Raw genomic sequence first — 57,671 nt, 5'->3', positions numbered from 1 at the left:
TGACCGTAGTTATACCGTGGATGAATTGAACCGGACTATCGACAGGCTGTGTCGCGAAAATAATATCGATATTGCTTTCAATCAGTTGGAAGTTTACCTGCATAACACGCAGGGCAAAGAAGTACAGGAAATCTCCCGTGCGTTGACCCCGCCGCTCAATGAGGGGGAGGCCCGATAATTAACGTCGTGGTGTAGCAGGAGAGATGTCGGTCATGGGTGTGTCGCCGGAGGGAAACCCGCTCCGGCGTCAGGCCGACGTGGTGTGTTGGGCGTGTGCATCGGCCTTTAGCTGGTAGTCCCGACGTACGATTTCCAGCGCCGCCAGTACGACTTCCGGTGCTATCTGGTTCTCTTCCAGCAGCATGATGAGATCGACCGCCAGTTTGACGTCCGGCGTTTCATTTTCCAGCGGCATGATTTTCTATCTCGCTCCGATCCTGTGCTGTTTTTTCTAAAACATAGCAGAAAAAATAGTGAACGAGGGACATCAAGGTCAATATCCCTGTTCCTGACGTTCAATTTGCCGCTCCAGTTTCGTCAGTGCCTGACGGCAACGTGCCAGGCGGCCTTCCAGCGCCGCCAGCTCGCGTTGCAGACGTTGTTGTTCGCTGAGCTGGCTTTGCGTTGTCAGCAGGCTTTCCCTGTCCTGAATCATGGCCAACAGCCGACGCTCATAGCCCTGATATTCCGCCAGTTTCTGGTATCGATCCTGAGGTGCCGGCGTTGCAGGCTCCTGTGCCCGCAACGGTTGAGTCGCCAGTTCCCGCTGTAGCGCCGTCATTTGCGTCAGCAATCTCTCCGCCATGAACGCCACCCGATCCAGACGTTGTTCCTGCACATATTGCTGCAGGTACTGGTAGTTATGACGAATCTCGTCGAGATAATCGCCCAGCCGGGTGCCATAACAGCTAAACAACTGGCGATCAAAACGTGATCGGGGTGCTTGTCGTGCTGCGACCGGTTCGATCTCTCGTGCCAGCGTATCAATCTGGCGCGCCAACGCCGCCAGCAGTGCCTGTGTGTCCATGGCGTGTCCTCCGTCGGTCGACCGCGGTATCCGTAAGTCGCGGCTGGTGGAATCTCGGGCCGGGTCAGTGCGTACTGAGCGCCGGTTTGCCGCTGTGGAATTTGAAATCGTTGTCCGGGCTGGTAATCAGTTGCGCTTCCGTGTGCGCAAAGAATGCAATGCGTGCGGTGATGTCTTTACCGGCAATCTGTTCCGCCAGCGCCAGATAATCCTGATAGTGGCGTGCTTCAGAGCGTAACAGTGATATATAGAACTTGCGCAGATCCTCTTCCAGGTGGGGAGCCAGCCTGGCGAAACGCTCGCAGGAACGTGCTTCGATAAAGGCGCCGATGATGAGTTTGTCCACCAGCGCATCCGGCTCATGCGTTTTCATGTGCTGCGTCATACCCCGGGCGTAACGGCTGGCCGGGATGTTCTCATAAGCAATGCCTTTGTGCTCCATAATCTCCAGCACTTGATAGAAATGGTGCAGCTCTTCACGGATCAGCAGCACCATCTTGTCGATCATGTCCTGACTGTAATGGCAGCCGGAACGTGCGGTGATCTGCCGGGAAATCAGTCCGTTTGCCGTCAGCGTTTGCCTATCCCCGATGCCCCGATAAGCAAAATTTTCATACGGTGCAATCCAGTCCTGCAACTGATGTCGGATGTCCTGATCCACCGCATAACGCCGGAGCAGAAACAAGGCGCTCTGGGCGGCTTTCAGTTCGCACAGTAGATGATCGCGCAGCAACGTAGGCAGGTTTTCCGGTTTACGTGCTTCGGCGATCCACTCGTCCGGCGTTGTGGCGTGAAGAAAAGCGTGAATCGGGTCGAGGATGGAATTTTCAAACATGTACGGCGATGTGTTGAGTTAACGTGACGTTATGATACAACGATTCCTGTGGATTGCGATTGGCACAACCGCAGCCCGGCTGGAGAACCTCCGGGAATAAATCAGTGTGGGAATAATCGGAGGTGAGATGTATCGAGTCGTGCTGATAATCATAGGGTGGCTGGCGGTGGTACTGGCGGCGCTAGGCGTAGTCTTGCCGTTACTGCCGACTACGCCGTTTTTATTGCTGGCCGCTTGGTGCTTTGCCCGATCATCGCCGCGTTTTCACTACTGGTTGTTGTATCGTTCCTGGTTCGGCGGGTATTTGCGCCATTGGCAACAACACCGGGCTTTGCCGCCGGGCGTCAAAACCAAAGCGGTGCTGGTGATTATCGCAACTTTTGCGGTGTCGCTATGGCTGGTGGAGATCAATTGGGTCAGGGGATTGCTGCTGGTGATTTTGGCGGCGTTGCTGACGTTTATGCTGCGTTTACCGGTTATTGATCCCAAGCAATAGCCTGCGATAAAAATGCGCAGATCGACGTAGGCCGGTTGCATTTGCCAATCAGTTTGACTAGATTTGAGCGTTTTCGTGCGCGAGCCGCTGCCGTATTTTATCGTTAATGCCCCTGGGCGACAGGGTGAAAAAGCGTGGCGGTGTTCAGTGAATATAAGGTTTTATCAGGCACAACATTATGACCGCAACTCAGCAGCCAGAATTGATTAAAAACAGTATCAAGAGTATTCCGGATTATCCGAAGCCGGGCATACTGTTTCGTGATGTGACCAGCCTGCTGGAGGATCCGCAGGCCTATTCGGCGAGCATCGCTATGCTGGTTAAACGCTATCAGGGCACCGGCATTACCAAAGTCGTCGGTACCGAAGCGCGTGGTTTCCTGTTCGGCGCACCGGTGGCGCTGGCGTTGGGCGTCGGGTTTGTTCCGGTGCGTAAGCCGGGTAAACTGCCGCGCGCGACGTTGAGCGAAAGCTACGAACTGGAGTACGGCAGCGATACGCTGGAGATTCACGCCGACTCCATTTCCGCCGCCGACCATGTACTGGTGGTAGACGATCTGTTGGCGACGGGCGGCACGATTGAAGCCACCGTTAAGCTGATTCGCCGCCTTGGCGGTCAGGTCTCTGACGCCGCTTTCATCATCAATCTCTTCGACCTGGGTGGACAGCAGCGCCTTGAAAACATGGGCATCACCTGCTACAGCCTGGTCGATTTCCCCGGCCATTGATGATGGCAGTCTCGCCGATGGCGGCGAGACTGTGTTAGCATCACCTCCTCAATAACTCAACTGCTGCGGTATTGATGAGCTATCAGGTTCTTGCCCGTAAATGGCGTCCCCAAATCTTTGCTGATGTGGTCGGTCAGGAACATGTCCTGACGGCGTTAGCCAATGGTCTTTCGTTAGGCCGCATCCATCATGCCTATCTGTTTTCCGGTACTCGGGGCGTAGGTAAGACGACGATCGCCCGTTTGCTGGCAAAAGGGCTGAATTGCGAAACGGGAGTGACGGCGACGCCTTGCGGCCAGTGCGACACTTGCCGGGAAATCGAGCAAGGGCGCTTTGTCGATCTGATCGAGATTGACGCCGCATCCCGTACTAAAGTGGAAGATACCCGCGATCTGCTGGATAACGTGCAATACGCGCCGGCCCGCGGCCGCTTTAAGGTCTACCTGATCGACGAAGTACACATGCTCTCCCGCCACAGTTTCAACGCGTTGTTGAAAACGCTGGAAGAGCCGCCGCCGCACGTAAAATTCCTGCTGGCGACTACGGATCCGCAAAAACTGCCGGTGACTATTCTGTCCCGTTGCTTGCAATTTCATCTCAAGGCGCTTGATGCCGAGCAGATTCGCCAGCATTTGCAGCAGGTGCTGGAGCAGGAACAGTTGGTTGCGGAACCGCGTGCGCTGCAATTGCTGGCTCGCGCCGCCGACGGAAGCCTGCGTGATGCGCTGAGCCTGACCGATCAGGCGATTGCCATGGGGCAAGGGCAGGTCACTGCCGCCGCCGTTAGTCAGATGCTGGGCACACTGGACGATGAACAGCCGCTGGCGTTGATCGAAGCACTGGTGAAAGGCGACGGTGCCGGCGTAATGGCGCTGATGGGGCAGGCAGCGGCGCGCGGTGTTGATTGGGAAGCGTTGTTGGTGGAAACCCTGACGCTGTTGCACCGAATTGCCATGTTGCAGTTATTGCCTTCCGCTTTGGGAGACGAATACCAGCAGGTTGCTCCACGGTTGCGCGAGCTGGCGCGGGTGATCCCGCCTGCTGAGGTACAACTCTATTATCAAACGTTGTTGGTAGGGCGTAAGGAACTGCCTTACGCGCCGGATCGCCGTATGGGTGTGGAAATGGCATTGTTACGGGCGCTGGCGTTTCATCCCAGCCAGACGATTGCCGAGCCGGTTCCGGTCAGTGCGCCATTGACTGCGTCTGCGACGGGTACGCCGTTAGCCGCTGAATCGGCGCGTGCGCCGTCATCTGCCCGGACCGCCAGTGCGATGCCTGCCGTATTACCCGGCGACGAACCCGTGGTCAACCGTGCGCCGGCAACAGGCAGTGAGCCACCTGCGCCGCCAGTCCCGGAAAACAATTTGCCGGATGCAACCGCACAGTTGTTGCAGGCGCGTAGCCAGTTGTTGAACCGGCAGGGGAATACCCCCACAAAAAAGGCTGAACCGGCGGCGTCAGGAAAAACGCGGCCGGTAAACTCGGCGCTGGAGCGGTTGGCTTCGGTGAGCGAGCGTGGTCAGCAGCAAATGGCGGCGAAAGCCGTGGCGCAGGAAGAGCAGAAAAAGCAGGAAGCGTATCGCTGGCGAGCGCAGAAGAAAGCCGAGCCGGTGGAAACGGCGCCGGTAACCACGCCTAAGGCGCTGCGTTCGGCGCTGGAATATGAAAAAACGCCGGAGCTGGCGGCGCGACTGGCGGTTGAAGCCATGGATCGCGATGCCTGGGCGGCGGAAATCAATCGCCTGACGTTGCCGAAACTGGTACAGCAATTGGCGCTTAATGCATTTAAAGAGATGCCGGAGGAGGGCGTGATTCATTTGCATCTGCGTTCTTCCCAGCGTCATCTGAATTCGACGGCAGCGCAAAAAACGTTGTCGGAGGCGTTGTCGGCGCATTATGGCCGTACGGTTAGCCTGACGATTATTGAAGACGACGCTTCAGCAGTGCGTACGCCGTTGGAGTGGCGTCAGGCCATTTATGAAGAGAAGCTGGCGCAGGCGCGTCAGTCCATCATGGCGGATAGTAATATTCAAACGCTGCGGCGTTTCTTTGACGCGGAACTGGACGAAGAGAGTATCCGCCCCGTTTAACCCCGCTGCCGATTGGCAGCCCGAAAGTGGTAGAGAGAACGATATGTTTGGTAAAGGCGGTTTAGGCAATCTGATGAAGCAGGCGCAGCAGATGCAGGAAAAAATGCAGAAAGCGCAGGAAGAGATGGCCACTCTGGAAGTGACCGGGGAATCTGGCGCCGGGCTGGTGAAGGTGACCATCAATGGCGCTCACAACTGTCGTCGTGTTGAAATTGACCCGAGCCTGATGGAAGACGACAAAGAGATGCTGGAAGACCTGATTGCAGCAGCCTTCAATGATGCCGCTCGTCGTATCGCTGAAGTCCAGCAGGAAAAAATGGCGTCGGTTTCCAGCGGTATTCCGCTGCCGCCCGGTTTTAAGATGCCGTTCTGATGCAAACCAGCCCGCTTCTTGAATCGCTGATGGAGGCACTGCGCTGTTTGCCCGGCGTGGGGCCGAAATCGGCGCAACGTATGGCATTTCATCTGCTGCAGCGCGATCGCAGCGGCGGTATGCGTCTGGCGCAGGCGCTGACGCGTGCCATGTCCGAGATCGGTCATTGTGCCGACTGCCGGACGTTTACCGAGCAGGAGGTTTGCAGTATTTGCGCAAACCCACGCCGTCAACAGAACGGTCAGATTTGCGTGGTGGAAAGCCCGGCGGATATCCACGCCATCGAGCAGACCGGGCAGTTTGCCGGCCGCTATTTTGTGTTGATGGGGCATCTGTCGCCGCTGGATGGCATCGGTCCCGGCGATATCGGGTTGGATCGGCTGGAAGAACGTCTGGCGACGGAAACCATCAGTGAAGTGATTCTGGCCACCAACCCGACGGTGGAAGGCGATGCAACGGCGAACTACATCGCCGAGCTGTGTGCCGAACACGGAGTCATGGCCAGCCGTATCGCTCACGGCGTGCCGGTGGGCGGTGAGCTGGAAATGGTGGACGGCACTACGCTGTCTCACTCGCTGGCCGGGCGTCATCCTATTCGGTTCTGATTTTTACCATCGTCAATCTCTACGGCCGTCAATCGGCGGCCTGTATTCTTATTACTGATATTTCGAACGCTTTCAGTATCGCCAATTGCAAATTCCCCCTTGAAACCTTGACGGTTAGTCCCCATCTGTTGCTCATCCTCCGTTGAATCAGACTGAATAAATACGTATTGAGGGAAGTAATAATGAGTATGAAAGGCCAAGAGACCCGTGGCTTCCAGTCAGAAGTGAAGCAACTGCTGCACCTGATGATTCATTCGCTGTATTCCAATAAAGAAGTGTTCCTGCGTGAATTGATCTCCAACGCGTCCGATGCTGCGGATAAACTGCGTTTCCGCGCGCTGTCGGCGCCGGAACTGTATGAAGGCGATGGTGAATTGCGGGTTCGCGTATCGATCGATAAGGAAAAGCGCACGCTCACGATTATCGATAACGGTATCGGTATGAGCCGCGATGACGTTGTCGACAATTTGGGTACGATCGCCAAATCCGGCACCAAGGCGTTTCTGGAATCTCTCGGTTCTGATCAGGCGAAAGACAGCCAGTTGATCGGCCAGTTCGGGGTGGGTTTCTACTCCGCGTTTATCGTTGCTGATAAGGTGACGGTGAAAACTCGTGTGGCGGGGGCTGACGCTGAGCAGGGCGTGTTCTGGGAGTCTGCCGGCGAAGGCGAATACACCATCGCCGATATTGCTAAACCAGAGCGCGGTACGGAAATCACCCTGCACCTGCGTGAAGGCGAAGATGAGTTTCTCGACAACTGGCGGGTACGCTCAGTCATCAGCAAGTATTCCGATCACATCGCACTGCCGGTGGAAATTGAATCCCGCACGGAAAGTGAGGAAGAGGGCGGTGAAGAGACGGTCGCCTGGGAGAAAATCAACAAGGCCCAGGCGTTGTGGACGCGTAGCAAATCAGAAATTAGCGATGACGAGTACAACGAGTTCTATAAGCACATCGCCCATGACTTTACCGAGCCGTTGAGCTGGAGCCATAACCGGGTGGAAGGGAAACAGGAATACACCAGCCTGTTATATATTCCCGCCACCGCTCCCTGGGATATGTGGAACCGTGACCATAAACACGGTCTGAAACTGTATGTACAGCGCGTGTTCATTATGGACGACGCTGAGCAGTTCATGCCGACTTATCTGCGTTTTGTGCGTGGCTTGATCGATTCAAACGACCTGCCGCTCAACGTATCCCGCGAAATTTTGCAGGATAACCGCGTGACGCAGAGCCTGCGCACCGCGTTGACCAAGCGCGTACTGCAAATGCTGGAAAAACTGGCTAAAGACGACAGCGAAAAATACCAGACATTCTGGAGTCAGTTCGGTCTGGTGTTGAAAGAAGGCCCGGCGGAAGACAGCAGCAATCGCGAAACCATCGCCAAACTGTTGCGCTTTGCCTCCACACACGCTGACAGCGATGCACAAACCGTGTCGCTGGATGACTACATCAGCCGTATGGTGGAAGGTCAGGATAAGATCTACTACATCACCGCCGACAGCTACGCCGCCGCCAGGAACAGCCCGCATCTGGAACTGTTCCGCAAGAAAGGCATTGAAGTCTTGCTGCTCTCCGATCGTATCGACGAGTGGATGATGAGCTACCTGACCGAGTTTGACGGTAAGTCCTTCCAGTCGGTCAGCAAGGCGGATGAATCGCTGGATAAACTGGCGGATGACGCCAACGAGTCGCAGAAAGAAGCGGAGAAGGCGCTGGAGCCGTTTGTCGAGCGTGTTAAGACGCTGTTGGGCGAGCGCGTGAAAGAGGTGCGCTTGACCCACCGCCTGACCGATACTCCGGCAATCGTGACCACGGATGCCAACGACATGAGCACCCAGATGGCGAAGCTGTTCGCCGCTGCCGGCCAACAGGCGCCGGAAGTGAAGTACATCTTTGAGCTGAATCCGGAACATGCGCTGGTGAAGCGTGCCGCCGATACGCAGGATGAAACGCAATTCGGCGAATGGGTGGAGTTGCTGCTGGAGCAGGCGTTGTTTGCCGAACGCGGTACGCTGGAGGATCCTAACCAGTTTATCCGTCGTATGAACCAACTGCTGACCGCCTGACGTATTTTGCGGTAATGACAAATTTTGCGGTAATGACAAACGCCCCGGTTTTTCGGGGCGTTTTTCTTTCTTGTTACTCTGCATGTTGAGACGATTTCCCGTCTGATGTTTCGTCGTCTACACTCTCAGAACTGGCTGAAAAGTCATGCGCCATCACGAATTTCAGTTTTGCCGCGCCCGCTGAAGCGAGCCCGTTCCTTGAGGAAGCGCCTCCGGAATGGTATGGTTTAGCGTTTTTCAAATTTTTTTTAAAAAAACTACATAGCAAGGGGAATTACGCGATGCGTATTATTCTGCTGGGCGCTCCGGGCGCAGGCAAAGGTACTCAGGCTCAGTTCATCATGGAGAAGTATGGCATTCCGCAGATTTCCACCGGCGATATGCTGCGTGCGGCGGTAAAAGCCGGTAGCGAACTGGGCAAGCAGGCAAAAGAAATCATGGATGCGGGTAAACTGGTGACAGACGAACTGGTGATTGCCCTGGTTAAAGAGCGCATCGCACAGGATGACTGCCGCAACGGTTTCTTGCTGGATGGTTTCCCGCGTACCATTCCTCAGGCTGACGCGATGAAAGACGCCGGTATTACTGTCGATCACGTCATTGAGTTTGACGTTCCCGATGAGCTGATCGTTGAACGTATCATCGGCCGTCGCGTACATGCGGCTTCCGGTCGTGTATACCACGTGACGTTCAATCCGCCCAAAGTGGAAGGGAAAGACGACGTGACCGGTGATGATCTGACTATCCGTAAAGATGATCAGGAAGACACCGTACGCAAACGTCTGGTGGAATACCATCAGCAGACTGCGCCGCTGGTCAATTACTATCAGCAGGAAGCGGCGGCTAACCACACCCGTTACCACAAGATTGACGGTACTCGTCCGGTCAATGAGGTCAGCAGCGAGCTGGCGCGTATCCTCGGCTAATCCCGTTTTTCGCAGGCGTCACCTCGCAGGTGGCGCTTCTTACCGTATCCTCCCGCTGTTTTCCCGCCGTTATATCGTTCCCGACAATTGCTGATATCGTCTTTAACCACGCTGCCTGGCGGTTTTTCATCGCGATGTTTCCGCTACAATGCTATTCCGTTCCTGTCTAAACGATGATGCCGAAGCGGCAGTAAAGGAAAACGTTGATGAAAAAAGAAAAACGCGGTGTGTTGATGGTGAACCTGGGCACGCCGGATGCACCGACGCCGCAAGCCGTGAAACGTTATCTGGCCGAATTCCTGCATGACCGGCGTGTAGTTGATTTGACCCGGTTACTCTGGTGCCCATTGCTGCATGGCATTATTTTGCCGACCCGTTCGCCGCGGGTAGCGAAACTTTATCAATCGGTGTGGATGGCGGAAGGTTCACCATTGCTGGTTTACAGCCGCCGACAGCAACAGGCACTGGCAGCGAGCCTGCCGGCTATCCCGGTGGAACTGGGTATGAGCTACGGTTCGCCGAGTTTGCAGTCCGCACTGGACGCGCTGTTGGCACAGGGCGTTACCGCGGTGACGGTATTGCCGATGTACCCGCAGTATTCCTGTTCCACCACCGCGGCGGTGTGGGATGGCCTGGCGAAATTGCTGAGTCATCGGCGTCAGGTGCCGGGTATTCGTTTTATCCGTGATTATGCCGAGCATCCAGCGTATATCGCCGCGTTGAAGCACAGCGTCGAACAGTCATTTGCGCAGCATGGCGTGCCGGATAAGCTGGTGATTTCATTCCACGGTATTCCGCAGCGCTACGCCGATGAAGGTGATGATTATCCCGAACGCTGCGCCGCGACGGCAAAGGCGTTGACTGCCGCGCTTGGCTTGCCGCCGGAACAGGTGATGATGACCTTCCAGTCCCGTTTTGGTCGTGAGGCCTGGCTGACGCCTTATACCGATGAAACGATGCAGGCGTTGCCGAAACAAGGCGTTAAGCGAATTCAGGTGATTTGCCCGGGTTTCGCGGCTGATTGCCTGGAAACGCTCGAAGAGATCAAAGAGCAGAACCGGGAGCTTTTTCTGCATGCCGGCGGTGAGTCGTTTCAGTATATCCCCGCGCTGAACGACGATCCGATGCATATCGCATTGCTGACGCAACTGGTGAATGCGCAGGGATAAATCAACGTCCGCGTGTGGTATCAGGCGCCGACGGGCGCCTGACGGAGGGCGTGATTAGATAGAACAGGCTCTTTCGGTAACGATCTCGTCGACGTTTAACATTGCTATCATGGTTTCTGCAATTTCCCGCTCGCCCATGACGACGTGGTCGGCACCATGCTCGGTGATATAGCTCACTTCATCGTCATAATGCGCCCGTGCGATGATTTTCAGATCCGGTCGCCGGGCTCTTGCCGCGGCGACGATTTCCCCGGCTTCGTAGCCGTTGGGTATGGTCAGCAGCAGCCAACTGGCGCAATCGAGGCGGGCAATATCCATGATATCGGGCCGGGTCGCGTTGCCCAGTACGGTTTTAATGCCTTGTTCCCGTAGCGTATCGACGCGAGCGCGCGAAGTTTCAATCACTACCATCGGGACACCGGCCTGATGCAGTTGGGCACCGATCAGACTGCCTACGCGCCCGTAGCCGACCAATAGCGCATGGTTGCACAGGTCGATAGGGATCTGCTTTTCTTCTTCGATCGCTTCTTCAACGATTTGTTCTTCAATGGTTTCATGCCTGGCGAGATAGCGTTCCAGCAACGTAAACAGCAGCGGGTTGAGCATGATCGACAAAATTGCGCCGGCCAGCACCAGATTGCGGCCATTTTCCGACAGCATACCGAGTGAAATGCCCAGGCCCGCCAAAATAAAGGCGAACTCGCCAATCTGCGCCAGACTGGCGGAAATGGTCAGCGCGGTACGTCGGGAATGGCCAAACAGATGTACCAGCAAAAAGGCGGCCATCGATTTACCCACCACGATAATCAGCAAGGTCGCCAGTACGGCCAGCGGTTCTCGCATCAAAATCATTGGGTCGAACAGCATCCCGACGGAAACGAAAAACAACACGGCGAATGCATCGCGCAGCGGTAGCGTATCGTGTGCGGCGCGCTGGCTGAGCTCTGATTCGTTCAAAACCATACCGGCGAAAAATGCGCCTAGTGCAAACGAAACATCAAACAGTTTAACCGCCCCAAAGGCGATGCCGAGCGCCATCGCCAATACCGCCAGCGTAAATAACTCTCTTGAGCCGGTACTGGCGCTTTTCGCCAATACCCACGGCACCACGCGACGGCCGACTACCACCATCAGGGTGATGAACGCCACCACTTTACCCAGCGTAATCGCCAGATCTTGTAACAATTTACCGGTATCGGCGGTGTCGGTTTTCAACATGTCGGCAAAAGCCGGAAGCAGTACCAGCGTCAGCACCATCGCCAGGTCTTCAACAATCAGCCAGCCAATGGCGATTTGTCCGCGCTGGCTGTCAATCAACTGACGTTCTTCCAGCGCGCGTAGCAACACGACCGTACTGGCGGTGGACAGACACAAACCAAATACTAATCCCTCAGACAGGCTCCAGCCCAGCAGTGATGACAATCCCGTTCCCAGCAGCGTTGCCATGACGATTTGCGCCACCGCGCCGGGAATGGCGATGGATTTTACCGCCATCAAATCCCGCAGTGAGAAATGCAACCCAACGCCAAACATCAGCAAAATGACGCCCAGCTCGGCAATTTCAGGCGCCAGTCGGGTATCGGCGACAAAACCGGGCGTAAAAGGCCCGACCATCACGCCGGCTACCAGGTATCCGACTAATGGCGAAATACGCAGCCGGTTTGCCAGCATACCCAGCAAAAAAGCCAATACCAGACCGACGGCCATCGTGGAGATTAAGGGGGTGGTATTATCATGCATTCCGACTCCTTTGCCATGGGTAACGAGAATGAGCGGATATTCCTGAGCCGTCAGTAGGTTATGGCCCCTGAATGCTTATGTGCTCTGCCGACCCAAACCGTTCCCTGGCCGTATATCGGTGGCGTGATTCAACGAATGATCGCAGAAAACCGTCAGGAAGATGGGCAGAGTGAGATACAAATGATGTTTTTCATCTATTTAAATAGTGTAACACATATTTTCAGTTGAATTATTGCTTTTATCGTTGATCTATAGGGTTAATTCAATCTCTGTTTTTAGAGATATCTTCCAATTCGCCCGCCACGGTATGACTACAACGGCTTATTAGATGATGGGGAATCAGCACGATAGCGGCGCTGCGATGTCATGGCGAGAAATGTCTCAGGTTCGGTATGACGTCAACTATCCTGTTCCGATTTGTGTTAATTTGTGCGCCTGTTCGCTGGTTTAATGTAACAATTCTATAAGAGATTTTTATTACGGGGAGTGGTTATGCATTTTTCTGTCAAAAATCTGGCATGCCTGATAACAGTAACACTGGCGTTATCGTCGCCCGCTGCGCTGGCATGGGAAAAAGACAAGACTTACAACATCACGATTCTGCACACGAATGATCATCACGGCCATTTCTGGCACAACGATTACGGCGAGTATGGTCTGGCAGCACAAAAGACGCTGGTAGATCAAATTCGTCAGGATGTTGTCGGTAAGGGCGGCAGTGTACTGCTGTTGTCGGGCGGGGATATCAATACCGGGGTGCCGGAATCAGACTTGCAGGATGCAGAACCGGACTTCCGCGGTATGAATCTGGTGGGGTATGACGCGATGGCCGTCGGCAATCATGAATTCGATAACCCGCTTACGGTATTGCGTCAGCAGGAAAAGTGGGCGCACTTCCCGCTGCTTTCCGCCAACATTTACCAGAAAAGCACCAAAAAACGGTTGTTCAAGCCTTACGCGCTGTTTGACCGTCAGGGAATCAAGATTGCCGTGATCGGTTTAACCACCGACGACACGGCTAAAATCGGCAATCCGGAGTATTTCCACGATATCGAGTTCCGCAAGCCGGCCGACGAGGCGAAAAAGGTGGTGGAGCAACTACGTAAAAAAGAGAAGCCGGATGTGATTATCGCTGCTACCCATATGGGGCATTACGATAACGGCGATCACGGCTCCAACGCGCCAGGCGATGTAGAAATGGCGCGCAGCCTGCCTGCGGGATATCTCGATATGATCGTTGGCGGTCATTCGCAGGACCCGGTATGCATGGCCGGCGAGAATAAAAAACAGGTGAATTATGTTCCCGGCACCCCTTGCGCGCCGGATCGCCAGAACGGCACCTGGATTGTGCAGGCGCATGAGTGGGGTAAATATGTCGGCCGCGCCGATTTTACTTTCCGCAATGGCGAGCTGAAGCTGGCGCATTACCAACTGATTCCAGTCAACCTGAAGAAGAAGGTTGAGAAAGCCGACGGCACCAGCGAGCGCGTGTACTACACCCAGGAAATCAGCCAGAATCCGGACATGATGAAGCTGCTGACGCCATTCCAGGAAAAAGGCAAGGCACAGCTGGATGTCAAAGTGGGCAGCGTCAACGGGCGGCTGGAGGGCGACCGTAATAAGGTTCGTTTCGTGCAAACCAACCTGTCGAGAGTATTGCTGTCTGCTCAACTGGAGCGTGCTAAAGCGGATTTTGCGGTCATGAGCGGTGGCGGCGTGCGGGATTCGATCGAGTCCGGTGATATTACCTATAAGACGTTACTTAAGGTGCAACCGTTCGGCAATACGCTGGTATATGCCGATCTGAAAGGCAGTGAAGTAGAGAAATATCTGGCGGTCGTCGCCAACAAGAAGGTCGATTCCGGCGGTTATGCTCAGTTCCTGAATGTGAGTCTGGAAGCAGACGGCACTGGCGTGAAGAACGTGAAGATCAACGGCGAGCCGTTGCAGGCGGATAAAGTCTATCGGATGTCTACGCTGAGTTTTAACGCCACCGGCGGCGACGGCTATCCGAAACTGAGTGACCTGCCGAGTTACGTCAATACCGGTTTTGTGGATGCGGAAGTGCTGCGTCAGTATGTCGAGAAGCACTCTCCATTGCAGGCGGCAGACTATGAACCGAAAGGTGAGATTGTTTATAAGTAATTATTATCTATACCCAAAATAATTCGAGTTGCAGGAAGGCGGCGACGTAGTGAATCCCCGGGAGCTTACTCGAGTAAGTGACCGGGGTGAATGAGGAAGCCAACGCACCAACAACGTGAAGTATGACGGGTATATACTCTAAATAATTAATATGTATAGCGGTTTCTATTCAATATTGGCGAATAGAAACCGCGATTCAGCGCGATCAATACGCTCCCCTGCCATTGCCTTTCCCATAGGTTCATCGTTCTTACTCGTCCGGAAAATAGCGTTGTTGTTGCTGTTGTATTAGCACATAAAATGTGGAATGCATCATGACGCTTATTTGTATTGTTATTGTCGTTATTATGGCGGGTGGCGAGGGGCGGGAAGAGTATGTTTATTCATGTCTGGATAAAAGATACGACTGTTTTTTATTGTGATTATTAGCAGTGATGTTTTTAATGTTATTTAAAATCATTTCATTGAGTTTGATTTATTCTTCGGGATGTCATCAGGGCTAAATAACTCTACTTTTTATGATTTTATTCAAAAGATGATGTTTATGAAGGCGTTTAAATCAGGTGATAGGTTTTCCTGATTAATCAGAAGAAAAAGGCTGGCCTATATTGATATCGAATAGTCTGTTGAACACTATCTTTTGCAAATCAGTGATATCGGTATCATTTTTATTATGTTTCGGGAGGGTGTTATCCTAATGATATGATATTGTTAAATTCAGTGTGTCGAATAGTACGTTTTCTCTTCACAGTACTGGGTTTTATTTACCTATGTAAGTGGGAAACCTACAAGGAGTAAACCGGATTTATTAATGAATAAGCTTTTTTGTGATGATAAAACATATAAACAAGACTTATGTTTTATGCTATTAAAAGATGATGAGATCCTGTTTTTATTCAAAAAGTGTCATAAGCGGTGGGTGTAGTACAGAAAAGCTTAATAGCATAACTTAATAAAAGGTGTTCAACGAATGAAAATATCCCTCGCCAGGAAGCTTTGGTTTCCACTGATTATTAGTTTGTTATGTCTGGCCGGCACACTGTTTTATGGTTCAGTGAAAATTAAACAAGATCAATTATCACTAAGAGAAATGGAGTTAATGCATGTGACTCAGTTAGCATTGGGGATTGTCAAAACCAATGCCGAGTTAGCCAGTACCGGTGCGATTTCTTTAGCAGAGGCGCAACAACGCGCCATGAAAGGAATAAAGGATTTACGTTATGGTGACTCAGGGTACTTCACCATCATTAATTCCCAGCCTCGAGTTTTAATGCATCCTATTAATGAAAAGCTTATTGGTCAGGGTGAGGATTTTAAAGACGCGAACGGCGTCTTCCTTTTCCGAGAAATGGTGACAGTAACAAGAAACAACCAATCTGGTTATACTGCTTACGCTTTTCCTCGCCCCGGCTCCAGCGTCGCGCAGCCTAAAGTGGCATATAATTCACCTTACGCTCCCTGGGACTGGATAATTACTACGGGTCTCTATGTTGATGATATTAATGAGGCGTTTATCTATTCGTTATATCAGAATGGTATTGCTTTTGTATTAATTAGCATGGCGTTATTATTTTTTGCTTATTATATCAATCGCGGTATTTTGCGCGTCCTGGGTGGTGAACCTACTTACGCAGCAGAAGTGGTTGCACGCATAGCGGCAGGTAATTTATCTCATCCTGTTACTACCTTATCTGGTGACAATATCAGCCTGCTCCACGAGATGAGTCGGATGCGGGAACAGCTAATTACGGTTATCGAAGATATTCGTGCCGGCGCTGAAGTGATCAATGCCAGTACTGGCGAAATTATTGCCGGTAATATGGAATTGTCATCACACACGGAACGACAGGCCACATCTCTTGAGAAAACGTCCGCAAGTATGGAGGAAATTACCTCCACGGTTAAACAGAATGCTGAAAATACAGAGCAGGCTCGCCAACTGGCGCATTCCGCACTGGAGATAGCCGCCCGGGGAGGCGCGGTGATGCGGGAAGTGAACGATACGATGAACGGTATTTCTGAAAGCTCCGGCAAGATCGCTAACATCACTGAGGTGGTGAATAACATTGCATTTCAGACCAATATCCTTGCCCTGAATGCGGCGGTCGAAGCGGCACGTGCCGGTGAACAAGGCCGTGGCTTTGCGGTCGTCGCGGGAGAGGTTCGGAGTCTGGCGTTGCGCAGCTCACAAGCGGCGGGAGAAATAAAGAGCCTGATAGAAGAGTCGGTGGCTCGCGTTAATAGTGGATCAGAGAAGATAAAAATGGCCGACAGCAGCATCAAAGATTTGCTCGATGCGGTACAACACGTTGCCGATATTGTGTCCGAGATTGCTACGGCAACCAGTGAGCAGGGTAAAGGCATCAGTTATATCAATGAGTCAATTGTTCAAATTGATTCGATCACCCAGCAGAATACGGCTCTGGCGAAACGGGCCGTCGCTGCAGTAAATGAACTGGAATTACAGGCCCAACGATTGAAAGCATCGGTGGCGTATTTTAATACCGATGGCGCAGGCTATCGCCATGATGTATTGGCGATTGGTCGCACTATATCGTGATACACCCGTCATACTTCACGTTGCTGGTGCGTTGGCTTTCTTACTCGGCCCATCCATGGGCCTCGCTCTACAGTCCCCTGGCCGCTGCTGGCAGCGGCCAGGGTAGAAATACGTCATTGGCCGCTGTTTTGTTGTTCAACCTCACTGAGCCGCATTTTACGCCGTTGTGCAATTTTCCAATTATCTCTCGCTAAAAAATGGCATATCTCCAAAACCTTGTTTCGCAAGCTAAATCGTGATCGCTACAGCCGTTTTAGGATAAAGGTAGTGATACATTGTCGATAAATGAAACATTGTTTTACTTATGGGGTGATTATGCATAAAGGAATAGCGTTCTCGTTGTTGGCGTCCTGCGCACTGGCTGGCATGAGCGCACAATCGGCTGAAAAAGTGGCGTTTCCCGATCGCGTTTGCGACGTAACCCGTTATGGTGCAGAGGGGCATCGCCTGCAAATTGCACTGAATACCTCTTCCTTTCAAAAGGCGATTGATGAATGTGCGGCTGCCGGTGGCGGCACCGTGCTGGTGCCGGCGGGAAACTATCTGGTAGAACCGTTATTTCTGAAAAGCAACGTCCGACTGCATCTGGAAAAACATGCCACGCTGGTAGCTTCGACCGGAGAAAGCGCTTACCGTGCAACTGACAGTACTCGCTATGCGCAAGCGGAAAACGGCTGGCTGCCGTTTATCAGCATCGCTGATGCGCAGAACGTTGCGATTACCGGCGAAGGCACCATTGATGGACAAGGTGCGGTATGGTGGGAACGCTGGCGCGAGGCGATCCGCGCTACCGGCAAGAAAGGCGGAACAGACCGCCCGCGGTTAATCTATATTACTCGTTCCAGCCAGGTATTGATTGACGGCGTGACCTTGACCAACTCTCCCAGCTTCCATGTGGTGATGCGCTATGCCCGTGATGTGACGGTAAACGGTACGAGTATTATTGCCCCATGGCATGCGCCAAACACCGATGCTATCGATCCTATCGACAGCCAGAACATCCGGATTACCAACAACGTGATTGATTGCAATGATGACCATATTGCCATCAAAGCGGAAAAACCGGACAGCCGTTTCCCGGATGGCGTGGTAGACAATGTTTATATTGCCAACAATGTATTAAAGCAGGGGCGTGGTATTTCTATCGGCAGTGAGACCTCCGGCGGCGTCAATAATGTACTGGTGGAAAACAACCGCTTTGAAGGTTCCATGTATGGTATTCGCATTAAATCGTTGCGCGGCAAGGGCGGCGAGGTGAAGAACGTGACCTATCGCCATACCCGGATGGTGAATGTGGAAGTACCGCTGGTGTTCTCCGGCTACTACCAGGCTGCGCCGATTGTACAAACCGAAGTCGACAAATTACTGCAGGCGGGCGGCTTTACGCTGGGCGAGCAGATTTATCCGCCGGATACCGAGCCGGCTCAGCCGTTCGACAAGGTGAAAACACCGCATTTCAGTAACATCACTATCGTCGATTTGGAGTCAACGGGGCGCAGCAAAGCGGCCGGGTACATTATTGGCGTACCGGAAGCGCCGTTGAGCGGTTTCCATTTTGAGCAGGTACGGATCGAGTCGGAAAAAGGGCTGCGGGTACGCAACGCCGAGCTGGTCACCCAGGGACTGACCCTCAATGCCAAACAAGGGGAGGCGCTGTTGTTGGATAAAGGAGCGAACGTCACCCGCTAATTTCGCCGCGAGCGCATTCCCCGCGGAACGACGTTTATGAAGCGGTGGCAGAGGGCAACACTGGCCGTGGAACCCTCTGTCGCCGTCTTCGTTTTTAGCGTCAATCATGTTTGGCGATATCGGCAAACTGCGCTTTTAACACCCGAGCCAAGTCGGTTGCTGCCAGTTCGATGTCTAATCCCCGTTTGCCGCCGGAGACAAAGATCGTACGGAATTGTTGTGCTCCGTCGTCGATCACGGTGGGCAGCAGTTTTTTCTGCCCCAGCGGACTAATACCGCCCACCAGATAGCCGGTTACCCGTTGGGCGATTTGCGGATCCGCCATATCCGCTTTTTTGGCGGCCAGCGCCTTGGCGACTTTTTTTAGGTCCAACTGACCGGCGACGGGAGTCACCGCTACCGCCAACTGTCTGGCATCGCCGTTGAGCGATACCAACAGGGTTTTGTAGACCTGTTGTTTATCCAGACCCAACTTGCGGGCGGCTTCTTCGCCGAAATTGGTTTCATCGGCATCGTGGTGGTAGCTGTGAAGCGTGAAGGTGATTTTTTGCTTCTCAAGCAGTTTTACTGCGGGCGTCATGATGTACTGTCCTTGCTTTAAAAAGTCGCCGCGTGGGCTTGTAACAAGTCAGGCAGGTTATTTTCACCGTATAAGTGCAGTGCGCCGACCGATACGACGTAATTTCCCTGCGGCAGTGCGGCTAATTGTTGTTGCCAGCGCTGATTCCGATGATTCATCAGCATTTCCGTTATCTCGTTGCTGAATGTGGGAGGGACATTGTCCGCCCAAGTCGGTTTGTGGTTTATCCACCAACTGACCATGGTTTGTAATAAGCGGGCGTTGGTGTGCCAGTGGTATAGCGTGTCCTCCAGCAACGGTAGGCCTCCCTGTGGTAATTGCAGCAATAGATCGACCTGTGTTTGCTGACCCTCCAGTTCGATAATATCCACCCCTTTGTTCCGGGCCGCGTTAATCAACTGGTAATCAATGCCATAATCCGGTCGCAGGCCCAGCATCACCGCCTGACGCGCCTGCAACATCAGCGCGGCCTGCCAGGCCGGCACCCGGTCGATGCTGTCGTAGCTAAAAGATAATTCACGGCATATCTGCTGCAAGCGCCGCAACGTGTCGGCATCCAGACGCTCTGCCAACGGCGGTTCAGCGCCTATCAGGTCGAACGGCGAATCGTTGCCGGAAATATCCGCTTCTACGATCAGTGCTGTTGCTTTTTCAAGCCGTGCCAGTAATTCAGGCGGCAGGGGAAACATGTCCACCGTGCCCATATGAATACTACCCACCAAATGGAACTGGCGTTGGTTGACAAGCTCGACATCCAGCGCCGGGTAACGGTAACTCGCAGGCGAGAGAAAGCCGAGGAACGTCGCAATTTGGCGTATCAGCCGTTTCATATCGACATCTCCGGTAATGATGTATCCACGCGTAGATTTCTATACCGCCAGGTTGTCTATGCTAAACGGTTCGGTCGGCAAGTTGTATCGCTAATTCGCATACGTAGCGGGATGATGTCTGGGAAGGTAAAGCGGTGCGATAGGCCAGCCAAAACTATCGCACCGTTGCTTGTTGCTGCGCTCAACCCTGCCTGATGGGGGCGTCGGACGGCGTGAAACGTAACAGTCGATTGGCGTTACTCACCACGGTGATGGATGACAGCGCCATGGCCGCTCCCGCCACGACCGGGCTCAGCAGGGTGCCCGTCCATGGATAGAGTATTCCGGCCGCAAGAGGAATACCGAGCGTGTTATAGATAAAAGCGCCCAGAAGATTCTGCTTCATATTGCCTAACGTGGCGCGGGACAGCGCCAACGCGTCGGCGACGCCGTGCAGGCTATGGCGCATCAACGTCATGGCGGCGGTTTCCACCGCGATATCGCTGCCGCTACCCATGGCGATCCCGACATCGGCTTGCGCCAGTGCCGGAGCATCGTTGATACCGTCGCCGATCATAGCGACCCGTTTTCCCTGTGATTGCAGATGGCGAATCGCCTCTGCTTTGCCGTCCGGCAGTACACCGGCGATGACTTGATCGATGCCGGCTTCACGGGCGATGGCCTGTGCTGTCCCGGCATTATCGCCAGTCAGCATCACCAATTGGTAGCCCTGACGATGTAACCGTTGCAGTGCGCTAACGCTGTCCTGACGCAAGGTGTCCTGTATGGAAAACAGTGCCGCGACCTGGCCGTTTGCCGCCAGCAACACCGGGGTGAAGCCTCGTGCTGATTGCTTTTCCAGCCAATAATGCGGTGAGTTTTCACCATGAGCCAGTGGGATCTGATATTGGTCCAGCAAGGCCGGGTTGCCAAGCAGTAGCGAAGTCCCTTCCACCTGGCCGCTAATGCCGAGGCCGGGCAAGGTACGAAACTGCGCCACGGTGCTCAGTGTGATTCCGTCGGCTCGCTGCACAATGGCCTGCGCCAGCGGGTGGTTGGCCCCTTGCTCCAGAGATGCCGCCCAATTCAGCGCTTGTGATTCGCTGACATCGCCAAAGGTGTGGATCGCTACCACGCGCGGTTTGCCTTCCGTCAGCGTGCCGGTTTTATCGAACACCAGCACGTCAAGCTGGCTGGCCTGCTGCAAGGCATCGGCATCACGTACCAATACGCCCAGTTCGGCGGCCCGACCGACGCCGGAGATAATCGACATCGGCGTCGCCAGCCCCAGTGCGCAAGGGCAGGCGATAATCAATACCGTGGTAACAATAACCAGTGTGTAGACGATATGAGGCGCGGGCCCAAACAGGTACCAGATGGCGCCGCTCAATAACGCGATGGCGACGACAACCGGTACGAAGACGGCGGAAATGCGGTCAGCCAATTGGCCTATCGCGGGTTTGCTGCTCTGAGCCTGACGTACCAGATGAATAATACGCGCCAGCGTCGTCTGGTTGCCGATCGCGTCAGCCCGGAATGTTGCGCTGCCGTCTTGCACCTGCGTTCCGGCGTGCACCTTATCACCTGTCGCCTTTTGTTGTGGAATCGGCTCGCCGGTGAGCATGGCCTCATCAATCCACAATTCACCTTGTTCAAGCGTACCGTCCACCGGAATACGGTCGCCGGTGGTCAGGCGCAACGTCATACCGGTGTGTACCTCGGCCAGTGGGATAACACGGTCGCCCTGCAGCGTGACCTGCCGTGCCGTCGGCGGCGTCAAATCCAGCAAGCGCTCCAGCGCCTGCGAAGATCGCTGACGGGCGCGTTGTTCCAACGCATGGCCGAGATTGATCAAACCGATAATCATGGCGCTGGCTTCGTAATAAAGATGACGCGCTTCCATTGGAAACCCACTCGGCCATAGGTTGACCGTAATGGAGTAAATCCAGGCTGCGCCAGTACCGAGCGCCACCAACGTATCCATGGTTGCGCTGCCGTTCATCAGGCTGCGCCAGGCATTGCGATAAAAATGCCCGCCGGCGGCCATCATCACCGCCAGCGTCAGCACGCCAACCAGTAGCCAGCCGGTACGATTGTGATCGGTAAGCATCATGTTATCGCCGATCATACCCCACACCATCAGCGGGATACCGAGCGCCAGCCCTAATGCCGCCTGCCAGCGAAAACGCCGGATAGCCTGACGCGATGTCTGTTCTTGCCGGGCGCGTCGTTCCGCTTCATCGATAATGATTTCCGCCCCGTAGCCTGCATTCCGTACCGCCTCGATCAGCGCCTGATGCGGCATGCTACCGCTGACCAGCGCGCTGCGTTCGGCCAGATTGACGTGTGCCTGCGTCACGCCGGGAACGCGTTGCAGCGCCTGTTGTACCCGGCTGACGCAACTGGCGCAGCTCATTCCGTCGAGCAACAACTGAACACTGTCATTGCCCTCGATGCTATCGACGATGTGGTTATTATTGACCACGGTGTCATTATCGACCACGGTGTCATTATCGGCGGTATTGTGATTTGGCGCCGCGTCGGCAAACGCGGCGTTAATGGGCAAGGTATTTGCCGGAACCTGGTTGAAAGCCGCTGACAGCCTGTCCGGCGAGGAGGCGTGGGGTGTCAGCGGCTCAGATTTTGGGGAGGACAGCTCCTGCGTTTGTGTGGCGTGAAAACCGGCCTGCTCGACGGCAGCCACTAACGCATGTGGATCGGCATCGCCATAGATCGACGCCTGTTGCAGAGTGACATCGACTCCCGCTACGCCCGGTACTGTTTCCAGTGCTTTACGGGTTGATGCAACGCAATGCTGGCAATTGAGGCCGGAGAGTTGCAGCGTGATATTGGGTTCGGTTGCGGGGCTGGCTTCGTAACCGGCGGCTTCAATTGTCGCTACCCATGTTTGGCTGTCAGCTTCACCGGTAATTTTCGCGTATTTCAGCGAGACTTCGGCCTGTTCTACATCCGCCCGGGATTCCAGGGCTTTTTTTACCCTGCCGACGCAGTGTTGGCAGGATAATCCCTGCAATGAAAGCAGTATGGTTTGCGACATAATAATATTCCTCAGTGATCACAGCCGAATATCAAAGACATTGACCGCAAGCGTGATTTTGATTAGTTCTAAGCACTACCTGAAGCGTAAACCTTCCAGCAAGGGAAGGGTCAAGGGGGAATCATGAATATCAGCGATGTGGCGAAAAAAACCGGGCTGACCAGCAAGACGATCCGTTTCTATGAAGAAAAAGGGCTGATGACGGCGCCACTACGATGTGAAAATGGTTACCGCAGTTACGATCTCCACCATATCGAAGAACTGACGCTGCTGCGCCAGGCGCGTCAGGTGGGGTTCACGCTGGAAGAATGCCGAGAACTCGTGACGCTGTTCAATGACCCGATGCGGCACAGCGCCGACGTGAAGGCGCGTACGCTACAGAAGGTGGATGATATTGAACGGCAGATAGAAGAGCTCAAAGCAATGCGTCAGCGCTTGCTGGCGCTGGCGGAGTCTTGCCCCGGCGACAACAGCGCCGAATGCCCGATCATTACTCAGTTGGCCGGCTGTTGCCACACGGGCATCCGGCAAGCGTAGCAACAAGCAGCCATTATTCTGGCTGTAACGCGGATAACGGCGGTGATGCCGCCATATCACCATCGCCGCCATATCAACGGGGATCAACGGGGCAGATTTTGAACGCCATCAAGCATCAACGCGTGGTCTTACCCGCAGCGTGATGCCTTCCACTGCTATGACTTCCACCACGGTTCCGGCAGGGAGATCCTGTTCCGCCTGCACGCGCCAACTGCTGTCGCCGATGTTGACACGGCCGAGACCGTTTATCAGCGGCTCGGTTAATGTCGTATGCAGGCCAATCAATTGTTGCCCGCGTTGATTGAGCATCGGTGTCGGCTGCTTGTCGAGGCGACGGCGCAGCCACTGCCACCACAATAATGCAGCGACTACCGTCAGCACGGCAAAGGCGATGCATTGCCAGGCCCAGTCCAGCGGCAACAACCAGGCGAGTATGCCGGTGAACAGCGCGGCGATACCGCTCCACAACAGATAGCCGCCGGCACCCAACATTTCTGCTGCTAACAGCAGGCCGCCGAGCGATAGCCAAAACCAGTGGGCGTTTTCCCATACCAGCGCCATCATGACTATTTTCTCCGGTCTGCCTGGCTCTCTTTGATAAGCTCACTGATGCCGCTAATGGTGCCCATCAGGTTGCTGGCGTCCAGCGGCATCATGATGACTTTGCTGTTGCTGGCCGCTCCGATGGTTTGCAGCGCATCGGTATATTTCTGGGCGACGAAGTAGTTGATCGCCTGAATATTGCCGGCGGCAATCGCTTCCGACACCATTTGGGTGGCGCGGGCTTCCGCTTCGGCTGCGCGTTCGCGCGCTTCGGCTTCGAGGAAGGCCGATTGCCGCTCCCCTTCTGCTTTGAGAATTTGCGCCTGTTTTTCCCCTTCAGCTTTCAGGATCGCGGCCTGCCTGACCCCTTCCGCTTCCAGAATATCAGCGCGTTTGGTTCGTTCCGCCTTCATCTGAGCATTCATTGACGCGATCAGTTCGGCGGGCGGGCGCACGTCGCGGATTTCGATACGGGTGACTTTGATGCCCCAGGGGTTGGTGGCTTCATCCACGATATGCAGCAACCGGGTGTTGATACTGTCGCGTTGAGACAGCATTTCATCCAGTTCCATCGAGCCGAGTACCGTACGAATGTTGGTCATGGTCAGGTTGATGATGGCCAGTTCCAGATTGCTGACTTCATAAGCCGCACGGGAGGCGTCTACCACCTGAATAAAGCAGACGGCGTCGATAGTAACGTTAGCGTTGTCCTTGGAGATGATTTCCTGCGAGGGAATATCAAGTACCTGCTCCATCATGTTGATTTTACGGCCGATACGGTCCATAAACGGCACCATCAGATTCAGGCCGGGCATCAGGGTGCGGGTGTAGCGGCCGAAACGTTCGACTGTCCACTGGTAGCCCTGCGGCACGATTTTGATGCCGGACCAGACAATCACCAGCGCAACGACGATCAGAACCGGGATAAATGTCAGCATGTGCTCTGCTCTCCATGATTTTTTCTTGCGGAAAGTGTAACGCAGGAGAGCGTCACTGGCGTAGTAAAGTTGCGGGCGGACAAGGGATTATGCGAGCCGGCACGGAAAGCCTGCTGCAATGATACGGGCGTCGGTTACATATCGAGTTCGATGTCATCCAGCGGCATACAGCAGCAAGGCAGGATTTCGCCCCGTTGCAGACAGGCCAGCGGCGTTTCCCGGTAGGCGACCTTGCCTTTAGTGAGCCGTAAACGGCAAGCGCCGCAATAACCGGAGCGACACTGATACTCAACCGGCACCCGCTGGGATTCCAGCGCTTCCAGCAGGGAGGTGTGTTCGTCAGAGCAAAGCAACTGCGCCCCTGAGAGGCGCAGTGTGATGGTGGGCGTCGTCATCGTGGTTTATAGCTGGAAGTCGCTCAGGTCGTCGGTGTTGATTTCCGAATCAATCTGGCCGACCAGATAGGAGCTGACTTCAACCTCCTGCGGCGCCACTTGCACATTGTCCGATACCAGCCAGGCGTTGATCCACGGAATCGGGTTGGTGCGGGTTTCAAACGGCAACGGCAATCCCACCGCCTGCATACGGATGTTGGTGATGTACTCAACGTACTGGCACAGGATGTCTTTATTCAGGCCGATCATCGAGCCGTCACGGAACAGGTATTCCGCCCACTCTTTTTCCTGCTGGGCCGCCAGCAGGAACAGATCGTAGCACTGCTGTTGGCACTCTTCCGCCACCTGAGCCATTTCCGGATCATCCTGACCGGCGCGCATCAGGTTGAGCATGTGCTGAGTACCGGTGAGGTGCAACGCTTCATCGCGGGCGATCAGCTTGATGATCTTGGCGTTACCTTCCATCAGTTCACGTTCGGCGAAGGCGAAGGAGCAGGCGAAGCTGACGTAAAAACGAATGGCTTCCAGCGCGTTCACACTCATCAGGCACAGGTAGAGTTTTTTCTTCAACTCATAGAGATTGACGGTCACCGTCTTACCGTTGACCTGATGGGTACCTTCTCCCAGCAGATGATAGTAGCTGGTCAGCTCAATCAGCTCGTCATAAAAACCGGAGATGTCTTTAGCCCGTTTGAGAATTTCCTCGTTCGTGACGATATCGTCAAACACGACCGACGGATCATTGACGATATTACGGATAATGTGGGTATAAGAACGGGAATGGATGGTTTCCGAGAACGCCCAGGTTTCTACCCAGGTTTCCAGTTCCGGGATGGAAATGAGCGGCAGCAAGGCGACGTTAGGACTGCGGCCCTGAATGGAATCCAGCAAGGTCTGGTATTTCAGGTTGCTGATAAAAATGTGTTTCTCGTGTTCTGGTAGCGCCTGATAGTCGATACGGTCGCGGGAAACGTCCACCTCTTCCGGGCGCCAGAAGAAGGAAAGCTGTTTTTCGATCAGCTTTTCGAAAATTTCATATTTCTGCTGATCGTAGCGCGCCACATTAACCGGCTGGCCGAAAAACATCGGCTCCAGCAACTGATCGTTTTTGTTCTGTGAAAAAGTGGTATAGGCCATGGTCTCTCCAAACAAACCAACAGCGCGACCCGAAGGCGGCGCTGTTAAACCTCTGCAACCCGAGCGGGCGGCGCCGCGTCTATACCAGACTGAAACAGACGCGACGAGATGAGGAATATTGTCACTCCGGGGTATCTGAACTCATCAGGTCACCCCGGTGCCGTGCTTAGATTTTGCAAGCGCCGCTTTCGCAGCCGTCATCCTGCGCAGCGGTGTCCAGCAGGTCGTCTTGCGCGTCTTCGGCACCGTCGCGGGTATTCTGATAGTAGAGGGTCTTCAACCCGAATTTATACGCCGTGAGCAAATCTTTCAGCAACTGCGTCATCGGTACTTTTCCTGACGGGAAACGCGCCGGGTCGTAGTTGGTGTTGGCGGAAATCGCCTGATCGATGAATTTCTGCATCAGACCGACCAACTGCAGGTAACCATCGTTAGACGGCATATCCCACAGCAGCTCATAAGCGTCTCTCAGCGTTTCATACTCCGGCACCACCTGACGCAGAATACCGTCTTTGGATGCTTTGACGCTGATGTGACCGCGCGGCGGCTCAATGCCGTTGGTGGCATTGGAGATCTGCGACGACGTTTCCGACGGCATCAGTGCTGACAGCGTAGAGTTACGCAGACCATAGGTCTGGATATCCTTACGCAGCGTTTCCCAGTCATAGTGCAGCGGTTCACTGCAAATATTGTCCAGATCACGCTTGTAGCTGTCGATTGGCAAAATGCCCTGCGAATAGGTGGTTTCGTTGAACCACGGGCAGGCACCTTGTTCGCGAGCCAACTGATTCGAGGCTTTCAGCAGATAGTACTGGATGGCTTCGAAGGTCTGATGCGTCAGGTTATTGGCGCTACCGTCGGAGTAACGCACGCCGTGTTTCGCCAGATAGTAGGCGAAGTTGATAACACCAATACCCAGCGTACGACGGCCCATCGCGCCGCGTTTAGCGGCCGGAATCGGGTAGTCCTGATAATCGAGCAGGGCATCCAGCGCGCGTACCGCCAGTGTCGCCAACTCTTCCAACTCGTGCAGCGAGCTGATGGCGCCCAGGTTAAACGCCGACAGGGTGCAGAGCGCGATTTCGCCGCTTTCGTCGTTGACGTCTTCCAGCGGCTTGGTCGGCAGGGCGATTTCCAGACACAGGTTGGACTGGCGTACCGGCGCAACCTGTGGGTCAAACGGGCTGTGCGTGTTGCAATGGTCAACGTTCTGAATATAGATACGGCCGGTGGAGGCGCGTTCCTGCATCATCAGCGAGAACAGCTCTGCGGCTTTGATCTGCTGCTTGCGGATACTGTTGTCCTGCTCATATTTCACGTACAGGCGTTCGAATTCATCCTGATTGTTGAAGAACGCATCGTACAGACCCGGCACGTCGGACGGGCTGAACAGCGTGATGTCGCCGCCTTTCACCAGGCGCTGGTACATCAGTTTGTTGAGCTGTACGCCGTAATCCAGATGACGCACGCGGTTGCCTTCCACGCCGCGGTTATTTTTCAACACCAGCAGGCTTTCTACTTCCAGATGCCACAACGGATAGAACAGCGTAGCTGCACCACCGCGCACACCGCCCTGAGAACAGGATTTCACCGCGGTCTGGAAATGTTTGTAGAACGGAATACAACCGGTATGGAACGCTTCGCCGCCGCGAATCGGGCTGCCCAGCGCACGAATACGGCCGGCGTTGATGCCGATGCCGGCACGCTGGGAAACGTATTTTACAATCGCGCTGGAGGTCGCGTTGATGGAGTCAAGGCTGTCGCCGCACTCGATCAACACGCAGGAGCTGAACTGACGGGTTGGCGTACGCACGCCAGACATAATCGGCGTCGGCAGCGAGATTTTGAACGTCGATACCGCATCGTAGAAACGCTTGACGTAATCCAGCCGGGTTTCGCGCGGGTAGCCGGAGAACAGGCAGGCGGCGACCAGAATATACAGGAACTGGGCGCTTTCGTAGATGTCACCGGTCACGCGATTTTGTACCAGATATTTCCCTTCCAGCTGTTTAACGGCTGCGTAGGAGAAATTCATGTCACGCCAGTGATCGATGAAAGCGTCCATTTGGGCGAATTCTTCTTCCGTGTAATCTTCCAGCAAATGGCGGTCGTACTTTGCCATTTCGACCATTTTCACGACGTGATCGTACAGTTTCGGCGGTTCGAATTGACCATAGGCTTTCTTGCGCAGATGAAAAATAGCCAGACGCGCAGCCAGATACTGATAGTCCGGGCTTTCACGTGAGATCAGATCAGCGGCGGCCTTGATGATCGTTTCGTGGATATCGGCAGTCTTGATGCCGTCGTAGAATTGGATGTGGGAACGCAGTTCTACCTGAGAAACAGAGACGTTGTGTAACCCTTCTGCTGCCCAGGTGATTACCCGGTGGATTTTGTCCAGATTGATGCGTTCTTTACTGCCATCGCGTTTGGTAACAAGCAGACTCTGGTTCATGTGGCGTAGCACCTGTTTTTTGACACGAGTTTTGTTTTTATCAGCCTCCCCATGTCTTCATTCACAAAAAACGCAAACAAAAAAATAGTGTTTTCTGTCAGAAGTAAACACTATATATAGGGGGTGGGCCAGCTTTTGATAACAAGATAATGTGAAAAATGACGTATTGCAAGTGAGCAAAACGGCCAGCTCTTGTGGATAACATAGGGAATAAATGTTACAAGCGCGCTAAATCCCAGCCACTGTGCGGCCTCATTATTTTGTCAACTACAGGGGAGAAAAATAAAAAAATTGATCAACCGGCGGTTTCTTATCCGCTGACAACCGCTGCGTGTGGATTAAAACCGCGTTTCAGACAAGTTATTGGGAATAATCTGAGTTTGATATGTTGCTCAAATGTTGATGAGGCGCAGTTTATGCCTGAAAACGTATTCCTCATCGATAAAAAAGCCGATGGAATAACCATCGGCCAAAGGCGTTAATCGAACCGTCAACGCCCCCCGGCGGCGTCAACCGAGATGCCTGGTATGGAGCATATAATTGACGTCGACGTTTGCACCGAGCCGGAAACGGTCCAGCAGTGGGTTGTAGTGCAGCCCGGTCATGTGGCGTTCACGCAGCGGCGTCTGGTCCACCCAGGTCAACAATTCCGCCGGACGAATGAACTTTTTGATGTCGTGCGTACCGCGCGGCACCATGTTGGTCAGGTATTCGGCGCCGACAATCAGCATCAGCCAGGCTTTGGCATTGCGATTGATGGTGGAGAAAAAGACATGGCCGCCGGGTTTCACCAGCCGGGCGCAGGCTTGTACTACTGAGCGAGGGTCCGGCACGTGCTCCAGCATTTCCATACAGGTCACGACGTCGTAGGCGCCGGCGTGGGCGTCGGCGTGGGTTTCCACCGTTTCCTGCACGTAACCGACGGTCACACCGCTTTCCAGTGCGTGCAGCCGGGCAACCTGCAACGGTTCTGCGCCCATATCCAGACCGGTAACCTGAGCGCCTTCGCGCGCCAGGCTTTCGGCCAGAATACCGCCGCCGCAGCCGACATCCAGTACGCGTTTGCCGAAAATACCGTCGGCACGCTCGATGATATAGCTCAGGCGTAGCGGATTGATGCGGTGCAGCGGCTTAAACTCGCCTTCCAGATCCCACCAGCGCGAGGCGACGGCCTCGAATTTGGCGATTTCATCAAGGTCGACATTCGGTGTGGGGGCGGCGTTCTTCAGGCCGGCGGGGTTCGTGGTGTCTGTATTCATGGCGGGTGATCCCCTTTCGTTAATATTGATTGAGGCCGAGTATAGCGAGCGCAAAGCGGTTGTTGTAGTCGTCTGCGGCGGCTTCATAGCGGCGATGTCTTGTGACGGTGGTAACCTTCGCCGTAACGAAACGTGACGTGTCTGGTAAAGAAGCGCCGGCAAACCGGCGTGAAGTTTCCCCTGAAACCCCGGTTTATGATATGATTTTCCACCTTTTAAAATCGGGTAGATGTGAATAGAGGGATAGCGGCTCCATGAGCGACCTTGCCAGAGAAATTACACCGGTCAACATCGAGGAAGAGCTGAAAAGTTCATATCTGGATTACGCCATGTCCGTCATCGTCGGGCGTGCGTTGCCGGACGTTCGCGATGGTCTTAAGCCGGTACACCGCCGCGTGCTGTACGCGATGAGTGTGCTGGGTAACGACTGGAACAAGCCTTATAAAAAATCGGCCCGTGTGGTCGGGGACGTTATCGGTAAATATCACCCGCATGGTGATAGCGCAGTTTACGATACTATCGTGCGTATGGCCCAGCCGTTCTCGTTACGTTACATGCTGGTAGACGGCCAAGGCAACTTCGGTTCCATCGACGGCGACTCCGCCGCGGCGATGCGTTATACCGAAGTGCGCATGTCGAAGATCGCCCACGAACTTCTTGCCGATCTGGATAAAGAAACGGTGGATTTTGTGCCCAACTATGACGGCACAGAGCAGATCCCGGACGTGATGCCCACCCGTATCCCCAACCTGCTGGTTAACGGTTCTTCCGGGATCGCAGTCGGGATGGCGACCAACATTCCACCCCATAACCTATCTGAAGTGATTAACGGCTGTCTGGCCTACATTGATGATGAAAACATCAGCGTCGAAGGGCTGATGGAGCATATTCCGGGGCCGGATTTCCCGACCGCCGCCATCATCAACGGCAAACGCGGTATTGAAGAAGCCTACCGTACCGGTCGCGGCAAGGTGTATATCCGTGCGCGCGCCGAAGTGGAAGCGGATGCCAAATCCGGCCGTGAAACCATCATCGTGCATGAAATCCCGTATCAGGTGAACAAGGCGCGACTGATTGAAAAGATCGCCGAGCTGGTAAAAGAGAAGCGTATCGAAGGCATCAGCGCGCTGCGTGATGAGTCCGACAAGGACGGCATGCGTATCGTCATTGAGATCAAGCGTGATGCGGTGGGTGAGGTGGTACTCAACCATCTGTACTCCCAGACCCAGATGCAGGTATCGTTCGGCATCAACATGGTGGCGTTGCATCAGGGCCAGCCGAAGTTGATGACCCTGAAGGAAATTCTGGCGGCATTCGTGCGTCACCGCCGCGAAGTGGTGACGCGTCGCACTATTTTCGAGCTTCGCAAAGCGCGCGAACGCGCTCATATCCTGGAAGGGTTGGCGATTGCGCTGGTGAATATCGACCCGATCATTGAGCTGATTCGCCATGCATCGACTCCGGCCGAGGCGAAAATCGCGCTGGTGGCGCAGGCGTGGGAACTGGGTAGCGTGGCGGCGATGCTGGAGCGCGCCGGCGATGACGCGGCACGCCCGGAATGGCTGGAGCCTGAGTTCGGCATTCATGACGGCAAATATCACCTGACTGATCAGCAGGCGCAGGCGATTCTGGATCTGCGTTTGCAGAAACTGACCGGTCTGGAACATGAAAAACTGCTGGATGAGTACAAAGAACTGTTGACGCAGATTGCTGAATTGCTGTTCATTCTGCGTAGTCCTGAGCGCCTGATGGAGGTGATCCGCGAGGAACTGGTGGCGATCCGCGAGCAGTATAACGACGCGCGTCGCACCGAGATCACCCACAACAGCGCCGACATCAATATTGAAGATCTGATCTCTGAAGAAAACGTGGTGGTGACGCTGTCGCATCAGGGCTATGTGAAGTATCAGCCGTTGACCGACTATGAAGCCCAGCGCCGCGGCGGGAAAGGTAAATCTGCCGCCCGCATCAAAGAAGAGGACTTTATTGACCGTCTGCTGGTGGCGAATACCCACGATACCATCCTGTGTTTCTCCAGCCGTGGCCGACTTTACTGGCTGAAGGTCTACCAATTGCCGGAGGCAAGCCGCGGCGCCCGCGGTCGTCCGATCATCAACCTGTTGCCGCTGGAACAGGATGAACGTATTACCGCTATTCTGCCGGTACGCGAGTACGAAGAAGGGATGAACGTGTTCATGGCCACGGCCAGCGGTACCGTGAAGAAAACGGCGCTGACTGAATTCAGCCGTCCGCGTAGCGCCGGTATTATCGCGGTCAACCTGAATGACGGCGATGAGCTGATTGGCGTCGATCTGACTGACGGCAGCAACGAAGTGATGTTGTTCTCCGCCGAAGGCAAGGTGGTGCGTTTCTCGGAATCCGCTGTGCGTACCATGGGACGTACCGCTACCGGGGTTCGCGGCATTAATCTGCAGGATGATGACCGCGTGGTATCGCTGATTGTGCCGCGTGGCGAAGGCGATATTCTGACCGTGACGCAGAACGGCTTCGGTAAGCGTACTGCCGTTACCGAGTATCCGGTGAAATCGCGCGCCACCAAGGGCGTTATCTCCATCAAGGTCAGTGAGCGCAACGGTAAAGTGGTTGGCGCGGTGCAGGTTGATACCGCCGATCAGATCATGATGATCACCGATGCCGGTACGTTGGTGCGTACCCGGGTATCCGAGGTCAGCATTGTGGGCCGTAATACTCAGGGCGTCACCTTGATCCGTACCGCCGAGGATGAACGCGTGGTCGGCCTGCAGCGAGTGGCCGAGCCGGTGGAAGACGATGAACTCGATAGCGTGGTGCCGGTTGACGGTGAACTGCCGGAAGAAGATATCGACGAGCCGGAAAGTGACGATGACACGCCGGAAGACGATGAATAATTTTTTTTCCTGTCAGTAAAGTGACAAAAGCCAGCGCCCGACGCGCTGGCTTTTTTTATACAGGATCGGTACTGTATCGGCTGATCCCGACCGTGTTTTCCCGTGCTGATAACCTCTACGGTATACCATTGAAAGTTATTGCTTCTTTTCAGTCTACCCTCAAAATCTCCCGGTATATGTTCCGGGTGCTGGCGACTACGCTGTGGATTCTGGGCGCACTGATTTCAGTTTTTTATGTCAATAAGGAACTGAATCAACGGGAATCGCATTTACGCCAGATTTTCTCGCTCAATTTCGAACAGTCGCTGGGGTATATTCGTCATACTACGGATGTCGCACGTGAACTGAGATACATTGCCGCCAACCGACTTAGCGCTTCATCCCTATCCCGCGAACGTAAGTCTTCGATGCCAAAAACGCCGTTTTCTATTTATTCGCTATCGCCCACGTTTAATTGTGGCGAGCAGTATGCGAAGACTCCGGCTCTGTTGCAGTCACTGAGTGGTTTTTTTGAACAATGGCATGATGATTTCTCATCAGTTTATGATCTGAATCGCCTCTTTTTTGTCGATAGCAGTCAGCAGTGTATTGTTGATTTTGGTATTCGTAACCAATCACTGGATAGCGACAGCCTGCTGAAAAGCGTGCAAGAGCGGTTACAGAATCAGAATTCCAATCGGGCGGGAAATCGCCGCGAAGAGAGCCTATTCTGGGTGGTGCCCGGCCCGACGCAGGAAGTAGGGTATTTGTATGCGTTGACGCCGGTGTATGTGGATAACCATCTGGTGACCATGATGGGGATTGAGCAGACCATCAGGCTGGATGATTTTATGTTGAATGGCGACCTGCCGTTCAGTATCAGGCTGTTGGATCAAACTGATCACGTATTGCTGCAGCTCACCGATACTCAGTCTGGCAGCAACAGTTCCACCCATTATCCCGATTCGAACAATTACTTCGGTTATAGCGACGGTTATGGAACCCTGTTGATGAAAAAGGCATTACCGCCTACGTCAATGGCCGTGGTCTATTCGTTGCCGCTGGAAGTGATTCTGATGTCGCTCAATACGCTGATTATCAATATTGCATTGTTGAATCTGGCATCAGCTATCTGTTTGTTTTTATTGGCGAGATTATTTGAACGCAAGATCTTTTTGCCCGCGGAACGCAACGCCTTCCAACTGGAGGAGAACGAGCAATTTAACCGTAAAATCGTCGCCTCGGCGCCGGTAGGGATTTGTATTTTAAGGATTAGCGACGGCACCAATATTCTCAGTAACGAGCTGGCGCATAACTACCTTAGCCTGCTGACGTATGAAGACCGGGTGCACATTGTTCGGATTATTTGCGAACAGCAGTCCAAATCGTTGGATGTGGTGACTGGACGTAATCACCACCTGCAAATTAGTTTCGTGCATTCACGCTATCGCAATGAGAACGTCGCTATTTGTGTACTGCTTGATGTCAGTGCCCGCGTTCGCATGGAGGAGTCGCTGCAGGAGATGGCTAACGCCGCTGAGCAGGCCAGCCAGTCTAAGTCAATGTTTCTGGCAACCGTCAGTCATGAGTTGCGTACACCGCTTTATGGGATTATCGGCAATCTGGATTTGCTGCAGACGAAATCGCTGCCGTCAGATGCTAATCGGCTGGTGACCGCGATGCAAAATTCTTCGTCGCTGTTGCTGAAGATCATCAGCGACATTCTGGATTTCTCCAAGATCGAATCGGAACAGTTGAAGATCGAGCCCAGTGAGTTTGCACCGCGTGAAGTGATAAACCATATTTTAAATAATTACTTACCTCTGGTGGTGAAAAAGCGTCTCGAGTTGTACTGCTATATTGACCCTAACGTGCCCTCACGATTAATGGGGGATGCGGTGCGATTACAGCAGGTATTGAGTAATCTGCTCAGTAATGCCATCAAGTTTACCGATACCGGCTGTATCGTGTTTCAGGTGGCGTGTAGCGACGAGGGCTACCTGGTATTTAAAGTGCGGGATACCGGCGTCGGGATTGATACCCGCTCGGTGATGAAACTGTTTGATCCGTTCTTTCAGGCTGGAACCGGGGTTCAGCGCCATTTTCAAGGCACCGGTCTGGGGCTGGCGATTTGTGAAAAGCTGGTGAGCCTGATGGATGGCGACATTACGATTGAATCTGAGCCTGGGCTTGGCAGTGAGTTCGGTATTCGTATTCCGCTTTATCGCGCTCACTATCCTCAGACATTGCAGTTGCCTGATTTACAGGGAAAAACGTGCTGGCTGCACATCCGTAATGCCTTGATGGAGCGTTATCTGCTGGGCCTGCTCAGTGCCTGTGGTCTGGATGCAAGGCGATACGATGAAGGGCGGGTAGTAGGGAACGAGGACGTTATGATTTTTGATCATACGCCCGATGCTGAGCCAAAGGCGCATGTCTGCGTGGAGATTTGCGCAGCGCATGGTGGTGCGCCTCAGGAACAACGAGCAGGATATTGGCTCTATAGTACCGCTGTGCTGCATGAGTTGCCGACGCTGCTGCAACGTATTTATCGTGGTGAAGATGCGTTGCCGGCCGTGGCGGCGTCTCAGCCTGCGGTGAGTTATAGTCGCACTGAGAATGGCGAGATTCATCTTCTGGTGGTGGATGACCACCCGATTAACCGCCGTTTGCTGGCTGACCAGCTTGGGTCGCTGGGGTATCAGGTGATCACCGCTAATGATGGGCTTGATGCACTGGATGTGCTGGCGAAAAATCCGGTGGACATTGTGCTTACCGACGTCAACATGCCGAATATGGACGGGTATCGTTTTACTCAGCAACTGCGGGAGATGGGACAGACCTTGCCGGTGATTGGCGTTACGGCCAATGCATTGGCGGAAGAGCGGCAACGCTGTCTGCAAGCCGGTATGGATAATTGCTTGTCCAAGCCGGTAACGCTGGATACATTGCAACAATCACTGTCGTATTACAGCCATCTCGTCAGACAGGGCAAAACGGCTCAGTCGTAATACTGTCATGCAATGTCGCAATAGTGTCATGCAACAAAGAACGTGCCGGCAAACAGGCTTCCCTGTTTGCCGACAAGAAGGTTACTCTTTGTCAGACGGTGATACGCCGACCGAGGAAAGGTAGTTTAACAGCGCGATATCGTTGTCCACCCCAAGTTTGGTCATGGCCGATTTCTTCTGGCTGCTAATGGTCTTAATGCTGCGATTGAGCTTTCTGGCGATTTCAGTAACCAGGAACCCTTCGGCAAACAGACGCAATACTTCACTTTCCTTGGGAGACAGGCGTTTGTCGCCATAACCGCTGGCGCTGATTTTCTCCAGTACTTTGCTAACGCTTTCCGGTGTGAATTTCTTGCCTTTCTGTAACGCTGCCAGCGCTTTAGGCAGGTCGGTCGGTGCGCCCTGTTTCAGCACAATCCCTTCAATATCAAGCTCCAGCACGGCGCTGAGAATAGCCGGATTATTGTTCATCGTCAGTACAATGATCGACAAATGAGGGAAATGGCGCTTGATATATTTAATGAGGGTGATGCCGTCACCGTATTTATCTCCTGGCATGGATAAGTCGGTGATCAAGACGTTCGCATCCAGCTTGGGAAGATTGTTAATCAGGGCTGTCGAGTCTTCGAATTCACCCACGACGTTAACCCATTCGATTTGTTCCAGCGATTTTTTAATGCCGAACAAAACAATAGGATGGTCGTCTGCAATAATTACGTTTAGATTGCTCATTGTTTTTACTCGTATTGTTGGCCACCTGGCTGCAGCAATGCTGTGACAAAACCTTCGATCTGCTGAAGGTAGATTTCTATTTGCGCACGATCCTGGGTGGTAATAAGCTTTTCCAGCGTTTCACATAACTGCTTGCCGGGATGAAGATTCAGCATGGCAAAGACACCCTTCAGGCGGTGTGCGGTTTGCGCGAGTGACAAAAAATCGCCGTCTTGGGCCTCAGTATATAGTCTCTTGATATCCTCCGGTACTGTATCGACAAACAAGGAATAGTAGTCACTGCTGTGTAACTGACGAACATAGAAGCCGATGTCGTCCTGTTCTTCCGATGCGCTATCGTTCTGGTCGGTCGCCAACTGTTGTTCAATCAATTTCAGCAAACCATCCTGCAGCAGTTGGCTGATGTTGTAATTGGTACGCAAGCGTCGTTGCCCCAACGGGATCAACTGGGTATCGTCACTGGTGACCAGCAACGTATCGCTGGCGACCTTGTTGGGATCATCAGTAATAATGATGTCCGCATTCTGGTTCGCCAGCCGCTCATCGTACACCACGACCTCTGCCCCCCAACTGCTTACCATTCGGCTGACAATGGTACGAACCTCGTCCGAGGTAATATTCAGAAGTAGCGTGATATCGTCCAATAATTTCTCATCTTCTTCCGCAGGCAGTGGTTCCGGCTGCAGTTTCAACGTCAGTACGTACTGGGTTCCCAGTCCTGGGCGACTATTGATTTGCAGTTGACCGCCCAGTTTGTTGCAAAGTTGATTACATAAAAATAGGGTTAATCCGGAATTGTGCCGAAAACGATCGGATAGAGGAGGGGTAGCAAACGGATGCACCAGATTATCTCTTTCCATACCGGAAATATCCGTTCCGGTATCGCTAATGCGGATCAGCAACTGCTCGGCAGAGTGTGCCGATTGCTCACAGGATAACGTGATTTTGCCGTAATCGGTGTTGGTGATGGAGTAATCCAGCAGCAGCGACAAGGTTTTCTTCAGCAATTCACTATCGCCCAGATAAGTCTGTCGCGGGTTGAGTTTGTAATGGTTGAACAGCTTAAGTCCTTTCTGCTGGATACGCGGCAGCAGTTCCAGCATCAGGTCGTCGAACAATGTTAATGGTGAAAACGAGCCGTGGACCAGATTCCATTCTACGGTTTCCAGCCGTGCCTGCAGCGCAATGTTTTCCATCAGGCGGATAGCGCTGCTGGTTTCGGCAATCAGCGTCTTAATCATTTTTTGTTGCTCAGCCGGATGGTCGGTTTTGCGTAGTGCCAGTGCCAACTGATGTACCGCTGAAAGCGGTTGTTTAAACTCCTGACTCAGGTTGCGAAACAGACGCTTGCGAACCGAGACATTCTTGTCGAACTCGCGCTGCGCCAGCTGCAGTTTTTTGGTAATCAGTATTTCCTGATCCTGTTCGCGCAGCAGGAATAAGCACAATGACGGTGTATGCTGGCTGTGAAAAACGCGGACTTCGTACATCTCATTGTCCACCGTAGCCTGAATGACCCCCTGGTGTTCCTCTGCCAGCGTAGAGATTTTTTTCAGGCTGAGGTGAGGGTATAGCCGTTCCGCCAGTATGTTCGCCACCACCACTTTATTGTTGCTGAAATCGTAAACCAGTACCCCTATCGGGATACGGCTGACGATCTCGCCGTACATCTGTTGCTGCTCTTTCAGATGATGTGACAAATCATCTTTGGGGCGGGCATAGTAGCGGCGTAACGCGTAGAAACCTGCCGCCGAGATCAACAGCAATGCCAGATTTAGCGCCATGATCCAGAGATTATTGCGCAGCATATCTGTCACCAGTCTGCCCAGTGGGATGGCATAGACCAGTTTGATCGGCGAATTCATCAACTGGGCTGAGACTTCCAGCGAGGCCCCTTCGCGGTGAATGTCGGTGGGGATCTCGTTATCTGCGCTGGCATCGGCGTTGACCGGTGGCGTCTGCTGGCGCAGTATGAAGCTGTCTCTCGACAAGGTTCGTGGGATTAAGTCGTTGATTGATAAATCGAAAGCAATAACAGTGGCCAGATGACCCGGCTGATTGAACGTCGTGCGTAGGGTAAAGTAATAGTCGTTGTAAAAACGCAGCTTGCGCAAAGGTGAAAAGCTTTCCCGTTCATCCAGTGTATTTGCCTGCTGTAGCATCTCGGTTTTGCGCGATTCCACCATTGATGAAAGATAACTGCCACGAAATTGTGACGAGATATCCTTTAACGGTTGGGTGGAAATCATCGTCAGGCTATTGTCCAACCCGTTCAGATAATACATCGAATAGATATCGGTTTTTGCTCCCCACAACACATCCAAATATTGTGATATCCGGTGCATGGCGCCGAGGGTGGTTTTGTCATACGGCCCGAAAATCAATGCATCGGTTTTGTGGCCGCTTTTCTCGACATAAAACACATTCGGCATCAGCGTGATCAGACTGATGTTCGGGGTATCAGACGACGTTGTATCGCTGATTAGATTTTTGTAAATCTGATCGGTAAAAAAACGGTAGGCATCAATACGCTTTTGCATCCCTTCCGCAATGTCCGCCAGCGTGGATTTTTTCTCCGTCATCCAGTTGTTGACATAGTTATAGCTATAGGTGCCGGTCATCATCAGCAGTAGCAGGATAAATAGCAGGAAGAAACGCATGATAGCCGCAGGCATGAAATCAGGCTCCTGATGAACGGGTAATGAGACGGATACTGAAGCCGACCGCCGGTAGTAACAGCGCACTAAGGCACGGCAACAGGGGCGGATTGCGCCGTTTGGCGGCGGTTCCCGGCAGCGATATGTCGGCCAATATACCGATATAACTGAGTGTGCGGGCAGAAGCAACGATCAACGCGGATCGGCCAGTCATGGAAAACGCCGGCTGAACGGTGAATCGTCTCGTTTGGCCATCCAATCGCTGTAGCTGGGTGAGCGTAGGAGAGAGGCTTAAGGTTGAACTCATTGCTGAATAACTATCGTTGCTGAACCTGACAGATATTTTTACCACAACCGCGACCTTTTATCGAAAGGGATGTGTTTCATCAGCAGAAAATGCAGGAAGGATTCCATAATAAGTCGGCAGATAAAAAAAATGCCGGGACAAGCCCGGCAGTCAGAAGGTAATTTATGATAAAGCGGAATGAAGATTTGATGATAGCGGAATCAATTCTAAAGTTGTCAGTCATAGGAGATTTATCACTTAATGCTACCTGACCTCGAACGTTTTTTCATTTTGTGCGATGGCGGCATACACCCAAAATAATTCGAGTTGCAGGACAATCTCTAAAGTCTCTTGCTACCTGCTGCTATGGATCCGGTGTTGAACATGGCTGGTCTGTTTCCGTTATTCGGAAAGGCCGCTCCGCAATGCAATTCCATTAAACCAGAGAGTAAAAATGATGACGGTTTATTGGGAGAATGCTTTTTGCCGGCGGAATATCAGATAGCGAGTAAAACGCCGAAAAAAGCCGAATGGAAATAATATCATCCATGTTTTTTGTATGGATAAAATGGTATTTCCTTTTGTAACTATTTGCGGTGGAGGGGCGAAATTATAGAGAAATCATTTTAGGATATTTTGTCACTGAATGGCGTCGGGCTAATCGGAAACAGATATATCCCCGTCATACTTCAAGTAGTACAACCGGATTGCGTATTGAACAACGAAACACGTGGGTCTGTCAGGGTAAGGCGCATTTGAGCCTTGTCACGCGGCGACGCAGTGAATCCCCAGGCGCTTACATAATGACGGGTATATACCACCCGTTTTTATGCGCTAGCGGTATTCCCTCTCGGATGAGTCATAGCAGCGACGTCAGGCCGGGAAGAGTGGTGGCCCGCAAACCGGCTGGGCAGATAAGCAAGTTATTACGGGGTAAGTATCAGGCTAATGACTTTTTTTTGTGGGGATAGCCCCGTATAATTCCCTACTTTCAGTTAGGCTATGGGGTGAATGTGCAGCAATTTTCTGACCTGCTGCGCCGGATGCATCAGGCGCTCGACGAACCCTTGCCGGAGCAGGCTGGTTTCCATGCGATTACGCTGACCCTGTCATTGCAGGACAGCTCACAGTTGCTGGCGTGGCTTGCCGCGCAACCACTCTATCCGCAATTTTACTGGCAGCACCGTCAGGACGATGAAGAGGCTGCGGTGTGTGGTCAGGTGCGTGTTTTTGAGGATATTACGTACGCAGAGGCATTCTTACAGCGTCATGATGTGGATGACAGCGTGCGTTTGTGGGGATTGAACGCGTTTGAACAGCGTCCGGCAGAAGAAAATCGTGCGGCGTTTCTGTTTCTGCCGCGTATCGCATTGTTGCGCCAAGGCCAGCGTCTCCGCTTACGGGTAAATTTGTTTAGCGATGACTCATTGCGTGGCGATGCGCGCGATGCACAGGATTTTTTGCGCCAATTGTTGCCGTTGCAACCGTTGCCGACATTGCACTCTCGCATTGAAGACACCCGTCATTGCCCGGATCGTCGCCAGTGGATTGCGCTATTGCATCAGGCGCTGGCGGATATCGCCGCCGGGCAGATGGAAAAGGTGGTACCGGCGCGGGCCACGGTTTTATCACTGGACCAACCATTGCGTGCGACCACGTTGATGGCGGCCAGTCGTGCGGCCAATTACCGCTGTTACCATTTTATGCTGGCGTTTGCGCCGCATCAGGCGTTTCTCGGCTCCAGCCCTGAACGCCTCTATCGACGTCGGCATACGCGTCTGGAAACGGAAGCGCTGGCCGGCACGGTAGCCAGTGATCATAACGACGAAAAAGCTGCCGAACTGGCAAACTGGCTGATGAACGATGTGAAAAATCAGTGTGAAAACATGCTGGTAGTGGATGATATTTGCCAGCGTCTGCATCAGGTGGCGCTGACGCTGGATGTGATGCCGCCGGAGATTATCCGTCTGCGTAAGGTGCAGCATCTGCGGCGAACCATCCAGGCAACGTTACGCGGCAGTACGGATAGCGAGTGTCTGCAGCTGCTACAGCCGACGGCGGCGGTTGCCGGGTTGCCGCGTGCGGCTGCACGGGCATTTCTGTCTCGGCATGAGCCGTTTCGTCGTGGCTGGTATGCCGGGTCGGCAGGGTATGTGTCCCGGCAACAATCTGAATTCAGCGTGGCATTACGTTCAGCCAGCGTGGATGGGAAGCAATTGACGCTGTATGCCGGTGCCGGGATTGTGGCGGGTTCTGATCCAGAGCAAGAATGGCTGGAACTGGAAAACAAAGCGGCCGGACTCAAATCGTTGCTGGAAGATGATATTTCATAGCGCGATTTATTGCCTGTTACTGGTTTATATCAAAGTTGGCCGGATGAAAAAAAATATAATTATTACCACAACCCGCAACCGGAGTTGTTGAGTCGAACATGTCCACACATATTTTTAACCGTCGCTGGGCAACGGTCATTTTTGAAGCGCTCAGCCATCATCGCGTGCGGCATGTCTGCATCGCGCCGGGATCTCGTTCTACGCCTTTGACGCTGGCTGCCGCCTCGCACCCGGCGCTGGTATGCCATACCCATTTTGACGAGCGCGGTCTCGGGCATCTGGCGCTGGGGCTGGCCAAAGCTTCCGGCGAAGCGGTGGCGGTGGTCGTGACGTCCGGTACGGCGGCGGCCAATCTTTATCCCGCGATTATTGAAGCCGGGCTGACCGGCGAACGGCTGATAATACTGACGGCGGATCGCCCGCCGGAACTGATCGACTGCGGCGCTAATCAGGCGATTCGGCAACCCGGTATGTTTGCTTCACACCCGACGATGACGCTGGATTTGCCGCGTCCCACCCCTGATATTCCGGCTCGTTGGCTGGTGTCTGCGCTTGATAATGCGTTGGGCGAATTGCGCTATGGCGCATTGCATATCAATTGCCCGTTCGCCGAACCGTTATATGGCGAGGACGACCCTACCGCTTTTCAGGACTGGCGACAGGCGTTGGGCGACTGGTGGAACCAGCCGCAGCCTTGGTTGCAGTGTGAACATGGCGTATCGGCTGCGTTGGGGCAGCCTGACTGGCCGCAATGGCGCAAGCGGCGTGGCGTAGTGATTGCCGGGCGAGTGCCGGCGCACGTCGGTGAGAAAATAGCCGACTGGGCGCGTCAGCTCGGCTGGCCGTTGATTGGTGATGCGCTGTCGCAAACCGGCCAACCGTTGGCGTGCGCGGATTTATGGCTTCAGCACCCGCAGGCGGATGCATTGCGTCAGGCTGACATTGTGGTGCAGTTTGGCGCCAGCCTGACGGGAAAACGCCTGCTGCAGTGGCAGGCAACAGTCACGCCCGAGCAATATTGGTTGATTGATAGCCTGCCGGGGCGGCTTGACCCTGCCCAGCATCGGGGGCGCCGATTAGTCGCCGATATTGCCGACTGGCTGGCGGCGCATCCTGCGATAGCCCAGGCACCCTGGGCGCCGGAGGTGGCATCCTGCGCGGAGCGGGTTGCCCGGCAGGTGGCGGCCCGTTTATCCGTGGGTTTCGGTGAGGCGCAACTGGCGCATCGCGTCAGCGAATTGCTGCCGCCTGAGGGGCAGTTTTTTGTCGGCAACAGCCTGACGGTGAGGCTGGTGGATGCTTTTGCCCGTCTGCCTGCTGGGTATCCGGTATATTCCAACCGTGGCGCCAGTGGTATTGATGGGCTGTTATCGACGCTGGCGGGCGTACAGCGCGCCAATGCCCGGCCGATGCTGGCGATTGTCGGCGATTTATCGGCGCTGTATGACCTCAATGGATTAGCGTTGCTGCGCCAACCGCCCGCACCGCTGGTGCTGGTGGTGGTAAATAACGACGGCGGGCAGATTTTTTCGTTACTGCCGACGCCCGAAGCGCAACGGGAAACTTTTTATTGTATGCCTCAGCAGGTGGATTTTCGCCACGCGGCGGCTCTGTTCGGGCTACGTTACGCCCGGGCTCAGCAATGGTCGGACGTTCAGGACGCGGTAAGCACCGGATGGCGGTTGGGGGGAACGACGCTACTTGAAGTGGTGGTAGAACCTAAAGCAGGGGCTGAAACGCTGCAACAGCTACTGGCCGAGGTGCCGTCGTGGTGATGTATTGCCGCCGGTTGGGGGTGCTGCAATCAGGTAAACCCTGGCTGGTGATGCTCCATGGTTTGCTCGGCAGCGGCGAGGACTGGCAACCGATATTGCCGTATTTGACCGACTGGCCGGTGCTGTTGGTGGATTTACCGGGACATGGCGCATCCGCGTCGTTAAAGGCCGCCGATTTCGATGACGTGAGCCGACAATTGACCCGGTTATTGACGCAATACGCCGTGGCTGATTTCTGGTTGCTGGGGTACTCGTTGGGAGGGCGTATTGCCATGCATTATGCCTGTCAGGGCGAGGCTGCCGGTTTACGGGGGCTGCTGGTGGAAGGCGGGCATCCGGGGTTGGCGTCGGCGGAAGAACGCGAGGCACGGCGCCGGCATGATGCCGATTGGGCACGGCGCTTTCGCCATGATCCGCTTAATCGCGTGCTGCCGGATTGGTATCGACAGCCTGTTTTTGCGTCGTTGTCGCCTGCGCAGCGCTCGTCCTTGATAGCACTGCGCAGCGGCAACCACGGGCTTGCCGTCGCCGATATGCTGGAAGCGACTTCGCTGTCTCGCCAGCCTTATCTGGCTGAGGCATTACAGCGGCTACAGGTTCCATTCGGCTATCTCTGTGGCAGTCAGGACACTAAATTCCAGGCGCTGGCCACGCAGCATCGCTTGCCGCTGCTGAGCGTGGATGGCGCCGGGCACAATGCTCATCAGGCGAACCCGTCAGGCTATGCTGAACGGGTTCGCCAGTTTATTTCGTATCCGGAAAGGAAGATTCAATATGCTTTATCCCAGTGAAGAACTGCTTTACGCACCGGTAACATGGCACGATTGCAGCGGGGATTTTGTCGATATTCTTTATCACAAGTCGGCCGACGGCATTGCCAAAATCACCATCAATCGTCCTCAGGTACGCAATGCGTTCCGTCCGCAAACGGTAAAAGAGATGATTCAGGCGTTGGATAATGCACGCCATGATGATGGTATTGGCGTCATCATCCTGACGGGAGCAGGCGAGAAAGCGTTCTGTTCCGGCGGTGACCAGAAAGTCCGTGGCGATTACGGCGGTTACAAAGACGACAGCGGCGTTCATCACCTGAACGTGCTGGATTTTCAGCGCCAGATCCGTACGTGCCCGAAACCGGTGGTGGCGATGGTGGCGGGATACTCCATCGGCGGCGGTCATGTGCTGCATATGATGTGTGATCTGACCATTGCCGCGGAAAATGCCATTTTTGGCCAGACCGGGCCGCGTGTCGGCTCCTTTGACGGCGGTTGGGGCGCTTCATACATGGCGCGTATCGTTGGCCAGAAAAAAGCCCGTGAAATCTGGTTCCTGTGTCGTCAGTACGATGCTCAACAAGCGCTGGATATGGGGCTGGTCAATACGGTGGTACCGCTGGCGGAACTGGAACGCGAAACCGTACGTTGGTGCCGTGAAATGTTGCAGAACAGCCCGATGGCGTTGCGCTGCCTGAAGGCGGCGCTGAATGCCGATTGCGATGGTCAGTCTGGGTTGCAGGAACTGGCGGGCAACGCCACGATGCTGTTTTACATGACGGAAGAAGGGCAGGAAGGCCGTAATGCCTTTAATGAAAAACGCCAGCCTGACTTCAGCAAATTCAAGCGGAACCCCTGATGCGCGAGGCAATCCTCTATCGTTACAGCGTGCCGATGGACGCAGGGGTGGTGCTGCGTAACCAGCGCCTGAAAACCCGTGATGGGTTGCTGCTTCGCCTGCGTGACGGTGAGCGTGAAGGGTGGGGGGAGATCGCACCGTTGCCACAGTTCAGCGTAGAAACGCTTGAGGAGGCGCTCGGTGCCGCACAGGCGCAGTTGCAACGCTGGTTGATGGGGCAGGCACCGGATGAGATTGGTTTGCCGTCCGTCGATTTCGGTGTCAGCTGTGCGCTGGCAGAACTGCACGGTGAACTGCCTGAAGCGGCGGATTACCGTAAAGCGCCGCTGTGCAACGGCGACCCGGATGAGCTGTTTGCCATGCTGCAGGGCCTGCCTGAACCGTTGGCGAAGGTGAAAGTCGGGTTGTATGAAGCGGTGCGCGACGGCATGATCGTGAATCTATTGTTGGAAGCGCTGCCTGATTTACGGCTGCGTCTGGATGCGAACCGTAGCTGGACGCGGCAGAAAGCCGACGGATTTGCCCGCTATGTCGCACCTGCTTACCGTTCCCGCATCGCTTTTCTGGAAGAGCCCTGCAAAACCCGTGATGAGTCGCGTGATTTCGCCCAGACTACCGGTATCGCCATTGCCTGGGATGAGAGTGTGCGCGAGCCGGGGTTCCAGGTTGTCGCTGAACCGGGGGTCGCGGCGATTATTATCAAACCTTCGCTCACGGGCAGCCTGCACCGTTGTCGCCAACTGGTGGCGCAGGCACACCAGGCTGGTTTAACCGCGGTAATCAGCTCCAGTATTGAGTCCAGCCTGGGTCTGACGCAACTGGCGCGGCTGGCGCATTGGTTGACGCCGGGCGTATTGCCGGGGCTGGATACGTTGGACCTGATGCAGGCGCAAGTGGTGCGAGCCTGGCCTGACTGCACCTTGCCGTTACTCGCGGCCGACGGGCTGGAGCAGGCATGGCGAGCCTGACCGATTGGCCCTGGCGGAGCTGGGCGGTATCCCAGCCGATGGCGCCGGCGCTGATAGACGACAGCGGGATTTGGACCTGGCAGCAATTGTCCGCCCAGCTAAACCAACTGGCATCAGCGTTTGTCTGCCAGGGCGTCGAGCCTGGGATGGGGGTAGCGCTGCGGGGCAAAAACAGTACCGAGATGCTGTTTTGCTACCTGGCGTTGCTGCAATGCGGCGCACGTTTACTACCGCTGAATCCGCAATTGCCGGGCACATTGCTGGATACGTTGCTGCCATCGCTGAATATCGACTACGGCTTGTGCCTTGGCGGGCATGACTGGCCGTCGGGGATCCTTCCATTGAGCCTGCCCGCCTTGTCACCGTCATCAGGATCAGATACCCGGCCGCCGTTGCCGTGGGCGATAAAACGGCTGGCGACCATGACGTTAACGTCCGGTTCCAGCGGTATGCCGAAAGCGGCGGTACATACCTGTGAGGCCCATTTGATCAGTGCTGAAGGCGTGTTGGCGTTGATGGCGTTTAGTGCAGGTGATCGCTGGTTGTTGTCATTACCGTTGTTTCATGTGTCCGGGCAGGGCATCGTCTGGCGATGGCTGGCTGCCGGGGCATCGCTGGTGGTGAAACCAAATCAGCCTTTGGACGTCGCTCTGCGGGTTTGTACCCATGCCTCGCTGGTTCCAACCCAACTCTGGCGTCTTCTGTCGCAGAATCGTGCGCCGATTAGCCTGCGAGCCGTATTGCTGGGTGGGGCGATGATCCCGGCGGAATTGACGAAACAGGCTGAGGATCGGGGGATTCGGTGCTGGTGCGGTTATGGCCTGACAGAGCTGGCGTCGACAGTGTGCGCCAAACGTGCCGACACTCACGGCGGCGTTGGGTTGCCGTTGGCCGGACGCGAGATAACGCTGGAGGGGGAAGAAATTCTGTTGCGTGGACGTTGTCTGGCGGTGGGTTATTGGCGTGATGGCCGATTGGCCCCGCTGACTGACGCAAAAGGCTGGTTTCATACCCGGGATCGAGGCGAGTGGGATGGGCGTGAATGGCGAATTCTGGGGCGGCTGGATAACCAGTTTTTCAGCGGCGGCGAGGGGATCCAACCTGAAGATGTGGAAGCCGTTTTGTTGCAGCACCCGGATGTCGCTTACGCGTGCGTCGTTCCCGTTGACGACCCGGAATTCGGCCAGCGCCCGGTGGCGGTGGTTGAGGTGGAAAACGCGTTGCCGCTGCCCCAGTTGGAGGCATGGTGGCAATCCCGTCTGGCGGGATTTCAGCGCCCGGTCGCGTGTTATCTGTTGCCGGCCGAGTTGAAAAACGGCGGGATAAAAATATCCCGTCGGCAGGTGAAAGCCTGGGTGGATCTGCAAACGCGTTGAACGGCTGAATGCGGCGAAGAAGGCATGGCGGTGGCGCGTCCGTTGCTATCGCCTTTGCTATGTCGCCGGAGAATAATGTCTCTATTTTCCGGTCGAATCTTATCCGGCTTGCGGTTATTTACGCTTTTGGCCGTTGAATATTTGGGTAAAATGCGTGTTAACATCACGGTGTTATGCGCGTTTAACTTATCGTATTAAGGATTATAGAAATGAAAAAGTGGGTTATTGCTTGTGCGGGAAGTCTGCTGCTGGCGACGGTTTCCGCTCATGCCATCAGTATTTCTGGGGAAGCAGGACGTGATTACACGGGAGCCAACGCAGGTTTCGGCCTGGGTGTGCCCGGTTTGTCCGGTAATGCTGGCTGGAGCCATGATGACAAACACAGCAATGACGTCTACAGCGTCGGTGCGGATTATACCTTTGCGCTGAGCAACGCGTCGCTCAAAGTCGGAGCCAAAGGGCTTTATTTGAACCAGAACCGCTTTAAAGATGGTTATGGCGTTGCGCTCGGCGGCGGATTACAGGTGCCGGTGACCAGTTCCGTGTCCCTGTATGGCGAAGGTTATTACTCGCCGGACGCGTTCTCAAGCCATGTCGATCACTATGTGGAAGCCCGTGGCGGCGTGCGTTGGCAGCCGTTCCGTCCGTTATCGCTGGACGTTGGTTATCGCTACATCAATATGGCCTCCGGCGAATCCAGCAATGACAACCGCGTAGCGGATACGGCGTATGTCGGCGTGGGTCTGAATTTCTGATTCCTCGGCATCGTTGACAAAACAAAAGGCGTAAGGCGTGTTTATCACGCCTTTTGTGTTTTTGCAGGTGGAAAGCGCCATTGTGTTTATGACGTCGAGTTTCTAAAGTGGAGTGAAACCATCATAAGGAGTACTGCGGATGCTTAGGGTTGAGATGTTATGTACCGGTGATGAAGTGCTACACGGGCAGATTGTGGATACCAACGCCGCCTGGCTGGCGGATTACCTGTTTTCACAAGGCGTGCCGATGACCAGCCGCATGACGGTAGGCGATAAGCTGGAGGAACTGGTGGCCGCATTGACCGAGCGCAGCCGGATCGCCGACGTGTTGATCGTGAATGGCGGTCTGGGGCCTACCAGCGATGATCTGAGTTCGCTGGCGGCAGCCACCGCGGCTGGCGAAACCCTGGTTGAACATCCTGAGTGGATCGCCCGTATGGAAGCCTTCTTCACCGAGCGTGGCCGCGTCATGGCCGACAGCAACCGTAAACAGGCGCAGCTACCTGCCGGCGCGGAGTTGGTGGATAACCCGGTGGGTACCGCGTGCGGTTTTGCGATGCAGTTGAATAAGTGCCTGATGTTTTTCACCCCGGGCGTGCCGTCTGAATTTAAAGTGATGGTGGAGCAGCAGATTTTGCCGCGTTTGCGCCAGCGTTTTACCGGGGCTGAGCCGCCGCTGTGTTTGCGCCTGACGACCTTTGGTCGTTCCGAAAGCGATCTTGCCAGCCAACTTGACAGTTTGCCGTTACCGCCAGATGTCGTGCTGGGGTATCGCTCCTCAATGCCGATAATCGAGCTGAAACTCACCGGTCCCGCAGCCCGGCGTCAGGAGATGGAAACAGTGTGGCAAACGGTGCGTGATGTAGCGGGCGAAAATATGATTTTCGAGGGCACGGAGGGGTTACCTGCGCAATTGGCGCGACGCCTTCGCGAGCGTGGGCTGCGTCTGGCGGTGGCGGAAGACTTCACCGCCGGTCTGCTTAACTGGCAGTTGCGCGAGGCGGATGTGCCGCTATCCGGCGGTGAATGGCAGGCGAACGAATCGGCGTTGACGCTGGCGGCCGTTGCGGAGTCAACACGCGTGCTGGCGGAGCGTTATCAGGCAGAGCTGGCACTGTTTGTTGGCCATTCGGATGAGGGGGTGTTGACGCTGGCGTTGCATACGCCTGACGGAACATTCGCCCAGACGATTCAGGTAAATGTGAGACGTTATAGCCGGAAGACGCATCAGGATATGGTGGCGATGCTGGCGATGAACATGCTGCGCCGTTGGCTTAATGGCTGGTCAGCGTACGGCGGTCACGGTTGGATAAGCGTGTTGGAAACGTTGTAAAAGTCGTCGTACCGGCAGGGAAATCGCGGGGGAGCCCCCCGCGTTAGGTCGCCGGGATCAGTACAGCAGTGAATACAACTGGCGGCGGTAACGCGCCGCCAGTGCATCGCCGGTACCGAGCGCGGCCATGATATCCATCAGTGTCTTACGGGCGTTGCCGTTGGCCGCGGCCAGATCTTTTTTCAGCATCCCCATCAGCAATTCCAGCGCTTCTTCGTTGCGCCCTACCTGATGCAGTTGCAGGCTGAGCTGCACCGCCAGCTCCTGATTGTCCGGTGAGGCGGCCAGTTGCTGTTGTAATTGCTGGATTTCCGGCGTATCCGCCGCCTGTTTCATCAGTTCGATTTGCGCTACCAGCCCGTGATAGCGGCTGTCCTGATCCTGCAACGGAATGGTGTCCAACACCGCTTGCGCATCATCGGTACGGTTGAGCTGAATCTGAACTTCCGCCAGCAGCAGCGCGATATCGCTACGTTTGGCATCCAGTTGCCAGGCGTCTTTCAACAGCACCGCCGCTTCTTTCAACTGGTTTTCCTGAATCAACTGCTGAGCCTGAGCCAATTTCAGATCTTCAGCTTTGGGCAGCACGCGTTGCAGCAGATCGCGGATGACCTCTTCCGGCTGCGGCCCTTGAAAACCGTCTACCGGCTGACCATCCTTGAACAGATAAACCGTTGGGATGGCGCGCAGGCCGAATTGTGCCGCCACACGCTGTTCCGCGTCACAATCCACCTTGGCCAGAATAAACTGACCGGCGTATTCCGCCGCCAGTTTGTCCAGCACCGGCTCCAGTTGCTGGCAATGGGCGCTGCGATTAGACCAAAAATAGAACAGCACCGGCGCGCTCATAGAGTGTTCCAGCACCTGATGCAAATTGGTCTCGTTGATATCAATCACGTTGGCGTGTTGTTCAAGCATGTCGTTCTCTCTCAGCCTTTTTAGCCATTATGGGGGTGATGTCTGTTACTTCAACCCCGAATCAGGATTTTGTCCGCAGCAAGTGATCCAGTACGCGCCCCGGCAGCAACCGGCGCAGCACGGTGATGCCGTGGGCAAGCAGCGTGACCGGATAGCGCAGTTTCGGGCGTGGGCTTTCCAGCGCATGAATCAGCTTCGGCAGCACCGCTTCCGGCGGTAACGTAAAGCGGCTGGCGATACCGGGGTTGGTAACCGGCCGTTCCTGCTGTGTCTGAGCGACATTGTCGGTGAATCGGGTACTGATGGGGCCGGGTTCGATCAGCGATACGTGTAAACCGCTGCCGTGCAGTTCCATGCGTAATGCGTCGGACCAGGCTTCCAGCGCGTATTTACTGGCGGCGTAAGCGCCCCGCCCAGGGGTAGAGATGAGCCCCATGACCGAGCTGGTCTGGATAATTCGCCCTTCGCCATGCGGCAACATCGCAGGCAGCAGCAACTGGGTTAGCTGATGAGTGCCGAACAGGTTACTGGAGAACTGCTGTTCCAGTTGCTGACGGGAAATGGTGTTAAGCGGCCCGTACAGCCCATAACCCGCGTTGTTGAACAGGCCATAGAGCCGGTTTCCGGTGAGTGCGATGACAATATCGGCGGCCTGTCTGACGCTGGCGCTGCTATCGAGATCCAGGTCGATTCCCTCAAAGCCGAGCGAATTCATGCGCGCCACATCCTGATGACGGCGGCAAGCCGCCAGTACGCGATAGCCGCGTTGTTGCAAACATTGTGCGGCAATCAGGCCAATGCCGCTGGAGCAACCGGTAATCAAAACCGCTTTTTGCATAACTTTACCTAACGAAAACGCTTAAATATCAAGAGTCGTGGTTAACTGTCAGTCTTTATCGACTCAGTGCTGGTTAATAATCGGGTCGAGCTGTTTTGCCATCCATTCGGCGATAAACGGCTGGGCGTCACGGGTGGGATGGATACCGTCATCCTGCATCCATTCCGGTTTGAGATAAACCTGTTCCATGAAAAACGGCAACAGCGGAATACTAAACGTACCGGCGAGGCGTGGATAAACCGCGCTGAACGACTCGGTATAGCGCCGCCCGTAGTTGGCTGGTAAGCGAACTTGCATCAGCAACGGCTGGGCTCCGGCTGTTTTGATCTGGCTAATGACGCCGGCGAGATCCCGTTCTACGTTTTGTGGCGGGAACCCACGCAAGCCGTCATTGCCGCCGAGTTCGACCAACACCCAGCGCGGCTGGTGTTGCTTGAGTAAAGCGGGAAGGCGAGCCAGACCTTGCGTTGCGGTGTCGCCGCTGATACTGGCGTTCACCACCCGAACCGGAACGGCGGGCGAGCGGGACTGCCAGGAGGCATCCAACAACGCCGGCCAGGCCTGATTTGCCGCCATGCGATAGCCTGCGCTCAGGCTGTCGCCCAGCAACAACAGGGTGTCTGACGCGAAGGCGCGCAGACTGAACAGGCCCCAAAATAGAAGGATAACGACATGCCTGCGGAAAACATTCTTGAAGTTCATCATCTTGGTAAGCACGTTGGTCAGGGGGAAAATCAGCTCTCCATCCTCACCGGAGTTGAGCTGGTTGTCAAACCTGCTCAGACCATTGCGCTGGTCGGCGAGTCCGGCTCGGGGAAATCCACCCTGTTGGGGATTTTGGCCGGGCTGGATGACGGCAGCAGCGGGCAGGTGTCGTTGCTTGGTCAGCGGCTGGACCGGCTGGATGAAGAGGGCCGGGCCGCGTTGCGGGCGCAGGACGTGGGGTTTGTGTTCCAGTCTTTTATGCTGGTGCCGACGCTGACCGCGCTGGAGAACGTGCAACTGCCGGCGTTGCTGCGTGGTGAAAGCGATCGTCAGAGCCGTCAGCATGCGGAGCAACTGTTGCAGCAACTCGGTCTGGGGGCGCGGTTACACCATTTACCCGCCCAGCTTTCCGGCGGCGAGCAGCAACGTGTGGCGCTGGCGCGCGCATTCAGCGGGCGCCCACGGGTGCTGTTTGCCGATGAGCCGACCGGTAATCTCGACCGGCAGACCGGTGAGCGCATTGCTAACCTGTTGTTTTCCCTTAATCGCGATTTTGCCACTACCCTGATTCTGGTGACGCATGATGAGCAACTGGCTGCGCGTTGTGAGCGTTGTCTGCGGCTGCGCGACGGTAAATTGTGGGAGGATGCATGATCTGGCGTTGGTTTTGGCGGGAATGGCGCTCGCCGTCGCTGCTGATTGTCTGGCTGGCGTTAACGTTGTCGGTCGCCTGCGTGCTGGCGCTCGGCTCTATCAGCGATCGCATGGATAAAGGGCTAAGCCAGCAGAGTCGGGATTTTCTGGCCGGTGATCGTGTGCTGCGGGCTTCCCGCCCGATAGATGCACAGTGGTTGCAGCAGGCGCAGCAATTAGGGCTGACGCAGAGCCGGCAGGTGTCATTCATGACCATGACTTACGCGGGCGACAACGCGCAACTGGCGCAGGTCAAAGCCACCGACGAGCGTTATCCGCTGTATGGCGAGTTGAAAACCCAGCCAGCCGGATTACGGGTTGCGCCGGGTTCCGTACTGGCAGCACCTCGACTGCTGGCTTTGCTGGGGTTGAAGGTCGGCGATCGGCTGGATGTCGGTGATACCACCTTGGCCATTGCCGGGGAACTGGTGCAGGAGCCGGATGCCGGATTTAACCCGTTCGAGACGGCACCGCGGGTGCTGATGAACCTGGCGGATGTGGAGAAAACCGGCGCGATTCAACCCGGCGGGCGTATTACCTGGCGCTATATGTTTGCCGGTGCGCCGTCGCAAATCGACCGCTTTAGCGAGGTGATTACCCCGCAGTTAAAGCCGGATCAACGCTGGTACGGCATGGCGGATTCGCAAAGCGCGTTGGGTAAATCGTTGCAGCGCTCGCAACAATTTTTATTGCTGTCGGCGTTGCTGACGCTATTGCTGTCGGTGGCGGCGGTAGCGGTAGCGATGGGGCATTACTGCCGCAGTCGTTACGATCTGGTGGCGGTGCTCAAAACGTTGGGGGCCGGGCGTCAGGCGCTGCGCCGGTTGATTATCGGGCAGTGGCTATCGGTGCTGGCGTTGTCGGCATTGTGCGGCAGCCTGCTGGGGACTGGCTTTGAAGCGTTGCTGATACGGGCTCTTGCTCCGGTGCTGCCCGGTGAATTACCTGTTGCCGGATTATGGCCGTGGGCGTGGGCGCTGGGAACGCTGGTGTTGATTTCGCTGCTGGTCGGGATACGTCCTTACCGGCAACTGCTGGCGACTCAGCCGCTGCGGGTGTTGCGTCAGGATGTGGTGGCGAATGTCTGGCCGTTGCGTTACTACCTGCCGGTGGTAGCGACGGTGGTGATCGGTTTACTGGTGGTGATGTCCGGCGGCGGTGCGTTGTTATGGTCACTGTTGGGGGGGATGTTGGCGTTGTCGTTGCTGTTGGGCGGCATTGGTTGGGGCGGCTTGTTATTACTGCGCCGTCTGACGCTGAAAACATTGGCATTGCGTCTTGCGACTAACCGCTTATTACGCCAGCCGTGGGTCACCTTGGGCCAACTGGCGGCATTTTCGCTGTCTTTCATGTTGTTGGCGTTATTGCTGTTGTTGCGCGGCGATTTGCTGGATCGCTGGCAGCAGCAGTTACCGCCGGGTAGCCCTAATTACTTTGTACTGAATATCAGTGCCGATCAGGTGCCGCAGGTCACGGATTTTCTGGCGCAACATCAGGTCAAACCGGAAACTTTTTACCCGATTATTCGTGCCCGTCTGACGGAAATTAATGGGCTGCGTGCCACCGATCTGATACGTGAAGATGATCCCGGCGGCGAAACCGTCAACCGGGAACTGAATCTGACCTGGCTGGCTCAGCGGCCGGAGCATAATCCGCTGGTGGCGGGGCAATGGCCGCCGAAAGCGGGCGAAGTGTCGATAGAGCAAGGGGTGGCGCAGCGCCTTGGGGTGAAAATCGGCGATACGTTGATGTTTACCGGCGATACCCAACCGTTTCAGGCGACGGTCAGCAGCTTGCGACAGGTGGATTGGGAAAGCTTGCGGCCGAATTTCTTTTTATTTTTCCACCGGGTTCGCTGGATAGCCAGCCACAATCGTGGCTAACCAGTTTCCGCTATGACGGCGGCGATACGTTGGTAACCCAATTAAACCGACAGTTTCCAACGTTGACGGTGCTGGATGTCGGCGCCATTTTGAAGCAGATCGGCACGGTGTTGCAGCAGGTGGGGTTAGCGCTGGAGGTGATGGTGGTGCTGGTGCTGTTCTGCGGCGCACTGTTGTTGCTGGCGCAGATTCAGGTCGGTATGCGTCAACGCCGCCAGGAACTGATGGTGTATCGCACATTGGGGGCAAGCCGCCGGTTGTTGCGCGCCACGCTATGGTGGGAATTCGCGGTACTGGGGTTATCCGCCGGTATAGCGGCGGCGCTGGGCGCGGAAGCGGCGCTGTGGCTGCTGCAGCGCAAGGTGTTTGATTTTCCGTGGCAGCCGAACCTGTGGCTGTGGGGCGGGTTGCCGGTCATGGCGGCGTTGCTGTTGTCGCTGTACGGCAGTTGGCTGGGCTTGCGTCTGTTGCGCGGCAATGCGTTGTTTCGGCGTTATCACGCCTGAGGTTGATGTTATTGCCTCTCGGCTGGATGACGCTGAGGTTGCCGTGCTCCAATACTCACCGCGCGGTCTGGGTAAAGACCGCGCGGTGTCGTTGATTAAAAATCGACGCTGGCGCGCAACACCACTTCACGCGGGTCGCCAATCGAAACATATTGGCTACTGCCGCTGGAAGGGTAGTAGGTCTTGTCGAACAGGTTTTTGATGTTCAGTTGCCACTTCACTTTGTAACCGTTGATCGGCACGTTATAGGCGACAAAGGCATCCGCTACGGTGTAGTCGTCAAGGAAGAAGCTGTTGGCGGCATCGCCGGGGCGACGGCCGACATAGCGAGCGCCGATACCTGCGCGCAGGTCATCGCCGGCGTGCAGGCCCATCGTGCCGAAGTCATTGGTCAGGAACAATGAGGCGGTATGGCGCGCCACGTTGCCCATTTCATTGCCCTGGTTCGTCGGGTCTGCGGTAACGCGGGCATCGGTAAAGGCATAGGAACCGATCAGGCTCAGGTTATCGGTCAGCTTGCCGGCCACATCCACCTCCACCCCTTGCGAACGTACTTTGCCGGCAGTGCGGGTCACGGTTTCGCTTACGCCGTTGATGGTCTGAAGTTCATCTACCATCACGTTACGCTTTTGAATATCGAACAACGCCAGGTTGGCGGTAATGCGATTAGGGAGATCCAGTTTGGCGCCGACCTCGTAGGAGCGCCCGACTTCCGGCTCCATCGCTTCTCCTATCGGTTTATTGATGGCGGAGTTAGGCTTGAAGGATTCACTGTAGCTGGTGTACAACGAGGCGTAAGAGGTGAGGTTGTACACGACGCCTGCACGCGGCACCACCCGGCTGTCGGACCTGTCGGTATTGGTCACGAAGGGGCGCCCTTTGCCCGACATCACATCAAAGCGGTCATAGCGTACGCCGCCCAACAGCATCCAATGTTCGTCCAGTCGTATGGCGTCCTGCATGAAAATGCCGGTGCTATCGACGTCTTCTTTCTGGTCGCTCTCGGTGGCAAGAACAGAGTTGGAAGCCGGGAAAAGGCCATATACCGGATTATAAACGTTGAAACTGCTGTTGGTTCTGCCGCGGATCATATTACCGCGATGGGTACGGTCAGCCTCGTGGTCGAAACCGAACAGCAACTGGTGGTTGACGCCACCCCAGTCGGTATCGCCATTCAGCGTCAGTTGCACGTTCTGCGATTGACTGTGCGCGTCCTGGGTCGCATCGGCCCGGCGCGTCAGGAATCCGGTATTGGGGTTTAGCGACATGGCGCGAGCCTGATTGTCGTTATAGGTATTGCGGCTGTAGGCGTAATTCAGTTTGGTTTTCCAGCGATCGTTGATGGTGTTTTCCATCTGGAACGTCAGCGTGTCCTGATCGCCGCGGGTGGCGTTGTAGGCTTCGTCAAACCGGCGTTCACGCGGTGTGGCGACCGGCTTGCCGGTGCGGCTATCGATTACCGTGCCGCGATCGAACGGCGTCAGGTATTCCATATGCTCGTAAGCAACGCGCACAGTGGTGCTGTCGCCATACCACATCAGCGACGGCGCAATCGTCGTCTGGCGATTACGACCGAAGTTGCGCCAGTAGTCGGTTTCATCGTGATCGACGATCATGCGATAAGCCAGGCCGGAGGTACTGAGCGGGCCGGTGATATCTAACTGGCCGCCGCCGCCGTTAAAGCTGCTGTTCCAGCCTTCGATATGGGTTTTCTGCACCAGTTCCGGCTTTTTGCTGATGATGTTGATCATGCCGCCGGGTTCGCCCCAGCCATACAGCATGGACGCCGGGCCTTTCAATACTTCTACCCGTTCGGTGGTCGGCGTAACGTTGCGCGCCTGAATAGAGCGCACGCCGTCACGCAGGATCGAACCGTCGCGGTTATCGCCGAAACCGCGCTTCATCACCGCATCCTGCGTTCCGCCCAACGTGTTGGCCTGGGTGATGCCGCTGACGTTGTATAACGCGTCGTCAAGACTTCTTACCGCCTGATCTTCCAGTACCTGTTGCGGCACTATATTGACGGCTTGCGGGATATCCAGCAGGCGGCTATCGGTGCGGGTGCCGGTTACGGCGCTGTGCGGTTGGTAGCCGGTTTCTCTGGCGCTGCCGGCAGACGGGCTGGCATTCACCACCAAGGTATCTTCCTGCTTGTTGGTATTTGGGGTGGCGTTGCTCTCGGTTGATGCGGCGGCAGCCTGAAGGCTGAACGGCAGCAAAGCCAGTAGCGGCCAG

At 54.9% G+C, this 57,671-nt stretch carries 46 protein-coding genes, 1 pseudogene and 1 other annotated feature (2 of these 48 running past the window's edge); of the genes and pseudogenes, 27 read left to right on the top strand and 20 right to left on the bottom strand.

Translation table 11 applies throughout. The features are described 5' to 3' along the window. Positions 1-178: the end of a mechanosensitive channel MscK gene (mscK, locus tag DCH402_RS15135; protein WP_081642172.1), read on the top strand. The gene continues 3,224 nt to the left of window position 1, outside the view; 178 of the gene's 3,402 nt are visible here — the last part of the coding sequence; its start codon lies off the left edge, out of view; it ends in the stop codon at positions 176-178. Positions 179-247: 69 nt separating this feature from the next. Here mscK and rsmS read toward each other — a convergent pair whose 3' ends face one another. The 3 genes from rsmS to miaE all read right to left on the bottom strand — a co-directional run bounded on the left by rsmS (position 248) and on the right by miaE (position 1,862). Continuing rightward, the gene (rsmS, locus tag DCH402_RS21565; RefSeq protein ID WP_012770718.1) at positions 248-415 is read right to left on the bottom strand and encodes a pleiotropic regulatory protein RsmS; all 168 of its coding nucleotides are present in this window, start codon (positions 413-415) and stop codon (positions 248-250) included. 78 nt (positions 416-493) lie between these two features. Then, positions 494-1,027, bottom strand: a complete 534-nt coding sequence (priC, locus tag DCH402_RS15130) for a primosomal replication protein PriC (protein WP_040002025.1) — start codon at positions 1,025-1,027, stop codon at positions 494-496. A 64-nt stretch (positions 1,028-1,091) separates the two neighbouring features. Continuing rightward, entirely contained in the window at positions 1,092-1,862 is a 771-nt protein-coding gene (gene miaE / locus DCH402_RS15125; RefSeq protein WP_040002024.1) for a tRNA isopentenyl-2-thiomethyl-A-37 hydroxylase MiaE, read from the bottom strand. A gap of 127 nt (positions 1,863-1,989) precedes the next feature. Here miaE and DCH402_RS15120 point away from each other — a divergent pair, with 127 nt between their 5' ends. The 8 genes from DCH402_RS15120 to hemH all read left to right on the top strand — a co-directional run bounded on the left by DCH402_RS15120 (position 1,990) and on the right by hemH (position 10,323). Further along, positions 1,990-2,358 (top strand): DUF454 family protein, encoded by a 369-nt coding sequence (locus DCH402_RS15120; RefSeq protein ID WP_027712810.1) that lies wholly within the window; start codon positions 1,990-1,992, stop codon positions 2,356-2,358. Positions 2,359-2,536: 178 nt separating this feature from the next. Then, positions 2,537-3,085, top strand: a complete 549-nt coding sequence (gene apt, locus DCH402_RS15115; protein ID WP_040002022.1) for an adenine phosphoribosyltransferase — start codon at positions 2,537-2,539, stop codon at positions 3,083-3,085. Positions 3,086-3,159: 74 nt separating this feature from the next. Beyond that, positions 3,160-5,178 carry a DNA polymerase III subunit gamma/tau gene (gene dnaX / locus DCH402_RS15110; protein ID WP_040002020.1) on the top strand — a complete coding sequence of 673 codons (2,019 nt, stop codon included), beginning with the start codon at positions 3,160-3,162 and terminating at the stop codon, positions 5,176-5,178. Then, positions 4,505-4,569 (top strand) — a sequence feature (DnaX frameshifting element). (Overlaps the previous gene by 65 nt.) A gap of 43 nt (positions 5,179-5,221) precedes the next feature. Further along, positions 5,222-5,551 (top strand): YbaB/EbfC family nucleoid-associated protein, encoded by a 330-nt coding sequence (locus tag DCH402_RS15105; RefSeq protein WP_012770712.1) that lies wholly within the window; start codon positions 5,222-5,224, stop codon positions 5,549-5,551. Continuing rightward, on the top strand, positions 5,551-6,156 hold the full coding sequence (recR, locus tag DCH402_RS15100) for a recombination mediator RecR (protein ID WP_040002019.1): 606 nt from the start codon (positions 5,551-5,553) through the stop codon (positions 6,154-6,156). The genes DCH402_RS15105 and recR overlap by 1 nt, the downstream gene beginning before the upstream one ends. Positions 6,157-6,344: 188 nt before the next feature. Beyond that, the gene (htpG, locus tag DCH402_RS15095; RefSeq protein WP_162531372.1) at positions 6,345-8,228 is read left to right on the top strand and encodes a molecular chaperone HtpG; all 1,884 of its coding nucleotides are present in this window, start codon (positions 6,345-6,347) and stop codon (positions 8,226-8,228) included. A 281-nt stretch (positions 8,229-8,509) separates the two neighbouring features. Continuing rightward, complete coding sequence (gene adk, locus DCH402_RS15090; protein ID WP_027712805.1) at positions 8,510-9,154, top strand: adenylate kinase; 645 nt, start codon at positions 8,510-8,512, stop codon at positions 9,152-9,154. A gap of 206 nt (positions 9,155-9,360) precedes the next feature. Next, positions 9,361-10,323, top strand: coding sequence for a ferrochelatase (gene hemH / locus DCH402_RS15085; protein WP_040002016.1), 963 nt, complete (start codon positions 9,361-9,363; stop codon positions 10,321-10,323). Positions 10,324-10,377: 54 nt separating this feature from the next. Here the strand turns inward: hemH and ybaL are convergent, their stop codons facing one another. After that, positions 10,378-12,063 carry a YbaL family putative K(+) efflux transporter gene (gene ybaL / locus DCH402_RS15080; RefSeq protein WP_040002015.1) on the bottom strand — a complete coding sequence of 562 codons (1,686 nt, stop codon included), beginning with the start codon at positions 12,061-12,063 and terminating at the stop codon, positions 10,378-10,380. A gap of 492 nt (positions 12,064-12,555) precedes the next feature. Here ybaL and ushA point away from each other — a divergent pair, with 492 nt between their 5' ends. From ushA to DCH402_RS15065, 3 genes are all read left to right on the top strand, one after another. Continuing rightward, a complete protein-coding gene (gene ushA / locus DCH402_RS15075; protein ID WP_040002014.1) occupies positions 12,556-14,208 on the top strand; it encodes a bifunctional UDP-sugar hydrolase/5'-nucleotidase UshA in 1,653 nt (550 codons plus the stop codon). A 970-nt stretch (positions 14,209-15,178) separates the two neighbouring features. Then, positions 15,179-16,768 (top strand): methyl-accepting chemotaxis protein, encoded by a 1,590-nt coding sequence (locus tag DCH402_RS15070; RefSeq protein ID WP_040002013.1) that lies wholly within the window; start codon positions 15,179-15,181, stop codon positions 16,766-16,768. A 315-nt stretch (positions 16,769-17,083) separates the two neighbouring features. Continuing rightward, a complete protein-coding gene (locus tag DCH402_RS15065; RefSeq protein WP_040003635.1) occupies positions 17,084-18,457 on the top strand; it encodes a glycoside hydrolase family 28 protein in 1,374 nt (457 codons plus the stop codon). 100 nt (positions 18,458-18,557) lie between these two features. Here DCH402_RS15065 and ybaK read toward each other — a convergent pair whose 3' ends face one another. The 3 genes from ybaK to copA all read right to left on the bottom strand — a co-directional run bounded on the left by ybaK (position 18,558) and on the right by copA (position 22,904). Then, positions 18,558-19,037: a Cys-tRNA(Pro)/Cys-tRNA(Cys) deacylase YbaK gene (gene ybaK / locus DCH402_RS15060; protein ID WP_040002012.1), complete on the bottom strand. Its 480-nt coding sequence runs from the start codon at positions 19,035-19,037 to the stop codon at positions 18,558-18,560. Positions 19,038-19,054: 17 nt separating this feature from the next. After that, positions 19,055-19,867: a TraB/GumN family protein gene (locus tag DCH402_RS15055; protein WP_040002011.1), complete on the bottom strand. Its 813-nt coding sequence runs from the start codon at positions 19,865-19,867 to the stop codon at positions 19,055-19,057. Positions 19,868-20,048: 181 nt separating this feature from the next. Next, entirely contained in the window at positions 20,049-22,904 is a 2,856-nt protein-coding gene (gene copA, locus DCH402_RS15050; RefSeq protein ID WP_040002010.1) for a copper-exporting P-type ATPase CopA, read from the bottom strand. A 123-nt stretch (positions 22,905-23,027) separates the two neighbouring features. On the opposite strand from copA, the gene cueR reads away from it, so the two are divergent. Further along, a complete protein-coding gene (cueR, locus tag DCH402_RS15045) occupies positions 23,028-23,441 on the top strand; it encodes a Cu(I)-responsive transcriptional regulator (RefSeq protein WP_040002009.1) in 414 nt (137 codons plus the stop codon). Positions 23,442-23,549: 108 nt separating this feature from the next. On the opposite strand, the gene DCH402_RS15040 is transcribed toward cueR, so the two are convergent. The 5 genes from DCH402_RS15040 to nrdA form a co-directional block, all read right to left on the bottom strand. Then, positions 23,550-24,005 carry an NfeD family protein gene (locus DCH402_RS15040; protein ID WP_040002008.1) on the bottom strand — a complete coding sequence of 152 codons (456 nt, stop codon included), beginning with the start codon at positions 24,003-24,005 and terminating at the stop codon, positions 23,550-23,552. Positions 24,006-24,007: 2 nt separating this feature from the next. Further along, a complete protein-coding gene (locus DCH402_RS15035) occupies positions 24,008-24,922 on the bottom strand; it encodes an SPFH domain-containing protein (protein WP_040002007.1) in 915 nt (304 codons plus the stop codon). A gap of 134 nt (positions 24,923-25,056) precedes the next feature. Beyond that, positions 25,057-25,317, bottom strand: a complete 261-nt coding sequence (gene yfaE / locus DCH402_RS15030) for a class I ribonucleotide reductase maintenance protein YfaE (protein WP_012770697.1) — start codon at positions 25,315-25,317, stop codon at positions 25,057-25,059. 6 nt (positions 25,318-25,323) lie between these two features. Next, on the bottom strand, positions 25,324-26,454 hold the full coding sequence (gene nrdB / locus DCH402_RS15025) for a class Ia ribonucleoside-diphosphate reductase subunit beta (RefSeq protein WP_040002006.1): 1,131 nt from the start codon (positions 26,452-26,454) through the stop codon (positions 25,324-25,326). Between the two features lie 166 nt (positions 26,455-26,620). Beyond that, a complete protein-coding gene (nrdA, locus tag DCH402_RS15020) occupies positions 26,621-28,909 on the bottom strand; it encodes a class 1a ribonucleoside-diphosphate reductase subunit alpha (protein WP_040002005.1) in 2,289 nt (762 codons plus the stop codon). A 194-nt stretch (positions 28,910-29,103) separates the two neighbouring features. Here nrdA and DCH402_RS22460 point away from each other — a divergent pair, with 194 nt between their 5' ends. Then, on the top strand, positions 29,104-29,391 hold the full coding sequence (locus tag DCH402_RS22460; RefSeq protein ID WP_152486933.1) for a hypothetical protein: 288 nt from the start codon (positions 29,104-29,106) through the stop codon (positions 29,389-29,391). Positions 29,392-29,418: 27 nt separating this feature from the next. On the opposite strand, the gene ubiG is transcribed toward DCH402_RS22460, so the two are convergent. After that, positions 29,419-30,168 carry a bifunctional 2-polyprenyl-6-hydroxyphenol methylase/3-demethylubiquinol 3-O-methyltransferase UbiG gene (ubiG, locus tag DCH402_RS15015; RefSeq protein WP_050583322.1) on the bottom strand — a complete coding sequence of 250 codons (750 nt, stop codon included), beginning with the start codon at positions 30,166-30,168 and terminating at the stop codon, positions 29,419-29,421. A gap of 254 nt (positions 30,169-30,422) precedes the next feature. Here ubiG and gyrA point away from each other — a divergent pair, with 254 nt between their 5' ends. Further along, positions 30,423-33,056: a DNA topoisomerase (ATP-hydrolyzing) subunit A gene (gene gyrA / locus DCH402_RS15010; RefSeq protein WP_040002004.1), complete on the top strand. Its 2,634-nt coding sequence runs from the start codon at positions 30,423-30,425 to the stop codon at positions 33,054-33,056. Between the two features lie 128 nt (positions 33,057-33,184). Next, entirely contained in the window at positions 33,185-36,046 is a 2,862-nt protein-coding gene (rcsC, locus tag DCH402_RS15005) for a two-component system sensor histidine kinase RcsC (RefSeq protein WP_071604766.1), read from the top strand. 81 nt (positions 36,047-36,127) lie between these two features. Here the strand turns inward: rcsC and rcsB are convergent, their stop codons facing one another. The 3 genes from rcsB to DCH402_RS14990 are packed head-to-tail and all read right to left on the bottom strand — an operon-like array spanning position 36,128 to position 39,649. Further along, positions 36,128-36,778 (bottom strand): response regulator transcription factor RcsB, encoded by a 651-nt coding sequence (rcsB, locus tag DCH402_RS15000; protein WP_013316908.1) that lies wholly within the window; start codon positions 36,776-36,778, stop codon positions 36,128-36,130. A gap of 5 nt (positions 36,779-36,783) precedes the next feature. Further along, entirely contained in the window at positions 36,784-39,453 is a 2,670-nt protein-coding gene (rcsD, locus tag DCH402_RS14995; RefSeq protein ID WP_040002002.1) for a phosphotransferase RcsD, read from the bottom strand. A gap of 4 nt (positions 39,454-39,457) precedes the next feature. Next, complete coding sequence (locus DCH402_RS14990) at positions 39,458-39,649, bottom strand: hypothetical protein (protein WP_040002001.1); 192 nt, start codon at positions 39,647-39,649, stop codon at positions 39,458-39,460. Between the two features lie 456 nt (positions 39,650-40,105). Between DCH402_RS14990 and DCH402_RS22660 the strand changes: the two genes are divergently transcribed. The 9 genes from DCH402_RS22660 (at position 40,106) to DCH402_RS14950 (ending at position 49,893) form a co-directional block, all read left to right on the top strand. Then, on the top strand, positions 40,106-40,261 hold the full coding sequence (locus tag DCH402_RS22660; RefSeq protein WP_161624081.1) for a hypothetical protein: 156 nt from the start codon (positions 40,106-40,108) through the stop codon (positions 40,259-40,261). Between the two features lie 467 nt (positions 40,262-40,728). Continuing rightward, positions 40,729-42,054 carry an isochorismate synthase MenF gene (gene menF, locus DCH402_RS14985; RefSeq protein ID WP_050583321.1) on the top strand — a complete coding sequence of 442 codons (1,326 nt, stop codon included), beginning with the start codon at positions 40,729-40,731 and terminating at the stop codon, positions 42,052-42,054. 98 nt (positions 42,055-42,152) lie between these two features. Then, the gene (menD, locus tag DCH402_RS14980) at positions 42,153-43,829 is read left to right on the top strand and encodes a 2-succinyl-5-enolpyruvyl-6-hydroxy-3-cyclohexene-1-carboxylic-acid synthase (RefSeq protein ID WP_040001999.1); all 1,677 of its coding nucleotides are present in this window, start codon (positions 42,153-42,155) and stop codon (positions 43,827-43,829) included. Then, on the top strand, positions 43,829-44,620 hold the full coding sequence (gene menH, locus DCH402_RS14975) for a 2-succinyl-6-hydroxy-2,4-cyclohexadiene-1-carboxylate synthase (RefSeq protein WP_040001998.1): 792 nt from the start codon (positions 43,829-43,831) through the stop codon (positions 44,618-44,620). The genes menD and menH overlap by 1 nt, the downstream gene beginning before the upstream one ends. Next, the gene (gene menB, locus DCH402_RS14970; RefSeq protein WP_040001997.1) at positions 44,604-45,461 is read left to right on the top strand and encodes a 1,4-dihydroxy-2-naphthoyl-CoA synthase; all 858 of its coding nucleotides are present in this window, start codon (positions 44,604-44,606) and stop codon (positions 45,459-45,461) included. Before menH ends, menB begins: the two co-directional genes overlap by 17 nt. Then, entirely contained in the window at positions 45,461-46,429 is a 969-nt protein-coding gene (menC, locus tag DCH402_RS14965; protein ID WP_040001996.1) for an o-succinylbenzoate synthase, read from the top strand. Before menB ends, menC begins: the two co-directional genes overlap by 1 nt. Beyond that, positions 46,417-47,805 (top strand): o-succinylbenzoate--CoA ligase, encoded by a 1,389-nt coding sequence (gene menE, locus DCH402_RS14960; protein WP_040001995.1) that lies wholly within the window; start codon positions 46,417-46,419, stop codon positions 47,803-47,805. Before menC ends, menE begins: the two co-directional genes overlap by 13 nt. A 209-nt stretch (positions 47,806-48,014) precedes the next feature. Then, positions 48,015-48,560: a YfaZ family outer membrane protein gene (locus tag DCH402_RS14955; RefSeq protein ID WP_040001994.1), complete on the top strand. Its 546-nt coding sequence runs from the start codon at positions 48,015-48,017 to the stop codon at positions 48,558-48,560. Positions 48,561-48,699: 139 nt separating this feature from the next. Continuing rightward, positions 48,700-49,893: a nicotinamide mononucleotide deamidase-related protein YfaY gene (locus tag DCH402_RS14950; protein ID WP_040001992.1), complete on the top strand. Its 1,194-nt coding sequence runs from the start codon at positions 48,700-48,702 to the stop codon at positions 49,891-49,893. A 57-nt stretch (positions 49,894-49,950) separates the two neighbouring features. On the opposite strand, the gene DCH402_RS14945 is transcribed toward DCH402_RS14950, so the two are convergent. The 3 genes from DCH402_RS14945 to tesA form a co-directional block, all read right to left on the bottom strand. Then, positions 49,951-50,811 carry a co-chaperone YbbN gene (locus DCH402_RS14945; RefSeq protein ID WP_040001991.1) on the bottom strand — a complete coding sequence of 287 codons (861 nt, stop codon included), beginning with the start codon at positions 50,809-50,811 and terminating at the stop codon, positions 49,951-49,953. Between the two features lie 61 nt (positions 50,812-50,872). Then, on the bottom strand, positions 50,873-51,649 hold the full coding sequence (locus DCH402_RS14940; protein WP_027712781.1) for an SDR family oxidoreductase: 777 nt from the start codon (positions 51,647-51,649) through the stop codon (positions 50,873-50,875). Positions 51,650-51,712: 63 nt separating this feature from the next. Continuing rightward, positions 51,713-52,351, bottom strand: a complete 639-nt coding sequence (tesA, locus tag DCH402_RS14935) for a multifunctional acyl-CoA thioesterase I/protease I/lysophospholipase L1 (RefSeq protein WP_050583373.1) — start codon at positions 52,349-52,351, stop codon at positions 51,713-51,715. Between tesA and ybbA the strand changes: the two genes are divergently transcribed. Both ybbA and ybbP read left to right on the top strand, forming a co-directional pair. Next, entirely contained in the window at positions 52,322-53,008 is a 687-nt protein-coding gene (ybbA, locus tag DCH402_RS14930; protein WP_040001990.1) for a putative ABC transporter ATP-binding protein YbbA, read from the top strand. The two genes, tesA and ybbA, sit on opposite strands and share 30 nt — an antisense overlap. Continuing rightward, positions 53,005-55,436: pseudogene (gene ybbP / locus DCH402_RS14925) on the top strand (putative ABC transporter permease subunit YbbP). The gene ybbA and the pseudogene ybbP overlap by 4 nt, the downstream one beginning before the upstream one ends. A gap of 95 nt (positions 55,437-55,531) precedes the next feature. Here ybbP and DCH402_RS14920 read toward each other — a convergent pair. Continuing rightward, on the bottom strand, positions 55,532-57,671 hold the 3' portion of the coding sequence (locus DCH402_RS14920; RefSeq protein ID WP_040001989.1) for a TonB-dependent siderophore receptor. The gene runs 26 nt beyond the window's last position; the window shows 2,140 of its 2,166 coding nt (coding positions 27-2,166); the start codon falls outside the window, past its right edge; its stop codon occupies positions 55,532-55,534.

Source organism: Dickeya chrysanthemi NCPPB 402 (assembly GCF_000406105.1).
Lineage (GTDB): Bacteria > Pseudomonadota > Gammaproteobacteria > Enterobacterales > Enterobacteriaceae > Dickeya > Dickeya chrysanthemi.
The sequence above is the reverse complement of the archived record's forward strand: the minus strand, read 5'-3'. Positions and strand labels throughout refer to the sequence as shown.

Coding starts and splice junctions, on each gene's coding strand:
- DCH402_RS15070 (WP_040002013.1), top strand. CDS start 15,179: ATGAAAATATCCCTCGCCAGGAAGCTTTGGTTTCCACTGATTATTAGT.
- menE (WP_040001995.1), top strand. CDS start 46,417: ATGGCGAGCCTGACCGATTGGCCCTGGCGGAGCTGGGCGGTATCCCAG.
- copA (WP_040002010.1), bottom strand. CDS start 22,904: ATGTCGCAAACCATACTGCTTTCATTGCAGGGATTATCCTGCCAACAC.
- DCH402_RS22660 (WP_161624081.1), top strand. CDS start 40,106: ATGGCTGGTCTGTTTCCGTTATTCGGAAAGGCCGCTCCGCAATGCAAT.
- hemH (WP_040002016.1), top strand. CDS start 9,361: ATGAAAAAAGAAAAACGCGGTGTGTTGATGGTGAACCTGGGCACGCCG.
- DCH402_RS14950 (WP_040001992.1), top strand. CDS start 48,700: ATGCTTAGGGTTGAGATGTTATGTACCGGTGATGAAGTGCTACACGGG.
- DCH402_RS15035 (WP_040002007.1), bottom strand. CDS start 24,922: ATGCTGACATTTATCCCGGTTCTGATCGTCGTTGCGCTGGTGATTGTC.
- ubiG (WP_050583322.1), bottom strand. CDS start 30,168: ATGAATACAGACACCACGAACCCCGCCGGCCTGAAGAACGCCGCCCCC.
- htpG (WP_162531372.1), top strand. CDS start 6,345: ATGAAAGGCCAAGAGACCCGTGGCTTCCAGTCAGAAGTGAAGCAACTG.
- tesA (WP_050583373.1), bottom strand. CDS start 52,351: ATGAACTTCAAGAATGTTTTCCGCAGGCATGTCGTTATCCTTCTATTT.
- menC (WP_040001996.1), top strand. CDS start 45,461: ATGCGCGAGGCAATCCTCTATCGTTACAGCGTGCCGATGGACGCAGGG.
- DCH402_RS14945 (WP_040001991.1), bottom strand. CDS start 50,811: ATGCTTGAACAACACGCCAACGTGATTGATATCAACGAGACCAATTTG.
- adk (WP_027712805.1), top strand. CDS start 8,510: ATGCGTATTATTCTGCTGGGCGCTCCGGGCGCAGGCAAAGGTACTCAG.
- DCH402_RS15055 (WP_040002011.1), bottom strand. CDS start 19,867: ATGAAACGGCTGATACGCCAAATTGCGACGTTCCTCGGCTTTCTCTCG.
- DCH402_RS15065 (WP_040003635.1), top strand. CDS start 17,084: ATGCATAAAGGAATAGCGTTCTCGTTGTTGGCGTCCTGCGCACTGGCT.
- DCH402_RS15120 (WP_027712810.1), top strand. CDS start 1,990: ATGTATCGAGTCGTGCTGATAATCATAGGGTGGCTGGCGGTGGTACTG.
- nrdA (WP_040002005.1), bottom strand. CDS start 28,909: ATGAACCAGAGTCTGCTTGTTACCAAACGCGATGGCAGTAAAGAACGC.
- menH (WP_040001998.1), top strand. CDS start 43,829: ATGTATTGCCGCCGGTTGGGGGTGCTGCAATCAGGTAAACCCTGGCTG.
- gyrA (WP_040002004.1), top strand. CDS start 30,423: ATGAGCGACCTTGCCAGAGAAATTACACCGGTCAACATCGAGGAAGAG.
- miaE (WP_040002024.1), bottom strand. CDS start 1,862: ATGTTTGAAAATTCCATCCTCGACCCGATTCACGCTTTTCTTCACGCC.
- rcsD (WP_040002002.1), bottom strand. CDS start 39,453: ATGCCTGCGGCTATCATGCGTTTCTTCCTGCTATTTATCCTGCTACTG.
- ybaK (WP_040002012.1), bottom strand. CDS start 19,037: ATGACGCCCGCAGTAAAACTGCTTGAGAAGCAAAAAATCACCTTCACG.
- ybbA (WP_040001990.1), top strand. CDS start 52,322: ATGCCTGCGGAAAACATTCTTGAAGTTCATCATCTTGGTAAGCACGTT.
- DCH402_RS14940 (WP_027712781.1), bottom strand. CDS start 51,649: ATGCAAAAAGCGGTTTTGATTACCGGTTGCTCCAGCGGCATTGGCCTG.
- DCH402_RS14990 (WP_040002001.1), bottom strand. CDS start 39,649: ATGACTGGCCGATCCGCGTTGATCGTTGCTTCTGCCCGCACACTCAGT.
- recR (WP_040002019.1), top strand. CDS start 5,551: ATGCAAACCAGCCCGCTTCTTGAATCGCTGATGGAGGCACTGCGCTGT.
- menB (WP_040001997.1), top strand. CDS start 44,604: ATGCTTTATCCCAGTGAAGAACTGCTTTACGCACCGGTAACATGGCAC.
- apt (WP_040002022.1), top strand. CDS start 2,537: ATGACCGCAACTCAGCAGCCAGAATTGATTAAAAACAGTATCAAGAGT.
- rcsB (WP_013316908.1), bottom strand. CDS start 36,778: ATGAGCAATCTAAACGTAATTATTGCAGACGACCATCCTATTGTTTTG.
- ybaL (WP_040002015.1), bottom strand. CDS start 12,063: ATGCATGATAATACCACCCCCTTAATCTCCACGATGGCCGTCGGTCTG.
- dnaX (WP_040002020.1), top strand. CDS start 3,160: ATGAGCTATCAGGTTCTTGCCCGTAAATGGCGTCCCCAAATCTTTGCT.
- DCH402_RS15040 (WP_040002008.1), bottom strand. CDS start 24,005: ATGATGGCGCTGGTATGGGAAAACGCCCACTGGTTTTGGCTATCGCTC.
- nrdB (WP_040002006.1), bottom strand. CDS start 26,454: ATGGCCTATACCACTTTTTCACAGAACAAAAACGATCAGTTGCTGGAG.
- rsmS (WP_012770718.1), bottom strand. CDS start 415: ATGCCGCTGGAAAATGAAACGCCGGACGTCAAACTGGCGGTCGATCTC.
- priC (WP_040002025.1), bottom strand. CDS start 1,027: ATGGACACACAGGCACTGCTGGCGGCGTTGGCGCGCCAGATTGATACG.
- DCH402_RS14955 (WP_040001994.1), top strand. CDS start 48,015: ATGAAAAAGTGGGTTATTGCTTGTGCGGGAAGTCTGCTGCTGGCGACG.
- yfaE (WP_012770697.1), bottom strand. CDS start 25,317: ATGACGACGCCCACCATCACACTGCGCCTCTCAGGGGCGCAGTTGCTT.
- ushA (WP_040002014.1), top strand. CDS start 12,556: ATGCATTTTTCTGTCAAAAATCTGGCATGCCTGATAACAGTAACACTG.
- menD (WP_040001999.1), top strand. CDS start 42,153: ATGTCCACACATATTTTTAACCGTCGCTGGGCAACGGTCATTTTTGAA.
- DCH402_RS15105 (WP_012770712.1), top strand. CDS start 5,222: ATGTTTGGTAAAGGCGGTTTAGGCAATCTGATGAAGCAGGCGCAGCAG.
- cueR (WP_040002009.1), top strand. CDS start 23,028: ATGAATATCAGCGATGTGGCGAAAAAAACCGGGCTGACCAGCAAGACG.